At 59.5% G+C, this 56,579-nt stretch carries 56 protein-coding genes (1 of these 56 running past the window's edge); 17 read left to right on the plus strand and 39 right to left on the minus strand.

Annotated elements, in window-relative coordinates:
• Positions 1-177: 177 nt before the first annotated feature.
• The 4 genes from CGA21_RS25845 to CGA21_RS25860 form a co-directional block, all read right to left on the minus strand.
• A complete protein-coding gene (locus CGA21_RS25845; protein WP_188265339.1) occupies positions 178-906 on the minus strand; it encodes a dienelactone hydrolase family protein in 729 nt (242 codons plus the stop codon).
• 68 nt (positions 907-974) lie between these two features.
• The gene (gene htpG / locus CGA21_RS25850) at positions 975-2,879 is read right to left on the minus strand and encodes a molecular chaperone HtpG (RefSeq protein WP_110746630.1); all 1,905 of its coding nucleotides are present in this window, start codon (positions 2,877-2,879) and stop codon (positions 975-977) included.
• An 81-nt stretch (positions 2,880-2,960) separates the two neighbouring features.
• Positions 2,961-3,413, minus strand: coding sequence for a PaaI family thioesterase (locus CGA21_RS25855; protein ID WP_020799796.1), 453 nt, complete (start codon positions 3,411-3,413; stop codon positions 2,961-2,963).
• Positions 3,410-3,886 (minus strand): PaaI family thioesterase, encoded by a 477-nt coding sequence (locus CGA21_RS25860; RefSeq protein WP_188265340.1) that lies wholly within the window; start codon positions 3,884-3,886, stop codon positions 3,410-3,412. The genes CGA21_RS25855 and CGA21_RS25860 overlap by 4 nt, the downstream gene beginning before the upstream one ends.
• Before the next feature lie 159 nt (positions 3,887-4,045).
• Here CGA21_RS25860 and CGA21_RS25865 point away from each other — a divergent pair, with 159 nt between their 5' ends.
• Positions 4,046-4,282 carry a hypothetical protein gene (locus CGA21_RS25865; protein WP_033044611.1) on the plus strand — a complete coding sequence of 79 codons (237 nt, stop codon included), beginning with the start codon at positions 4,046-4,048 and terminating at the stop codon, positions 4,280-4,282.
• Between the two features lie 64 nt (positions 4,283-4,346).
• Here CGA21_RS25865 and CGA21_RS25870 read toward each other — a convergent pair whose 3' ends face one another.
• The 12 genes from CGA21_RS25870 to sdhC form a co-directional block, all read right to left on the minus strand.
• Positions 4,347-4,748: an MAPEG family protein gene (locus CGA21_RS25870; RefSeq protein ID WP_110746327.1), complete on the minus strand. Its 402-nt coding sequence runs from the start codon at positions 4,746-4,748 to the stop codon at positions 4,347-4,349.
• Complete coding sequence (locus CGA21_RS25875; RefSeq protein WP_110746325.1) at positions 4,748-5,485, minus strand: DUF599 domain-containing protein; 738 nt, start codon at positions 5,483-5,485, stop codon at positions 4,748-4,750. The genes CGA21_RS25870 and CGA21_RS25875 overlap by 1 nt, the downstream gene beginning before the upstream one ends.
• Positions 5,486-5,768: 283 nt before the next feature.
• Positions 5,769-7,082 carry a branched-chain amino acid transport system II carrier protein gene (gene brnQ / locus CGA21_RS25880; protein ID WP_188265341.1) on the minus strand — a complete coding sequence of 438 codons (1,314 nt, stop codon included), beginning with the start codon at positions 7,080-7,082 and terminating at the stop codon, positions 5,769-5,771.
• A 460-nt stretch (positions 7,083-7,542) separates the two neighbouring features.
• Positions 7,543-8,424, minus strand: a complete 882-nt coding sequence (gene sucD / locus CGA21_RS25885) for a succinate--CoA ligase subunit alpha (protein WP_007919877.1) — start codon at positions 8,422-8,424, stop codon at positions 7,543-7,545.
• Complete coding sequence (sucC, locus tag CGA21_RS25890; RefSeq protein WP_007919879.1) at positions 8,424-9,590, minus strand: ADP-forming succinate--CoA ligase subunit beta; 1,167 nt, start codon at positions 9,588-9,590, stop codon at positions 8,424-8,426. Before sucC ends, sucD begins: the two co-directional genes overlap by 1 nt.
• Before the next feature lie 337 nt (positions 9,591-9,927).
• A complete protein-coding gene (gene lpdA / locus CGA21_RS25895; protein ID WP_020799802.1) occupies positions 9,928-11,364 on the minus strand; it encodes a dihydrolipoyl dehydrogenase in 1,437 nt (478 codons plus the stop codon).
• 98 nt (positions 11,365-11,462) lie between these two features.
• On the minus strand, positions 11,463-12,683 hold the full coding sequence (odhB, locus tag CGA21_RS25900) for a 2-oxoglutarate dehydrogenase complex dihydrolipoyllysine-residue succinyltransferase (RefSeq protein ID WP_188265342.1): 1,221 nt from the start codon (positions 12,681-12,683) through the stop codon (positions 11,463-11,465).
• Between the two features lie 42 nt (positions 12,684-12,725).
• On the minus strand, positions 12,726-15,557 hold the full coding sequence (locus CGA21_RS25905) for a 2-oxoglutarate dehydrogenase E1 component (protein ID WP_020799804.1): 2,832 nt from the start codon (positions 15,555-15,557) through the stop codon (positions 12,726-12,728).
• A gap of 253 nt (positions 15,558-15,810) precedes the next feature.
• A complete protein-coding gene (locus CGA21_RS25910) occupies positions 15,811-16,515 on the minus strand; it encodes a succinate dehydrogenase iron-sulfur subunit (RefSeq protein ID WP_008063297.1) in 705 nt (234 codons plus the stop codon).
• 11 nt (positions 16,516-16,526) lie between these two features.
• Positions 16,527-18,299, minus strand: coding sequence for a succinate dehydrogenase flavoprotein subunit (sdhA, locus tag CGA21_RS25915; protein ID WP_083348459.1), 1,773 nt, complete (start codon positions 18,297-18,299; stop codon positions 16,527-16,529).
• Positions 18,300-18,302: 3 nt separating this feature from the next.
• Positions 18,303-18,671, minus strand: a complete 369-nt coding sequence (gene sdhD, locus CGA21_RS25920; protein WP_020799806.1) for a succinate dehydrogenase, hydrophobic membrane anchor protein — start codon at positions 18,669-18,671, stop codon at positions 18,303-18,305.
• A complete protein-coding gene (gene sdhC / locus CGA21_RS25925; protein WP_042955706.1) occupies positions 18,665-19,039 on the minus strand; it encodes a succinate dehydrogenase, cytochrome b556 subunit in 375 nt (124 codons plus the stop codon). The genes sdhD and sdhC overlap by 7 nt, the downstream gene beginning before the upstream one ends.
• 363 nt (positions 19,040-19,402) lie before the next feature.
• On the opposite strand from sdhC, the gene gltA reads away from it, so the two are divergent.
• Entirely contained in the window at positions 19,403-20,692 is a 1,290-nt protein-coding gene (gene gltA, locus CGA21_RS25930; protein WP_007959044.1) for a citrate synthase, read from the plus strand.
• Between the two features lie 659 nt (positions 20,693-21,351).
• Here the strand turns inward: gltA and CGA21_RS25935 are convergent.
• The 3 genes from CGA21_RS25935 to CGA21_RS25945 form a co-directional block, all read right to left on the minus strand.
• On the minus strand, positions 21,352-23,010 hold the full coding sequence (locus CGA21_RS25935; RefSeq protein WP_110746319.1) for a cation acetate symporter: 1,659 nt from the start codon (positions 23,008-23,010) through the stop codon (positions 21,352-21,354).
• Positions 23,007-23,318: a DUF485 domain-containing protein gene (locus CGA21_RS25940; protein ID WP_110746318.1), complete on the minus strand. Its 312-nt coding sequence runs from the start codon at positions 23,316-23,318 to the stop codon at positions 23,007-23,009. The genes CGA21_RS25935 and CGA21_RS25940 overlap by 4 nt, the downstream gene beginning before the upstream one ends.
• 238 nt (positions 23,319-23,556) lie before the next feature.
• A complete protein-coding gene (locus tag CGA21_RS25945) occupies positions 23,557-24,408 on the minus strand; it encodes a glycine betaine ABC transporter substrate-binding protein (protein WP_008061176.1) in 852 nt (283 codons plus the stop codon).
• 288 nt (positions 24,409-24,696) lie between these two features.
• On the opposite strand from CGA21_RS25945, the gene CGA21_RS25950 reads away from it, so the two are divergent.
• Entirely contained in the window at positions 24,697-26,292 is a 1,596-nt protein-coding gene (locus tag CGA21_RS25950; protein ID WP_188265343.1) for a beta (1-6) glucans synthase, read from the plus strand.
• Positions 26,293-26,416: 124 nt separating this feature from the next.
• Here CGA21_RS25950 and CGA21_RS25955 read toward each other — a convergent pair whose 3' ends face one another.
• Entirely contained in the window at positions 26,417-26,785 is a 369-nt protein-coding gene (locus CGA21_RS25955) for a hypothetical protein (protein WP_188265344.1), read from the minus strand.
• A gap of 223 nt (positions 26,786-27,008) precedes the next feature.
• Here CGA21_RS25955 and CGA21_RS25960 point away from each other — a divergent pair, with 223 nt between their 5' ends.
• Positions 27,009-28,307 (plus strand): hypothetical protein, encoded by a 1,299-nt coding sequence (locus CGA21_RS25960; RefSeq protein ID WP_020797017.1) that lies wholly within the window; start codon positions 27,009-27,011, stop codon positions 28,305-28,307.
• A complete protein-coding gene (locus CGA21_RS25965) occupies positions 28,300-29,088 on the plus strand; it encodes a VacJ family lipoprotein (RefSeq protein ID WP_033043605.1) in 789 nt (262 codons plus the stop codon). The genes CGA21_RS25960 and CGA21_RS25965 overlap by 8 nt, the downstream gene beginning before the upstream one ends.
• Before the next feature lie 107 nt (positions 29,089-29,195).
• Here the strand turns inward: CGA21_RS25965 and CGA21_RS25970 are convergent, their stop codons facing one another.
• The gene (locus CGA21_RS25970; RefSeq protein WP_188265345.1) at positions 29,196-30,110 is read right to left on the minus strand and encodes a DUF808 domain-containing protein; all 915 of its coding nucleotides are present in this window, start codon (positions 30,108-30,110) and stop codon (positions 29,196-29,198) included.
• Between the two features lie 134 nt (positions 30,111-30,244).
• Here CGA21_RS25970 and CGA21_RS25975 point away from each other — a divergent pair, with 134 nt between their 5' ends.
• Entirely contained in the window at positions 30,245-30,850 is a 606-nt protein-coding gene (locus CGA21_RS25975) for a TetR/AcrR family transcriptional regulator (protein ID WP_033043606.1), read from the plus strand.
• A 123-nt stretch (positions 30,851-30,973) separates the two neighbouring features.
• On the opposite strand, the gene CGA21_RS25980 is transcribed toward CGA21_RS25975, so the two are convergent.
• Together CGA21_RS25980 and CGA21_RS25985 are read right to left on the minus strand one after the other, a co-directional pair.
• Positions 30,974-31,432: an REP-associated tyrosine transposase gene (locus CGA21_RS25980; RefSeq protein ID WP_188265346.1), complete on the minus strand. Its 459-nt coding sequence runs from the start codon at positions 31,430-31,432 to the stop codon at positions 30,974-30,976.
• A 187-nt stretch (positions 31,433-31,619) separates the two neighbouring features.
• Positions 31,620-32,060 (minus strand): GlcG/HbpS family heme-binding protein, encoded by a 441-nt coding sequence (locus tag CGA21_RS25985; protein WP_110746218.1) that lies wholly within the window; start codon positions 32,058-32,060, stop codon positions 31,620-31,622.
• A gap of 268 nt (positions 32,061-32,328) precedes the next feature.
• On the opposite strand from CGA21_RS25985, the gene gcl reads away from it, so the two are divergent.
• The 8 genes from gcl to CGA21_RS26025 all read left to right on the plus strand — a co-directional run bounded on the left by gcl (position 32,329) and on the right by CGA21_RS26025 (position 41,961).
• Positions 32,329-34,104: a glyoxylate carboligase gene (gene gcl, locus CGA21_RS25990; RefSeq protein WP_020797010.1), complete on the plus strand. Its 1,776-nt coding sequence runs from the start codon at positions 32,329-32,331 to the stop codon at positions 34,102-34,104.
• Positions 34,105-34,238: 134 nt separating this feature from the next.
• The gene (gene hyi / locus CGA21_RS25995; RefSeq protein ID WP_008026777.1) at positions 34,239-35,021 is read left to right on the plus strand and encodes a hydroxypyruvate isomerase; all 783 of its coding nucleotides are present in this window, start codon (positions 34,239-34,241) and stop codon (positions 35,019-35,021) included.
• Positions 35,022-35,151: 130 nt separating this feature from the next.
• On the plus strand, positions 35,152-36,045 hold the full coding sequence (locus CGA21_RS26000; protein ID WP_020797007.1) for a 2-hydroxy-3-oxopropionate reductase: 894 nt from the start codon (positions 35,152-35,154) through the stop codon (positions 36,043-36,045).
• Positions 36,046-36,193: 148 nt separating this feature from the next.
• Positions 36,194-37,474: a glycerate kinase gene (locus CGA21_RS26005; protein ID WP_188265347.1), complete on the plus strand. Its 1,281-nt coding sequence runs from the start codon at positions 36,194-36,196 to the stop codon at positions 37,472-37,474.
• A complete protein-coding gene (gene pyk, locus CGA21_RS26010; RefSeq protein WP_110746210.1) occupies positions 37,464-38,879 on the plus strand; it encodes a pyruvate kinase in 1,416 nt (471 codons plus the stop codon). Before CGA21_RS26005 ends, pyk begins: the two co-directional genes overlap by 11 nt.
• 137 nt (positions 38,880-39,016) lie before the next feature.
• Positions 39,017-39,931: an urea transporter gene (locus CGA21_RS26015; RefSeq protein WP_188265348.1), complete on the plus strand. Its 915-nt coding sequence runs from the start codon at positions 39,017-39,019 to the stop codon at positions 39,929-39,931.
• A 21-nt stretch (positions 39,932-39,952) separates the two neighbouring features.
• The gene (locus CGA21_RS26020) at positions 39,953-40,777 is read left to right on the plus strand and encodes an ion transporter (protein WP_110746207.1); all 825 of its coding nucleotides are present in this window, start codon (positions 39,953-39,955) and stop codon (positions 40,775-40,777) included.
• Positions 40,778-40,965: 188 nt separating this feature from the next.
• The gene (locus tag CGA21_RS26025; protein ID WP_188265349.1) at positions 40,966-41,961 is read left to right on the plus strand and encodes a sulfate ABC transporter substrate-binding protein; all 996 of its coding nucleotides are present in this window, start codon (positions 40,966-40,968) and stop codon (positions 41,959-41,961) included.
• A gap of 119 nt (positions 41,962-42,080) precedes the next feature.
• Here CGA21_RS26025 and CGA21_RS26030 read toward each other — a convergent pair whose 3' ends face one another.
• Entirely contained in the window at positions 42,081-42,524 is a 444-nt protein-coding gene (locus tag CGA21_RS26030) for a hypothetical protein (RefSeq protein WP_188265350.1), read from the minus strand.
• 224 nt (positions 42,525-42,748) lie between these two features.
• On the opposite strand from CGA21_RS26030, the gene CGA21_RS26035 reads away from it, so the two are divergent.
• Positions 42,749-43,954, plus strand: a complete 1,206-nt coding sequence (locus tag CGA21_RS26035) for an MFS transporter (RefSeq protein ID WP_188265351.1) — start codon at positions 42,749-42,751, stop codon at positions 43,952-43,954.
• 95 nt (positions 43,955-44,049) lie between these two features.
• On the opposite strand, the gene phnN is transcribed toward CGA21_RS26035, so the two are convergent.
• From phnN to ccmA, 11 genes are all read right to left on the minus strand, one after another.
• Positions 44,050-44,616: a phosphonate metabolism protein/1,5-bisphosphokinase (PRPP-forming) PhnN gene (gene phnN, locus CGA21_RS26040; protein WP_188265352.1), complete on the minus strand. Its 567-nt coding sequence runs from the start codon at positions 44,614-44,616 to the stop codon at positions 44,050-44,052.
• Between the two features lie 27 nt (positions 44,617-44,643).
• Positions 44,644-45,051 carry a hypothetical protein gene (locus CGA21_RS26045; RefSeq protein ID WP_110746201.1) on the minus strand — a complete coding sequence of 136 codons (408 nt, stop codon included), beginning with the start codon at positions 45,049-45,051 and terminating at the stop codon, positions 44,644-44,646.
• A gap of 28 nt (positions 45,052-45,079) precedes the next feature.
• Positions 45,080-46,282: a c-type cytochrome biogenesis protein CcmI gene (gene ccmI / locus CGA21_RS26050; RefSeq protein WP_188265353.1), complete on the minus strand. Its 1,203-nt coding sequence runs from the start codon at positions 46,280-46,282 to the stop codon at positions 45,080-45,082.
• Complete coding sequence (locus CGA21_RS26055) at positions 46,279-46,749, minus strand: cytochrome c-type biogenesis protein (protein ID WP_110746197.1); 471 nt, start codon at positions 46,747-46,749, stop codon at positions 46,279-46,281. The genes ccmI and CGA21_RS26055 overlap by 4 nt, the downstream gene beginning before the upstream one ends.
• Complete coding sequence (locus CGA21_RS26060) at positions 46,746-47,282, minus strand: DsbE family thiol:disulfide interchange protein (protein WP_188265354.1); 537 nt, start codon at positions 47,280-47,282, stop codon at positions 46,746-46,748. Before CGA21_RS26060 ends, CGA21_RS26055 begins: the two co-directional genes overlap by 4 nt.
• Positions 47,279-49,267, minus strand: coding sequence for a heme lyase CcmF/NrfE family subunit (locus CGA21_RS26065; protein WP_110746193.1), 1,989 nt, complete (start codon positions 49,265-49,267; stop codon positions 47,279-47,281). Before CGA21_RS26065 ends, CGA21_RS26060 begins: the two co-directional genes overlap by 4 nt.
• 3 nt (positions 49,268-49,270) lie before the next feature.
• On the minus strand, positions 49,271-49,726 hold the full coding sequence (ccmE, locus tag CGA21_RS26070; RefSeq protein WP_110746191.1) for a cytochrome c maturation protein CcmE: 456 nt from the start codon (positions 49,724-49,726) through the stop codon (positions 49,271-49,273).
• A complete protein-coding gene (ccmD, locus tag CGA21_RS26075) occupies positions 49,723-49,899 on the minus strand; it encodes a heme exporter protein CcmD (RefSeq protein ID WP_008055370.1) in 177 nt (58 codons plus the stop codon). The genes ccmE and ccmD overlap by 4 nt, the downstream gene beginning before the upstream one ends.
• On the minus strand, positions 49,896-50,651 hold the full coding sequence (locus tag CGA21_RS26080) for a heme ABC transporter permease (protein ID WP_110746190.1): 756 nt from the start codon (positions 50,649-50,651) through the stop codon (positions 49,896-49,898). Before CGA21_RS26080 ends, ccmD begins: the two co-directional genes overlap by 4 nt.
• 80 nt (positions 50,652-50,731) lie before the next feature.
• Entirely contained in the window at positions 50,732-51,400 is a 669-nt protein-coding gene (ccmB, locus tag CGA21_RS26085) for a heme exporter protein CcmB (RefSeq protein WP_007980754.1), read from the minus strand.
• Positions 51,397-52,032, minus strand: coding sequence for a cytochrome c biogenesis heme-transporting ATPase CcmA (ccmA, locus tag CGA21_RS26090; protein WP_110746188.1), 636 nt, complete (start codon positions 52,030-52,032; stop codon positions 51,397-51,399). The genes ccmB and ccmA overlap by 4 nt, the downstream gene beginning before the upstream one ends.
• Before the next feature lie 198 nt (positions 52,033-52,230).
• On the opposite strand from ccmA, the gene CGA21_RS26095 reads away from it, so the two are divergent.
• Positions 52,231-53,799 (plus strand): flagellar hook-length control protein FliK, encoded by a 1,569-nt coding sequence (locus CGA21_RS26095; protein ID WP_188265355.1) that lies wholly within the window; start codon positions 52,231-52,233, stop codon positions 53,797-53,799.
• Entirely contained in the window at positions 53,796-54,125 is a 330-nt protein-coding gene (locus CGA21_RS26100; protein ID WP_110746185.1) for an EscU/YscU/HrcU family type III secretion system export apparatus switch protein, read from the plus strand. The genes CGA21_RS26095 and CGA21_RS26100 overlap by 4 nt, the downstream gene beginning before the upstream one ends.
• A 65-nt stretch (positions 54,126-54,190) precedes the next feature.
• Here the strand turns inward: CGA21_RS26100 and CGA21_RS26105 are convergent, their stop codons facing one another.
• From CGA21_RS26105 to CGA21_RS26120, 4 genes are all read right to left on the minus strand, one after another.
• Entirely contained in the window at positions 54,191-54,460 is a 270-nt protein-coding gene (locus CGA21_RS26105; protein ID WP_188265356.1) for a hypothetical protein, read from the minus strand.
• A gap of 314 nt (positions 54,461-54,774) precedes the next feature.
• A complete protein-coding gene (locus CGA21_RS26110; RefSeq protein WP_020796980.1) occupies positions 54,775-55,167 on the minus strand; it encodes a DUF2802 domain-containing protein in 393 nt (130 codons plus the stop codon).
• Positions 55,168-55,653: a chemotaxis protein CheW gene (locus CGA21_RS26115; protein WP_007980742.1), complete on the minus strand. Its 486-nt coding sequence runs from the start codon at positions 55,651-55,653 to the stop codon at positions 55,168-55,170. It lies immediately after the preceding gene.
• 42 nt (positions 55,654-55,695) lie between these two features.
• Positions 55,696-56,579 carry the 3' portion of a CheW domain-containing protein gene (locus CGA21_RS26120; RefSeq protein ID WP_188265357.1) on the minus strand. It continues 40 nt past the right edge of the window, so the window shows 884 of its 924 coding nt (coding positions 41-924); the start codon falls outside the window, past its right edge — the gene reads right to left on this strand; the stop codon is at positions 55,696-55,698.

Genomic DNA, 56,579 nt, shown 5'->3' on the forward strand with positions numbered 1-56,579 from the left:
AACTGGCGCGGGATCGCACTGAGCAGGTGGGCTAAACGGGTGCTGGTAAACATGAGCCAAAATCGAGTCTGAAAAATCCGATTATGACTGACGGCCGCCAACAGCAAGGGGGAGCAAGCTCCCCCTTTGGTTTTTACCGGACACTAGTGACGCAGAGCGTGGGAACGATCGTCACGGTCAGCCCTTGAACACTTCATCCAACAGGTTGTGCATCGAGGTGAACGCGCGTGCGGCGACCTTGGCGTCGTACATCATCATGCCCGGCACGTTGGCGTGCGGATCGGTGAACGAGTGGAACGCACCGCCGTAGCTCAGCAGTTGCCAATCCACGCCAGCCGCGTTCATTTCATCTTCAAACGCGGGTAGCTGTTCTTTAGGCACCAATGGATCGGAAGCGCCATGCAGTACCAGCACCTTGCCCTTGATGTTTTTCGCATCGGCCGGATTCGGTGTATCCAGCGTGCCGTGGAACGAGACAGCCGCTTTCACAGGCGCACCCGTACGGGCGAGTTCCAGCGCGCAGCAGCCACCGAAACAGAAACCGAACGTGGCCAGTTTCGACGTATCGACAGCGACCTCACCCTGGCTTTGCAATTGCTCGAACGCCACTTGCATGCGCTTGCGCAGCAGCGGCCGGTCATTCTTGAGCGGCATCATTGCCGCACCTGCCTCATCATTGTTCCGTGGGCGCACCGATTGGCCGTAGAGGTCCGCGATCAGCACCACATAGCCCTTGGCCGCGACCGATTTGGCGATCTCCTCGGCACCGGCACCCACGCCCATCCAGTTCGGCGCCATCAACAAACCCGGACGCGGCCCCTTGTGGTCAGCGTCGAAGGCCAGGCGGCTTTCGTACGGCTGGCCGTCAATCTGATAAGCAACAGAACGTACAGTGATTTGGCTCATATCTGACTCCTGATTATTTAAACACCAGAATGAAAAAACCCGCCGAAGCGGGTTTTTCTACAACGCCGTTAAGCCGACAGCTCAACCAGCAGCTTGTTCAGGCGGCGCACATAGGCCGCCGGGTCTTTCAAGCTGTCGCCGGCCGCCAGGGCCGCCTGATCGAAGAGGATGTGCGACAGATCGCCGAAGCGCTCGTCGCTCTGCTCGCTGTCGAGCTTCTCGATCAGTGGGTGAGCCGGGTTGAATTCGAAGATCGGCTTCGAATCCGGAACCTTCTGCCCGCTGGCTTCGAGGATCTGACGCATCTGCAGGCCCAGGTCCTGCTCGCCGATGGCCAGGATCGCCGGGGAATCGGTCAGGCGATGGGATACCCGTACTTCAGCAACGGATTCGCCCAGTGCAGTCTTCAGACGCTCAACCAGGCCTTCTTTGGACTTGGCGACTTCTTCAGCGGCTTTCTTGTCCTCTTCCGAGTCCAGGTTGCCGAGGTCCAGGTCACCGCGTGCCACGTCGACAAAGCCCTTTCCGTCGAATTCGCTCAGGTAGCTCATCAGCCACTCGTCGATACGATCGGTCAGCAACAGCACTTCGATGCCTTTCTTGCGGAAGACTTCCAGGTGCGGGCTGTTCTTGACTTGCGCGTAGGTTTCGCCGGTCAGGTAGTAGATCTTGTCCTGACCTTCCTTGGCGCGTGCCAGGTACTCAGTCAGGCCGACAACCTGTTCGCCGTCATCACCATTGGTCGAGGCAAAACGCAGCAAGCCAGCGATTTTTTCTTTGTTGGCGAAGTCTTCTGCCGGGCCTTCTTTCATGACCTGGCCGAAGTTTTTCCAGAAGCCCTTGTATTGCTCTGGATCGTTCTTCGCCAGCTTTTCCAGCATGTCCAGCACGCGCTTGGTCAGTGCCGACTTCATGGAGTCGATGATCGGGTCTTTCTGCAGGATTTCCCGCGACACGTTCAGCGACAGGTCATTGGAGTCCACCACGCCCTTGATGAAGCGCAGGTACAGCGGCAGGAAGGACTCGGCCTGATCCATGACGAACACGCGCTGCACGTACAGCTTCAGGCCTTTCGGCGCTTCACGCTGGTACAGGTCGAATGGAGCACGGGCCGGCACGTACAACAGCGAGCTGTATTCCAGCTTGCCTTCGACCTTGTTGTGGCTCCAGCTCAGCGGGTTTTCGAAGTCGTGGGCGATGTGCTTGTAGAATTCCTGGTATTCCTCGTCCTTGATCTCGGTACGCGGACGGGTCCACAGGGCGCTGGCGCGGTTGACGGTTTCCCATTCAACGGCAGGCTTCTCCTCACCCTCGACAGCTGCCACTTCTTTGGGCAACTCGATCGGCAAGGCGATGTGGTCGGAATACTTCTTGATGATGTTACGCAGGCGCCAGCCATCGGCGAACTCGTCTTCACCGGATTTCAGGTGCAGGACGATACGGGTACCGCGCTCGGCCTTGTCGATGGTCGCGACTTCGAAATCGCCCTCACCTTTGGACGACCAGTGCACGCCTTCGCTGGCATCGCTGCCGGCACGACGGCTGTACACATCGACTTTGTCGGCGACGATGAAGGCCGAGTAGAAGCCGACACCGAACTGACCGATCAGGTGCGAGTCTTTCTTCTGGTCGCCCGTCAGGTGCTTCATGAAGTCGGCGGTACCGGATTTGGCGATGGTGCCCAAGTGGGTGATCGCGTCTTCGCGGCTCATGCCGATGCCGTTGTCTTCGAGGGTGACGGTCTTGGCGTCCTTGTCGAAGCTCACACGGATTTTCAGTTCAGCGCCGCCTTCGAGCAATTGCGGCTTGGCCAGCGCTTCGAAACGTAATTTGTCTACAGCGTCAGAGGCGTTCGAGATCAGTTCGCGAAGGAAAATTTCCTTGTTGGAATACAGCGAATGGATCATGAGGTGCAGCAGTTGCTTCACCTCGGTCTGGAAGCCCAGGGTTTCCTTTTGAGTTTCCACACTCATGGTCATCAAACTCCAATCAGATGGCATAAGCCGCGACCATGAGGGTCGGCGGCGGGTTGTCATCAGAGTTGGGGGCTCCATTCAGGATTTCAAGGGCTCATCGAGTTTGAAATGCGCCCGTGCCGTGGCAATGGGTTCGGATTCGGTGCTTTGCCACGCGGTCACCGCCACGTTGGCGACCCGGCGTCCCTGACGACAGACCTGGCAGCGGGCCCAGGTATCGCGAAACTGCCCGGCGCGCAGGTAATCGAGGGAGAAGTCGATGATTTTCGGCACGCCCGGCGAACCGGTGGCCACCAACAGGTGCAGCGCGGCGGACAGCTCCATGAAACCGGCGATCACGCCGCCATGGATGGCCGGCAATAACGGGTTACCTATGTTGTCCTTGTTGGCCGGCAGGCGAAACAACAACTCATCCCCCACCCGCGAGCATTCGACACCGATCAAACTGGCGTAGGGAATCAGGCTCAACAACGGGGCGTACTCTCCCCGCTCATGGGCCAGTTGCACTTGCTCCTTGAAAGACTCACTCATGCCGCACCTCCGGCGATGACGCCACCAAAACCCTTGGTGCCTTTGATGCCCTTGCCCATGCGCATGAAAGTGCCCACGACATGGGCAATGGGCTGTTCGGGATCATCCTGATAGGCAAAGCCTCGGGCAAAGATCACATCAGTGGTCACCCGATAGCATTGCGCGAAACCGTAGACATCCTTGTGCGGCTCGGCGGCGTGCATGTAGTCGATGCGCAAGTCGAGGGTGGGGCAAACTTCAAACTCCGGGAGCACGCAGAGGGTAGACATGCCGCAAGCGGTGTCCATCAACGTGGTCAGGACGCCGCCGTGAATCACGCCCGTCAGGGGATTGCCGACGATCTGCGGGCTATAAGGCAGCACCACTGTGAGCCCGTCGGCAGTGGCGCTGTGAACTCGTAATCCGAGCACCTGGCAATGTCGTAGCGCCGACAAAAATCGTGTTGCACGCTCAAAAACGGGATTTTCAGCCATTTGATAAAGACTCTTGTTTACAGCGCTTCAGTGAAGTCGGGGCCCAGGTAAAAGTTCCGCGTTAGAACAAACTTATATATCTCTGGGATTTGAGGAACTTAACCCTGATGGCTGTGCTCTTAAGGCCAGATAGATAATTTCCACAAGGAGAAACACCCCATGCGTAAGACTTTAGCTATTGCCTTGATGTTGACCGCTTCCCTCGGTCTCGCTGCCTGCGATAAAAAATCCGAGGACAAAGCTCAAGATGCCACCAAACATGCTGAGCAAGCGCAGCAAGACATGAACAAAGCTCAGGATAAAGTGAACGACGCGGCGAAAGAAAACGCCGAAGCTGCCAAAGCTCAGGCTGAATCGAACGCAGCAGCACAAGAAGAAGCTGCCAAGAAGCAATAAGCCGCTTCTCGCGATAAAAGAAAACCCGCCAAGTGCGGGTTTTCTTTTATCGGCGATTGACCCGTTAGAGCAAAATCGTTCGAAAAGTCGGACTGATCATCAACAACAACGAGCAGATCAAACCCACCAGCCAAACCAGACTTCGCTGCCAGGCCAGGTCCTTCCAATAGCACACCAGATAGATCACCCGCGCTACCACAAAGATAATCGCCAGCCAATCGATGAGCCATCCCGCTGTTTGCGTGGTGTGGGCCATCAACACGCCCACCGCAAACAATATGAAGGCTTCGAAGCTGTTCTGATGGGCCGCCACCGCGCGCGCGCCCAGGCCTGTAAGTTGCGCCTGTTGTTGGCGCGGCAGGTGGTTGTTGTAACCCCCCTGCTCTTTCATCGCCGTGGTCACGGGCATGCGCGCCACGTAAATCAGCACGGCACTGATAAATACGCACCAGAATGGAATACTCATCAAGCGGCCTCTTTGTTCACCTCGGGCAACGGTGCCTCTGTAGGGGTATAGACCATGACATCGAGAACGTCGGAGTGAAACTCACGGCGGTACAGTACAAACACGACGCCGGCACTCATCAACATGAACAGCCAGGGGCTGACGAACCAGGCCAGCATGGTCATGCCGAAATAGTAGGAACGCAGGCCGAAGTTGAACTGGTTGGCGGCCATGGAGATAACCCGGGCAGCACGGTTGGCAAAGGCTTTGCGCTCCAGCTCCGACACATGTCGCTCACCCACCATGGGCGCAGAGCCCACCAGGATGGCCGCGAAGTTGTACTGGCGCATGCACCAGCTGAAGGTAAAGAACGCGTAGACGAACACCAGTGCCAGGCACAACAACTTGATCTCGGACATCCCCTGGGACGCCTGTTGCACCATCGGGATATCCGCCAGCAACGACACCGCCCTTTCCGACGCCCCAAGCACCGTGAGAATACCGGCCAGGATAATCAGGGTACTGGAGGCAAAGAACGACGCATTGCGCTCCAGGTTGCCGATCACGCTGGCATCGGCGATGCGGTTGTCACGCAGCAGCATGCGGCGCATCCAGTCTTCGCGATACAGATGCAGCACGCTGGCCAGGCAGGCCGTATCTCGGCCTTTCCAGGTCGCATAGCGGGTGTAGCCGCCCCAGCAGATGACGAACCAGATGGCAGCGAGGATGTGAATCAGGTTGGCTTGGATGAACGACATGCAGGTCCTTGTGATGTAGTAGCAGGAACACCGTACCCTTTGTAGGAGCGAGCATGCTCGCGAAGGTCGCGAAGGTCGCGAACTATGGCGCGTGTTTACTGAATACACGCGTTGCTCTCAGGTTTTTCGCGAGCATGCTCGCTCCTACAGGGGATTGCGCAGTCTTTCGACGTTAGCGCAGAAGAAAAGACACCGCATCACCCCATAAAAAAATGCCCCGTATCGATTGATACGGGGCATTTCTGCGTTGTTTACAGGCCCGCTTGTGACGGGCCGGTAAAGCTTAAGCCAGCGCTTCTTCGCGCTTGCCCAGCAGACGGTCGCAAACCACCGCGACCACCAGGGTCATCACCGAGGGCACCAGCCATGCCAGGCCCTGCTCGCTCAACGGCAAGTGAGCCAACTGAGACGGCATCCAATCCGCCAGACCCGCACCCTTGAGCGCGTCGATCAGGCCAAAGATGAACGACACCAGCATCACCGGGCCGACAATGCGCCCTTGTTCATGCCAGAAGTCCTTGCAGAAGCTCAGGGCCACCAAGGCGATGCACGGCGGGTAGATCGCGGTCAGGACCGGGATCGAGAACGCGATCAGCTTGGTCAGGCCCAGATTGGACACCAGCAGCGAGAACGCCGCGAGGATGATCACCAGCGTCTTGTAGGACAGTGGCAGCACACGGCTGAAGTATTCGGCACAGGCGCAGGTCAGGCCGACAGCCGTTACCAGGCACGCCAGGGAAATCAGCACCGCAAGGAATCCGCTGCCCAGGGAACCGAAGGTGTGTTGTACGTAGGCGTGCAAGACCGCCGCGCCGTTGGTAGCGCCAGCCGCCACTTCATGGCTGCCCGAGCCCAGGCGGAACAGGCTGATGTACACCAAAGCCAGGCCCACGCCAGCGATCAAGCCGGCAATGATCGCGTAGCGGGTGATCAGCGCTGGCGACTCGACGCCGCGCGAGCGAATGGCATTGACGATCACGATACCGAACACCAGTGCACCGAGGGTGTCCATGGTCAGGTAACCATTGATGAACCCCTGGGAAAACGGCGCCGCCACGTACTCAGGCGTTGCATGGCCGATATCACCGGCAGGCAACGCGAACGCAGCAATGCCGAGCGCGGCCAACGCGATGATCTTCAGCGGTGCGAGGAAACGTCCGACGGTGTCCAGCAGACGGCCCGGATAGAGCGAAATGAAGAACACCACCAGGAAGTACACCGAGCTGTAGAGCAACAACGCCAGTGGGCTTTCGCCGGTCAGGGGTGCCAGGCCGACTTCAAAGGATACGGTAGCGGTACGCGGCGTGGCGAACAGCGGGCCGACAGCGAGGTAGCAGGCTGCTGCCAGCAAGCCACCGGCGATCTTGCCAATCGGGCTGCTCAGCGCATCCATGGCGCCACCGACCTTGGCCAGGGCAACGACAGTGACTACGGGTAGACCGACTGCGGTGATGAGGAAGCCCAGTGCCGCCATCCAGACATGAGGCCCGGACTGCAAACCGACGATAGGCGGGAAGATGATGTTGCCAGCCCCGACGAACAGGGCAAACGTCATAAAACCAAGTGCCAGGATATCCTGGCCTTTCAACACTTTCATTAAGGAAATACCACACTACTGAATCGGAATTTAGAGAGGGATTTCCCTATGGGTGAGGGAAATGCTGTCGGTCCGTATGGGGCCAACCCTTTAAGCGCGTTGCAGCCTTGTGGGCGCGGACGCAAAAATGGCGCGTAGCCTAACGAATTTGGGCGACAAACGCACTGTTTGAGGGCGAACTATCCGATACACGACGTTTCCATGTCGCGTTTACATACTTAATTTTCCTGCCCCGACCCTGTGGCGAGGGGATTCATCCCCGTTGGACCGCAAAGCGGTCCCAGAACTGTCACATTCGGTGTATCAGAAATACCGCGTTGCTGATTTCACGACTGCTGCGCAGCCGAACGGGGATGAATCCCCTCGCCACAAAAACCCAGCACACATCTCAAACCCCGGAAACGACAAAGGCCACCCGAAGGTGGCCTTTGTTTGGTGAAGCGTCAGCTAAGCGCGAGGCTTACTTGACAGCCCAACCGGTCAGCTCGGCCAGGGCCTTGCCGATGTCTGCCAGCGAACGCACGGTTTTAACGCCTGCGTCTTGCAGAGCAGCGAATTTCTCGTCTGCAGTGCCTTTGCCGCCAGAGATGATTGCGCCAGCATGGCCCATGCGCTTGCCCGGAGGAGCAGTTACACCAGCGATGTAGGAAACAACCGGCTTGGTCACGTGTGCCTTGATGTAGGCAGCCGCTTCTTCTTCAGCCGAACCGCCGATCTCACCGATCATCACGATCGCTTCGGTCTTCGGGTCTTCCTGGAACAGCTTCAGGATGTCGATGAAGTTCGAACCCGGGATCGGGTCACCACCGATGCCGACGCAAGTCGACTGACCGAAACCGGCGTCAGTAGTTTGCTTCACAGCTTCGTAGGTCAGGGTGCCGGAACGGGAAACGATACCGACCTTGCCTGGCAAGTGAATGTGACCTGGCATGATGCCGATCTTGCATTCGCCTGGGGTGATCACGCCTGGGCAGTTAGGGCCGATCAGGACTACGCCCAGTTCGTCGCACTTAACTTTAGCGTCCAGCATGTCCAGGGTAGGAATGCCTTCGGTGATGCACACGATCAGCTTGATGCCGCCGAAAGCAGCTTCCAGGATCGAGTCCTTGCAGAAAGGAGCCGGAACGTAGATCACGCTGGCGGTGGCGCCAGTGGCCGCTACGGCGTCTTTCACGGTGTTGAACACTGGCAGGCCCAGGTGCTCGGTGCCGCCTTTGCCTGGAGTTACACCACCAACCATCTTGGTGCCGTACTCGATGGCTTGCTGGGTGTGGAAACTACCTTGCGAACCGGTAATACCCTGGCAGATAACTTTGGTGTCTTTATTGATCAGGACGCTCATTATTTGCCCTCCGCAGCTTTGACAACTTGTTGAGCAGCGTCGGTCAGGCTGGTAGCAGCGATGATGTTCAAACCGCTTTCTGCCAGTACTTTAGCGCCCAGCTCAGCGTTGTTGCCTTCAAGGCGAACAACAACCGGGATTTTCACGCCGACTTCTTTCACTGCACCGATGATGCCTTCGGCAATCATGTCGCAACGAACGATGCCGCCGAAGATGTTAACCAGTACTGCAGCGACGTTGGTGTCGGACAGAATGATCTTGAACGCTTCGGTAACGCGTTCTTTGGTAGCACCGCCGCCCACGTCGAGGAAGTTGGCTGGCTTGCCGCCATGCAGGTTGACGATGTCCATGGTACCCATGGCCAGGCCAGCACCGTTGACCATGCAACCGATGTTGCCTTCCAGTGCTACGTAGTTCAGTTCGAACTTGGCAGCGTGCGCTTCGCGCGGATCGTCTTGCGACGGATCGTGGAAAGTCTTCAGCTTAGGCTGACGGTACATGGCGTTGGCGTCGATGTTGATCTTGGCGTCCAGGCAGTGCAGATCGCCGTCAGCCTTGATCACCAGCGGGTTCACTTCCAGCAGGGCCAGGTCGTGATCCTTGAACAGCTTGGCCAGGCCAACGAAGATCTTGGCGAACTGAGCAACCTGCTTGCCTTCCAGACCCAGCTGGAATGCCAGCTCGCGACCCTGGAATGGCTGAGCGCCAACCAGTGGATCGATAGTGGCTTTCAGAATTTTTTCTGGAGTGTCGTGAGCGATTTTCTCGATGTCCACGCCACCTTCGGTGGAAGCCATGAACACGATGCGACGGCTCGAACGGTCAACGACAGCGCCCAGGTACAGCTCTTTAGCGATATCAGTGCACGATTCAACCAGGATCTTGGTGACTGGCTGACCATTGGCGTCAGTCTGGTAAGTCACCAGACGCTTGCCCAGCCACTGCTGTGCGAATGCTTTAGCGTCTTCTTTGCTGCGAACCAGCTTAACGCCGCCCGCTTTACCGCGACCACCGGCGTGGACCTGGGCTTTGACAACCCACTCGCTGCCGCCGATCTTGTCGCAAGCTTCTGCTGCTGCTTCCGGGGTGTCTACCGCGTAACCGGTGGAAACTGGCAGGCCGTATTCAGCGAACAGCTGCTTACCCTGATACTCGTGAAGATTCATGCTTATTACCGTCTTCGTTAGGTACTGCGCATTCGGTGCTGCACTCATTCAAGTGCCGCACCACCTGTGACTGCTGCTTGCATGGCCTTTCCGGACAACCGGTGCAGCCATGCAAGGCTGCGTCCAGCGGATATTCCGCGGTGAGTCTTGCATGCAAGGCTCACGACGGGCCACTCCGCCGTGGTTTCTTATTGTCTTTTCAGACATGTGAAAACTGCTGCGCTCGGAAATACTGCGTTAAAAACAGGTTCAAAATGCTCATTGACTGACGTCAACTCCGCTTTCTCACCTGTTTTTGCCTTGTCTTTCCGTCGCTCGCGACGTTTTCACATAGCCTTCAACGCTTCTTGCGGTTGGCGATGTGGATGGCGCCGCCATTCACTGCCAAAGCAGCTTCGTGCAAGGCTTCAGACAGGGTCGGATGGGAGAAAACCATCATGCCCAGGTCTTCAGCGCTGGTGCCGAATTCCATACCGATCGCACCCTGCTGAACCAGTTCGGCAGCGCTTGGGCCAATCACGTGGACGCCCAATACGCGGTCTGTCTTGGCATCTGCGATGACCTTGACGAAACCACCGGTGTCGTTGGCAGCCATGGCACGGCCGGAGGCTGCGAACGGGAAGGTGCCGACGTTAACTTCAACGCCTTCAGCTTTCAAGGCCTGCTCGGTTTTACCAACCCACGCGATTTCCGGGTGAGTATAAATAACCGAAGGGATCAAATCATAGTTCATCTGGGCCTTGTGGCCCTTGATGCGCTCGACAACCATGATGCCTTCTTCCGACGCTTTGTGCGCCAGCATCATGCCGCGAACCACGTCACCAATGGCGTAGACGCCCGGTACGGTGGTGGCGCAGTGATCGTCGACGTGCACGAAACCGCGCTCGTCCAGGGTCACGCCGCAGTCGGCAGCCAGCAGATCAGTGGTCACCGGGCGGCGACCAACGGCTACGATCAGCTTGTCGAAAGTGATGTTCTGCTCGCCGTTGGCATCGGTGTAGTTCACCACGACTTCGTCGCCGTTCACTTTGGAGCCGGTCACGCGAGCGCCCAGCTTGATGTCCAGGCCCTGCTTGGTCAGGGTTTTCAGCGCTTCCTTGGAAACGGCTGCGTCAGCGGCCATCAGGAAGGTGTCCAGGGCTTCCAGGACAGTCACTTCTGCGCCCAGACGCGACCAGACCGAACCCAGCTCCAGACCGATCACGCCAGCGCCGATCACGCCCAGGCGTTTTGGTACGGATTGGAATTCCAGGGCGCCGGTGGAATCGACGATCACATTCTGGTCGACCGGAGCCGGTGGAATGTCGATCGGACGCGAGCCTGGTGCCAGGATCACGTTCTCGGCTTCGATGACTTCTACCGAACCGTCAGGCTTGGTGACTTCAACTTTCTTGCCGGCCAGCAGCTTGCCGTGACCCTGGATGGAGGTCACACCGTTGGCTTTGAACAGGGTAGCAACACCGGAGGTCAGGCCTTTGACGATGGTGGCTTTACGGCCGACCATTGCTGGCACGTCCATGGTCACGCCAGCGTGGTTGATACCGTGGATCGCGAAGCCTTCTTTGGCTTCCTTGTACTTCCAGGAGCTGTCCAGCAGCGCCTTGGACGGAATGCAGCCGACGTTCAGGCAAGTACCGCCCAGAGCCAGTTTGTCATCCTTGTCGGTGTACTTCTCGATGCAGGCAGTGCTGAGGCCCAACTGAGCGGCCTTGATGGCAGCTACGTAGCCGCCAGGGCCCGCGCCGATCACTACTACGTCAAATTTCTGCGACATTCAAAAAATCCTCTTTAGCGAAAAGCTTGAAGCCGCAAGCGACAAGCCAGGCTGCGGGTTTTCCGACAGCCTGGGCTTGCAGCTCGCGACTGCTTCTATCAGATATCCAGCAACAGACGAGCCGGATCTTCCAGCAGGTTCTTGATGGTCACCAGGAAAGTCACAGCTTCTTTGCCATCGATCAGACGGTGATCGTAGGACAGGGCCAGGTACATCATCGGACGGATAACGACCTGGCCGTTGATGGCCATAGGACGCTGGATGATGTTGTGCATGCCCAGGATGGCTGCTTGTGGCGGGTTGACGATCGGGGTCGACATCATCGAACCGAAGGTACCGCCGTTGGTGATGGTGAAGGTACCACCGGTCATTTCGTCCATCGACAGTTTGCCGTCGCGGGCTTTCTTGCCGAAGGTAGCGATGCCGCCTTCGATTTCAGCCAGGCTCATCAGCTCGGCGTTACGCAGAACCGGAACAACCAGGCCGCGATCGCTGGAAACTGCAACGCCGACGTCAGCGTAGCCGTGGTAAACGATGTCAGCGCCGTCGATCGAGGCGTTGACAGCCGGGAAGCGTTTCAGCGCTTCGGTGGCCGCTTTCACGAAGAACGACATGAAGCCCAGGCGCACGCCGTTGTGGGACTTCTCGAACAGATCCTTGTACTTCGAACGCAGCGCCATGACTTCGGTCATGTCGACTTCGTTGAAAGTGGTCAGCATCGCCATGTTCGACTGGGCTTCGACCAGACGCTTGGCAACGGTGGCCCGCACGCGGGTCATCGGTACGCGCTTCTCGATGCGATCGCCGGCAGCGAACACCGGAGCAGCAGCGGCAGGTGCGGCAGCCTTGGCAGGCGCGGCAGCCGGAGCGGCTTTCTTGGCAGCAACGGCTGCAACCACGTCTTCCTTGGTCACGCGACCGCCTTTGCCAGTGCCGGCAACGGAAGCGATGTTGATGCCGTTTTCTTCAGCCAGCTTACGCGCAGCCGGTGCAGCAACAGGATCGTCTTCGCCTTCGGCGGACGGGGCAGCAGCCTGGGCAGCGGCGGCAGGTGCCGCAGCAGCTGGAGCGGCAGCAGCGCCGCCCGCTTCGATGGAGCCCAGGACTTCGTCGGACAGAACGGTGTCGCCTTCGTTCTTGACGATAGCGCCCAGCACGCCGTCAGCGGTAGCCAACACTTCGAGTACGACTTTATCGGTTTCGATGTCGACGATCAGTTCGTCGCGCTTGACCGCGTCGCCCGGTTTTTTGTGCCAGGTGGCAACGGTGCCATCGGCAACCGATTCCGGGAAAGTGGGGGCTTTGATCTCGATAGCCATTATCTGTGGTTCCTTAAATTCGGTTTCAGGTGCGCGAAGGCGTTAAACAGTAAAGGCGTCTTGCAGCAGTTGTTCCTGCTGTTCGGCGTGCATCGATGCGTAACCGCATGCCGGTGCAGCAGAAGCCTCGCGGCCCGCGTACTCAAGTACGAGAGACTTGTTGAGGTTGCTGATGCTGCGACGCATGTGGTGTTGGCTGCAGTACCAGGCACCCTGGTTCATCGGCTCTTCCTGGCACCAAACGGCATGCTTGGCGTTGGTGTAGGGAGCCAGGACTTCTTTCAAGTCGTCCTCAGGGAATGGGTACAGCTGCTCGATACGCACGATGGCGATATCGTCACGGCCTTCGGCACGGCGTTTTTCCAGCAGGTCGTAGTAGACCTTGCCGCTACACAGGACAACGCGCTCGACCTTTTTCGGGTCTTGGGCGTCGATTTCCGGGATAACGGTCTGGAAGGAACCTTCGGCCAGATCTTCCAGGGTCGAGATGGCCAGCTTGTGGCGCAGCAGCGACTTCGGAGTCAGGACTACCAGAGGCTTGCGCAGCGGGCGAATCACCTGACGGCGCAGCAAGTGGTAGATCTGTGCCGGCGTCGTTGGCATGCACACCTGGATGTTGTGCTCGGCGCACAGCTGCAGGTAACGCTCCAGACGAGCCGAGGAGTGCTCCGGCCCCTGACCTTCATAACCGTGCGGCAGCAGCATGGTCAGACCGCACAGACGGCCCCACTTGTGCTCGCCACTGGTGATGAACTGGTCGATTACAACCTGGGCGCCGTTGGCGAAGTCGCCAAACTGGGCTTCCCAGATAACCAGCGCGTTCGGCGTGGTGGTCGAGTAACCGTACTCGAACGCCAGTACCGCTTCTTCGGACAGGAACGAGTCGTACAGGTCGAAGCGTGGCTGACCGTCGTACAGGTTCTGCAACGGGATGTAGGTGCCCGCGTCCTTCTGGTTGTGCAACACGGCATGACGGTGCGAGAACGTACCGCGGCCGATGTCCTGGCCGGTCATGCGGATCGGGTGACCTTCGAACGCCAGGGTCGCGTACGCCATGGTTTCGGCGTAACCCCAGTTGATCGGCAGGCCGCCGGCTTGCATCTTCTGACGGTCTTCGTAGATCTTGGCAACCTGGCGCTGAACCACGAAGCCTTCCGGAATTTCCAGCAGCTTGGCGGACAGTTCCTGCAAGGTCTTCAGGTCGAAGCGCGTGTCGTGACGCGCGGTCCAGGCGTGGCCCAGATACGGACGCCAGTCCACGAACAGCTCTTTGTTCGGTTCCTTGACCAGCGATTTCACGACGTGCAGGCCGTTGTCCAGCGCGTTGCGGTACTCGTCGACCTTAGCCTGGACACGTTCAGCGTCCAGTACACCGGCCTGGGTCAGACGATCGGCGTACAGCTCACGGGTGGTGCGCTGCTTGGTGATCTGCTGATACATGATCGGCTGGGTGCCGCTTGGCTCGTCGGCCTCGTTGTGGCCGCGACGACGGTAGCAGACCAGGTCGATCACCACGTCACGCTTGAACTGCATGCGGTAGTCGATGGCCAGCTGGGTCACGAACAACACGGCTTCCGGATCATCGCCATTCACATGGAGGATCGGCGCCTGGATCATCTTCGCGACGTCGGTGGCGTACTCGGTGGAACGCGAGTCCAGCGGGTTGCTGATGGTGAAACCGACCTGGTTGTTGATCACGATGTGCACGGTACCGCCGGTCTTGAAACCGCGGGTCTGCGACATCTGGAAGGTTTCCATCACCACGCCTTGACCGGCGAATGCCGCGTCACCGTGGATGGAGATCGGCAGGACTTTCTCACCGGTCAGGTCGTTACGACGATCCTGACGGGCGCGCACCGAACCCTCGACCACCGGGGAAACGATTTCCAGGTGGGACGGGTTGAACGCCATGGCCAGGTGAACTTCACCACCGGTGGTCATCACGTTGGACGAGAAACCCTGGTGGTATTTAACGTCACCGGAGCCCAGCTCGACCTTCTTCTTGCCTTCGAACTCGTCGAACAGCTCGCGCGGGTTCTTGCCGAAGGTGTTGACCAGGACGTTCAGACGGCCACGGTGGGCCATGCCGATGACGATTTCCTTGGTGCCGTAGGAACCGGAACGCTGGATCAGCTCGTCGAGCATCGGAATCAGGCTTTCGCCGCCTTCCAGGCCGAAACGCTTGGTACCCGGGTATTTGGTGCCCAGGTATTTTTCCAGGCCTTCACCGGCGGTCACGCGCTCGAGCAGGTGGCTCTTGATGTCGGCGGAGTACGTCGGACGACCACGCACGCTTTCCAGACGCTGCTGGAACCACTGGCGCTGCTCGGAATCGGTGATGTGCGTAAATTCAGCGCCGATGGTGCGGCAATATGTCTGCTGCAACGCTTCGTGAATTTCGCGTAGGCTCGCTTCCTCTTTGCCGATGAACAGGTCGCCGGCACGGAAGGTCGTATCAAGATCGGCATTGGTCAAGCCGTAATGATTGATCGACAGGTCTGCAGGTGCAGGACGCTGCCACAGCCCCAGCGGGTCAAGCTGGGCTGCCTGGTGGCCACGCATACGGTAGGCCTGGATCAATCGCAGCACTTCAACTTGCTTCTTCTCGTGCTCACTGCTCACGCTGCCGGCGGAAACCGGTTGGGCGCGGCGCTGGTTCTTTGCCAGCAAGACGAAATGATCGCGAATTGTGGAGTGCGAAACATCGGTGGCAGGGTTGCCGTCAGCAGGCAACTTCTGGAAGTAGGTGCGCCACTCTTCTGGCACAGCGTTAGGGTCGTGCAGGTAGAGCTCGTAGAGCTCTTCCACATAGGCAGCGTTACTACCGGATAGGTAGGCGCTGTTCCACATGCGCTGCATCACGCTTTCTTGCATGCTTGGTCACCCTCGGTTAGGGGAACACCACCGGTGTCGACACCGAGCAAACTTGCAGAAGTCCGAATGCAGCGACCAAAACAAGCCACTAGGATCACACTGATAGTCCGGGTACCAGCCCGGATGCCCCTGCTTGTCTCATTTCTTCAAAATAAGAGCCGCAGCCTTTTAAGCTGCTGCTCAGGTTAAAACTACGGCGCCGGTTGAAGCCTGCGCCGCAGCATCTACGGGTACAACGGGTACAGCAGCTGAATCACACGCCGCTGGAGAGCAGCATGTTACGGATGTGACCAATGGCCTTAGTCGGGTTCAGGCCTTTGGGACATACGTTGACGCAGTTCATGATCCCGCGGCAGCGGAATACGCTGAACGGGTCATCGAGCGAAGCCAGACGCTCGGACGTCTTGGTATCACGGCTGTCTGCCAGGAAGCGGTACGCTTGCAGCAGTGCAGCTGGACCCAGGAACTTGTCCGGGTTCCACCAGAAGGACGGGCACGAGGTCGAGCAGCAGGCGCACAGGATGCACTCGTACAGACCGTCGAGCTTTTCACGCTCTTCAGGGGACTGCAGACGCTCGATGGCCGGAGCCGGCGTGTCGTTCTGCAGGTAAGGCTTAACCTTTTCGTATTGCTTGTAGAAGATGCTCATATCGACGACCAGGTCACGGATAACCGGCAAACCTGGCAGAGGACGAACGATCAGCTTGTTACCTTTTACGACGGCGGACAGCGGCGTAACGCACGCCAGGCCGTTTTTGCCGTTGATGTTCATGCCGTCGGAACCGCAAACACCTTCACGGCAAGAGCGACGATAGGAGAAACCTTCGTCCTGCTCTTTGATCAGGGCCAGTACGTCCAGCACCATCAGGTCTTTACCACCGGTATCAACCTGGAATTCCTGCATGAACGGCGCAGCGTCCTGATCAGGGTTGTAACGATAAACACTGACTTGCAACATGGCGGCCACCCTTAATAAGTCCGAATCTTAGGTTCAAAAGTCGGAACCGTCTTCGGCGAGAAGTTCACGGCACGCTTGGCAACGCGCTTCTCACCCGGGAAGTACAAGGTGTGGCACAGCCAGTTTTCGTCGTCACGGTCTTCAAAGTCTTCACGGGCGTGAGCACCGCGGGACTCTTTACGTACTTCGGCGGCGATGGCGGTAGCTTCAGCCACTTCCAGCAGGTTCTGCAGTTCCAGAGCTTCGATACGCGCAGTGTTGAACGCCTGCGACTTGTCGTTGATCTTGACGTTGGCGATGCGCTTGCGCAGGTCAGCCAGCTGGGCAATACCCTTCTGCATGTATTCGCCGGTACGGAATACACCGAAGTAGTTCTGCATGCAGTTTTGCAGCTCGCGACGCAGGGTTGCCACGTCTTCGCCATCGGTACGCTCGTTCAGAGCGGCAAGGCGCGACAGGGCCGCAGTGATGTCGGCTTCGGTGGCGTCGTCGTACTCGATACCGTCGGTCAGCGCCTTTTCCAGGTGCAGGCCGGCAGCACGGCCGAAGACCACCAGGTCGAGCAGCGAGTTGCCGCCCAGGCGGTTGGCGCCGTGAACCGATACGCAAGCCACTTCGCCTACAGCGAACAGGCCCGGGATGATGGTGTCTACGCCGTCGGCGTCCTGGGTGATCGCCTGGCCATGAATGTTGGTGGCAACGCCGCCCATCATGTAGTGGCAGGTAGGAACAACCGGAACCGGAGCAACCACCGGGTCAACGTGCGCAAAAGTCTTCGACAGCTCGCAGATGCCTGGCAGACGGCTGTGCAGCACTTCCTCGCCCAGGTGGTCGAGCTTGAGCATCACGTGGTCGCCATTCGGACCGCAGCCGTTGCCGGCAATGATCTCTTTAACCATCGAACGAGCCACAACATCACGACCGGCAAGGTCCTTGGCGTTCGGAGCATAACGCTCCATGAAACGCTCGCCGTGCTTGTTGATCAGGTATCCACCTTCACCACGGCAACCTTCGGTCACCAGTACGCCGGCGCCGGCGATGCCAGTCGGGTGGAACTGCCACATTTCGATGTCTTGTACCGGTACGCCAGCACGCAGGGCCATGCCGACACCGTCGCCGGTGTTGATCAGGGCGTTGGTGGTGGACGCGTAGATACGACCTGCACCGCCAGTGGCCAGAACGGTAGCCTTGGCACGGATGTAGGTGGTTTCGCCGGTTTCGATGCAGATGGCGATAACGCCGACGAATTCGCCGGCCTGGTTTTTCACCAGGTCAACAGCGTAGTACTCGTTAAGGAACGTGGTACCGGCTTTCAGGTTGCCCTGATAAAGGGTGTGCAGCAGCGCGTGACCGGTACGGTCGGACGCAGCGCAGGTACGGGCAGCCTGGCCGCCTTTACCGTAGTCCTTGGACTGACCGCCGAACGGACGCTGGTAGATACGGCCGGTTTCGGTACGCGAGAACGGCAGACCCATGTGGTCCAGCTCGAAAACGGCGGCCGGGCCTTCCTGACACATGTATTCGATAGCGTCCTGGTCACCGATGTAGTCGGAACCCTTGACGGTATCGTACATGTGCCAGCGCCAGTCATCGTTCGGGTCAGCGGACGCGATGGCGCAGGTGATGCCGCCCTGGGCGGATACAGTGTGCGAACGGGTCGGGAAAACCTTGGTGATTACCGCAGTCTTGTGACCGCCTTGCGCCAGTTGCAGCGCTGCGCGCATGCCGGCACCGCCACCACCAATAATGATGGCGTCGAAAGAAATCGTTGGAATGTTAGCCATGAATCAGATACCCCAGAGAATCTGCACGCCCCAGACGAAGTAAGCGAACATCGCAACGCCGCATACTGCCTGGAAGAGGAAACGTATAGCCGTCGCGGACTTGCCGAACGCCATCGGCGTCAGGTAGTCGGTCGCGATGGTCCACATGCCGACCCAGGCGTGAGCGCCCAGAGCAACAAGGGCCAGCAGGCTGAAGATACGCATCCAGTTGTTGGCGAAGAGCGCGTGCCATTGGTCATAGCCAAGGCCCGGGTTCGCCGCGAGGTATCCGATCAGGAAAATGAAGTAAGCCGCGAGAACGACCGCAGACACACGTTGCGCCATCCAGTCATAGAGGCCCGAACGCGAGAGGTTCGTGACGTTAGTTACCATATCCAAACTCCTGCCAGAACGATTACCACCACGGAAACGGCGATAACGATTTTCGAGCCCAGCTTGCCGCCTTCCAGCGTCTCACCGATGCCCATGTCCATGATCAAGTGGCGCACACCGGCAACCAAGTGATACAGCAAGGCGGACAGGATGCCCCAAATCACTAGCTTGGCTAGCGGACTGGTCAGACACGCTTTCACCTCGCCGAAGCCTTCCTCGGAACTCAGCGACTTGTCCAATGCATAAAGCATGATGGCAAGGCACACGAAGAGGATGACACCGGAGATACGGTGAAGAATGGACGTGTAAGCAGTGACTGGGAGTTTGATGGTCCTTAGGTCTAGGTTTACAGGTCGTTGGCTTTTCACGGCTTTTTTTTCACACTGAAGAGCCCCTAACAATCAGGGCAAAGTTGTTGGGGAGTGCACTGGTCAGGTAACCACCACCCAGGGAGGCGACCCCCAATAACGCAAGCCCAAAAGCCCTTGGCGGTCGGTGGCCGAGTATAGACAGTTAGGCTACTAATGACAACGGACATACCTTCCCAAAACGGCGCATTGCGCAACACGTATAAAAGGCGTAAATGGCGGTCAATTTCGATAAAAAAGTAGGGTTAAAGCCTTCTGGAGCAAGACTTTAGGCAAATTGACATTCAAATTTATCTCACTATAGTGGTGCGGGCCCTGCGTGGGGGGTCTGTCTGATGATTTCAAGCATAAATAGGAGGCCACATGGCTGACAAAAAAGCGCAGTTGATCATCGAGGGCGCAGCCCCCGTCGAGCTGCCCATTTTAACCGGCACCGTTGGTCCCGATGTTATCGATGTTCGGGGCCTGACGGCCACGGGCCGCTTCACTTTCGACCCTGGTTTCATGTCGACCGCTTCCTGCGAGTCGAAGATCACCTATATCGACGGCGACAACGGCATCCTGCTGCACCGCGGCTACCCGATCGAACAGCTGGCTGAAAAGTCGGACTACCTGGAAACCTGCTACCTACTGCTCAACGGCGAACTGCCGACCGCAGAACAAAAGGCCCAGTTCGTCGGCACCGTGAAGAACCACACCATGGTTCACGAGCAGCTGAAGACCTTCTTCAACGGCTTCCGCCGTGACGCCCACCCGATGGCCGTCATGTGTGGTGTAGTCGGCGCCCTCTCGGCCTTCTACCACGACTCCCTGGACATCAATAACCCGCAGCATCGCGAAATCTCCGCGATCCGCCTGGTTGCCAAGATGCCAACCCTGGCCGCGATGGTTTACAAGTACTCCATGGGCCAACCCATGATGTACCCGCGCAACGACCTGTCGTACGCGGAAAACTTCCTGCACATGATGTTCAACACCCCGTGCGAGATCAAACCGATCAGCCCGGTACTCGCCAAGGCCATGGACCGGATCTTCATCCTCCATGCCGACCACGAGCAGAACGCGTCGACTTCCACCGTGCGCCTGGCGGGCTCCTCGGGTGCCAACCCGTTCGCCTGTATCGCTGCCGGCATCGCTGCACTGTGGGGCCCTGCCCACGGCGGTGCGAACGAAGCCGTACTGACCATGCTCGACGAAATTGGCGATGTCTCGAACATCGACAAGTTCATCGCCAAGGCCAAGGACAAGAACGATCCGTTCAAGCTGATGGGCTTCGGTCACCGCGTTTACAAAAACCGCGACCCTCGCGCCACAGTAATGAAGCAGACCTGCGACGAAGTACTGAAGGAACTGGGCATCCAGAACGATCCGCAACTCGAACTGGCCATGCGCCTGGAAGAGATCGCCCTGACCGACCCGTACTTCATCGAACGCTCGCTGTACCCGAACGTCGACTTCTACTCGGGGATCATCCTCAAGGCGATCGGCATTCCAACCAGCATGTTCACCGTGATCTTCGCCTTGGCGCGGACCGTGGGCTGGATCTCCCACTGGAAAGAAATGCTCTCCAGCCCGTACAAGATCGGCCGTCCGCGCCAGCTGTACACCGGCTACGAGTCGCGTGACATCACCAAGCTGGAAGACCGCAAGTAAGATCTGTCTTGCTGTAGCGTGTTGAGTTGTACCGGGAACGGCCTCTATATAGAGGCCGTTTTTGTCTGTGCCGATTTACTCTTTGATCGTGGACATATCCGTTTCTGCGGTAACGGCTGCTGGCGGTTTCGCCCTTACGGCGAGTCACTTGGAAAAGCCTGTAGGAGCGAGCATGCTCCGGGCGGCGTTCCGACGATGGTCGTCAACGATGACGAGGGCTATCTGAATGCCCGTGTTGTTCTGGCGTTTTTCGCGAGCATGCTCGCTCCTACAGGGCCCGCCGCGATGGGCCATCCATGGCCCAGCGCGGCTAAACCGGCATCCATGCCGGTTTACCCACTGCGCAGAACCGGAACGAAGCCTCTCGATGTGGCAAGAAAATCAAAAGCCAGATCAAGATCAAACGCAAAAGCGAGGCGGCCTGACAGCCGACCTGATTGCAGGTCTGACCACATTCCCCTGTGGAGTCGTCGTAAGGGCGAAACCATAAGTCACCGTTACCGCAGGAATGGATATGTACCCGGTTAACAAAAGATAGGTCGGCTGTAAGGCCGCCTTCGCAGACAAATCTCACGTCAAAAATGTCCGATAACCGCCCAAAAAAAATGCCCCAATCTCTCAATCGGGGCATTTCTATTTAAGCCAACAAACTTGAAGCCTTAGTGCGAAACCGCCCCGCTCGCCCCCAAACCAGTCTGCGAACGAACGAACTGCGGGAAGAACAGCGCCCGCTCGTTGTCAGCCGCGGTCGACTTGTCGGTGATCGAGAAGAACCAGATCCCGATAAAGGCAATGATCATCGAGAACAGTGCAGGGTACTCATACGGGAAGATCGCCTTCTCGTGATGCAGGATCTGCACCCAGATGGTTGGGCCAAGCACCATCAAGCCTACAGCGCTCACCAGGCCCATCCAGCCACCAATCATCGCGCCGCGAGTGGTCAGCTTTTTCCAGTACATGGAAAGCAGCAGCACCGGGAAGTTGCAGCTCGCCGCGATGGAGAACGCCAGGCCGACCATGAACGCGATGTTCTGGCTTTCGAAAAGGATACCCAGGCCGATCGCCAGCACCGCCAGGGCGATGGTGGTGATTTTCGACACGCGGATCTCGTCCTTCTCGTTGGCCTTGCCCTTCTTGATCACGCTGGCGTACAGGTCATGGGACACGGCCGAGGCACCGGCGAGGGTCAGGCCGGCCACCACTGCCAGGATGGTTGCGAACGCTACCGCCGAGATGAAGCCCAGGAAGATACTGCCACCGACCGCATTGGCCAGGTGCACCGCCGCCATGTTGTTACCGCCCAACAGCGCGCCAGCCGCATCCTTGAAGGCCGGGTTGGTGCTGACCAGCAGGATCGCGCCGAAGCCGATGATGAAGGTCAGGATGTAGAAATAGCCGATGAAGCCGGTTGCGTACAACACGCTCTTGCGCGCTTCTTTTGCGTCACTCACGGTGAAGAAGCGCATCAGGATGTGCGGCAGGCCAGCGGTACCGAACATCAGTGCCAGACCAAGGGAGAATGCCGAGACCGGATCTTTCACCAGGCCGCCCGGGCTCATGATCGCTTCACCTTTAGGGTGAACCTTGATCGCCTCGGAGAACAACATGTTGAAGTCGAAGTTGACGTGCTTCATCACCATCAGCGCCATGAAGGAAGCGCCGGACAGCAGCAACACAGCCTTGATGATCTGCACCCAGGTGGTCGCCAGCATGCCGCCGAACAGCACGTACATGCACATCAGGATACCGACCAGGATCACCGCAACGTGATAGTCGAGACCGAACAGCAGCTGGATCAGCTTGCCGGCACCGACCATTTGCGCGATCAGGTAGAACGCCACCACGACCAGCGAACCGCAAGCGGACAGCGAGCGGATCTGGGTTTGCCCAAGACGATAGGACGCCACGTCGGCAAAGGTGTATTTGCCCAGGTTGCGCAGGCGCTCGGCGATCAGGAACAGAATGATCGGCCAGCCCACCAGGAAGCCGATCGAGTAGATCAGGCCATCGTAGCCGGAGGTAAACACCAGCGCGGAAATACCCAGGAAGGACGCCGCCGACATGTAGTCACCGGCAATCGCCAGGCCGTTCTGGAAGCCGGTGATCTTGCCGCCCGCCGCGTAGTAGTCGGAGGCCGACTTGTTTTTCTTGGACGCCCAGTAGGTGATGCACAGGGTCGCGCCAACGAATGCGACGAACATCAGAATCGCAGACACGTTGAGCGGTTGTTTCTGCACGGCGCCAGTCAGGGCGTCAGCCGCCCAGGCGCCCGGTGCGAAGGCTGCGATGCTCAAGAGAGCCATTAGACGCCGGATCATTGCTGAGCCTCCTTGAGAATCGCATTGTTCAGGTCGTCGAATTCGCCATTGGCGCGTCGTACGTAGATCCCGGTCAGGACGAAGGCTGAAACAATCAGCCCGACACCGATCGGTATGCCCCAGGTAATCGATGACTCAGGGCTGATTTTCGCCCCCAGCACCTGCGGCCCGTAGGCAATCAAAAGGATGAATCCGGAGTAAAGCCCTAGCATGATCGCCGAAAGAATCCAGGCGAATCGTTCCCTCTTGCTAACCAGCTCCTTGAATCGCGGGCTGTTTTGAATCGAGAGGTAAATGCTGTCGTTCATTGTTTTTATCCTCGCAGCACAGATTTAGTTGGAACGGTATCCACTCTATGCGGCTGCGGGGCAGGTTCCAGACGACCTTAGTCTTAGAACCACGTGACGTATTCGCCAAAGTCCAGCAAGAATAAATAAATGTGGGAGCGAGCCTGCTCGCGAAAGCGTCAGATCAGTCGACATCTAGGTCAACTGACAGAACGCTTCGCGAGCAGGCTCGCTCCCACAGGGTACGGCGGTGCAGCTATTACTTGATCCAGTCAGCCACGCGCTCCGGGTGCTTGGCTACCCAATCCTTCGCCGCTGCCTCAGGCTTGGCACCTTCCTGAATCGCCAGCATGACTTCGCCGATTTCGTCTTTCGAAGCCCACTGGAAGTTCTTCAGGAACTTGGCCACTTCCGGTGCCTTGGTCGCCAGCTCTTTGCTGCCGATGCTGTTCACGGTTTCAGCCGCGCCGTACACGCCTTTCGGGTCTTCCAGGAAGCGCAGTTTCCACTTGGCGAACATCCAGTGCGGCACCCAGCCGGTCACAGCAATGGATTCGTTTTTCTTCTCGGCACGGGTCAGCTCGGCAATCATGCCGGCGCCGGAACTGGCCTTGAGTTGATAACCGGTCAGGTCGTAGTCCTTGATCGCCTGCTCGGTCTTGAGCATCACGCCTGAACCGGCGTCGATGCCAACGATGCGTTTTTTGAAGCTGTCATCGGTCTTCAGGTCTTCAAGCGACTTGGCCTTGACGTACTCCGGCACGATCAAGCCGATCTTGGCGTCCTTGAAGTTCGGACCGTAGTCGACGACCTGGTCCTTGTTCTTCGCCCAGTAATCGCCGTGGGTCACTGGCAGCCAGGCCGACAGCATGGCGTCGAGTTTCCCGGTGGCCACGCCCTGCCACATGATCCCGGTGGCGACGGCTTGCAGCTTCACGTCGTAATTCAGCTTCTGCTTGATCACCTCAGCGGCCACGTGAGTGGTAGCAACGCTGTCGGACCAGCCGTCAACGTAGCCGATGCTCAGGGTCTTGTTCTCGGCATTGGCGAATGTGGAGCCCATCGCAAGCACCAGAGCGGCACCTGCGCCTAAAAGTCGTCGCATCTTCATCGTTACTTCCCCGAAAGTGCTGCGCTCGACGGATGCCGAGTCGCGTCAACGTATAGTTATAGTGCACAGCGCCCCCATCACGCCCCACCGCAAACTCGTTCGATCATCAGTGGAGTACTGACAGTTGCGATCATCAACCTGACGCTATCGGCGACCTGCTCTGCCAGCGACCTCAAGGCAGCGAGAAACGACATCAGAACGCCATTAATCCCGCGCCAGACAACCGCGCCGGGCAATCCGCCCGAACTTTGCATGTCAAAATCATGCAGGCCACCAAGCGGGAGATAAATGCAGGTAACATGCGCCGCTTTGCTCCCACACGGCCTGACCATGTCCGCGACATCCCGTTTTCCTTTTTTTGCTTATCTATTTGCTTGCCTGCTGGGGCTGTTTGCCCTCGGCGGCTTCTGGTATGGCCTGGGCAAACCGGTGATCCTGCCGGACGTCGCCAGTGCCACGCACAAGCTGCAATGTGCTTCCTACACCCCGTTCGACAAGGACCAGTCGCCATTCGACGTGCCATTCAACCTGCGTCCCGAGCGCATGGATGCGGACCTCGCGCTGCTGGCAACGCGCTTCGAATGCATCCGCACGTACTCGATGACGGGGCTCGAGGCGCTACCCGATCTGGCGCGCAAGCATGGGTTGAAAATGATGATCGGCGCCTGGATCAACAGCAACCCGGCGGACACCGAAAAAGAAGTCGACCTGCTGATCGCCTCGGCCAACGCCAACGCAGACGTGGTCAGTGCTGTGATCGTCGGCAACGAAACCCTGCTGCGCAAGGAAGTCACCGGCGCTCAGTTGGTCAGGCTTATCAACAAGGTCAAAAGCCAGGTCAAGCAACCCGTTACCTATGCCGATGTCTGGGAGTTCTGGCTCAAGCACCCGGAGATCGCACCGGCCGTGGACTTCCTGACTATCCATTTGCTGCCTTACTGGGAAGATGATCCGTCGAACATCGATGCCGCACTGCAACATGTAGCGCAAGTGCGCCAGGTGTTCGGCAACAAGTTCGCACCCAAGGACGTGATGATTGGCGAAACCGGCTGGCCAAGCGAAGGCCGCCAGCGTGAAACCGCCCTGCCGAGCCGGGTCAACGAAGCCAGGTTCATTCGTGGTTTTGTCGCCATGGCCGAACAAAATGGTTGGCACTACAACCTCATCGAAGCCTTCGACCAGCCGTGGAAACGTGCCAGCGAGGGCGCGGTCGGCGGTTACTGGGGACTGTTCGATGCCGATCGCCAGGACAAGGGCGTGCTCGCAGGGCCGGTGACCAATGTGCCGTACTGGTCGCAGTGGCTGGTGGTGGGTGGGTTCATCTTCCTTGGCACACTGTTTCTTGGCGGACGCGTGAACAACACGCGCTCTGCCCTGGTCCTGCCACTGCTCGGTGCACTGGCCGCTTGCGCGGTAGGCGCCTGGGGCGACCTGGCACGGGTCACCACGCGTTTTACCAGCGAATGGTTGTGGGTCGCGTTGCTGACCGCGTTGAATGTGCTGGTGCTGGCCCACGCCGCGCTAACCTTGAGTCCTCGCTCCGGTTGGCGTGGCTGGGCGTTCAATGCGCTGGAGCGCCGCGCTGGCTGGATACTGGCAGTGGCAGGATTTGCCGCGGCGGTAACGATGCTTGAACTGGTATTTGATCCGCGCTATCGCAGCTTCCCCAGCGTTGCGTTCATCGTGCCGGCGCTGGTTTATCTATGCCGCCCGGTCAGTGTGCCGCGTCGGGAGATTGCCTTGCTGACCTTCATCATTGGCGCCGGTATTGCACCTCAGCTTTATCAGGAAGGTTTGCACAACCAGCAGGCCTGGGGTTGGGCGGCGGTGAGTGGATTGATGGTAGCGGCGTTGTGGCGCAGCTTGCGGGTTCGCAAGGGCTGATTTGGCGCTGCATCCGGCCTCTTCGCGAGCAGGCTCGCTCCCACATTGTGATCTTCGCAGTACACAAAATCTGTGTTCATTGAAAATCTACTGTGGGAGCGAGCCTGCTCGCGAAAGCTCACTATCACGTGGTACGGGAGGCCCTGACCAACCGCAACCCCGCAATCACCACCGCAAACACCGCCATCGTCGTGTTGTACAACGCCAATGCCGGAAACCCGAACACCAGCGCCAGCATCGCCAACCACCACCCTGCCCGCCCGGGCAGCACAAAGCCGATCACCGCGGCAGCCAACGCGCCCCAGCCCAATACCTGGAAGTGAATCATCAGCCCCAGGTTCGAACGCACCTGGCATTCCCAACGGCTTGCCTCATCCACGCAAATACCGACCCACTGCGCATCTTCCATGAAGCCATAACGCGCGCCATAGCTGGCGGCCAGCCAGAGTGGCAACAGGACAAGCAACAGAATCACGGGCAGACGGCGGGACATGGGGCGCTCCAATACGCAAAAACGGCGGCCAGCTTAATCCCCCGGCAGCCCGACGCAAGCAATAACAACTGATAACTGGTCATTCAATCACTGCAAAGTGTATCGTCGCGCTACTATTACTCGGAATTAAGGCCTGTTTGGTGCCGATGCGTGGCACTTTGGCCCGGATCCAGTGGTCATAGCCTGCGAACTTCATTCGGCACCTTCTCTAAGGGATCTAGTCATGCTCCGTTCCTTGCGCTTCGCCGCCCTGTTTGGCGGCCTTATCTTGAGTGCGTCCGCACTGGCGGTCGATATCGACGCTGCCAGTTATGGCTACCCCTTGACCAACCCGTTCGAGGCAACGATTGCCACGACGCCGCCGGATTTGCGCCCCGAGCTGCCGCTGGACGACGACATCGATCAGGCCGATCGCAGTGTCACCTTGCGCCCGGAACGCGCATTCGAACTGCCTGACAACTTCTGGCCAGTGAAGAAGCTCACCTATCGCATTGCCACCCAGGATAAAGCCGCGCCGTTGATTTTCCTGATCGCCGGCACGGGCGCGCGCTATGACAGCAGCCTTAACGAATACTTGAAAAAGCTTTATTACAAGGCCGGGTACCACGTGGTGCAATTGTCGTCGCCCACCAGCTTCGACTTCATGAGCGCCGCCTCACGCTTTGCCACGCCCGGTATCACCAAGGACGACGCCGAAGACATGTATCGGGTGATGCAAGCGGTGCGGGCGCAAAACCCTAAACTGCCGGTGACCGATTACTACCTGACCGGCTACAGCCTGGGCGCGCTGGATGCAGCATTCGTTGCGCACCTGGACGAAACCCGCCGCAGCTTCAACTTCAAGAAAGTGCTGCTGCTCAATCCTCCGGTCAATCTCTACACCTCGATCACCAACCTGGACCGACTGGTCCAGACCGAGGTCAAGGGCATCACCAACACCACCACGTTCTATGAGCTGGTGCTGAACAAACTGACCCGTTACTTCCAGCAGAAGGGCTACATCGATCTCAACGACGCGCTGCTCTACGACTTCCAGCAGTCCAAGCAGCACCTGAGCAACGAACAGATGGCCATGCTCATCGGCACCTCGTTCCGCTTCTCGGCCGCCGATATCGCCTTTACGTCGGACCTGATCAACCGTCGTGGCCTGATCACTCCACCCAAGACGCCCATCACCGAAGGCACCAGCCTCTCGCCGTACTTCAAGCGAGCACTGCAGTGCGACTTCGACTGCTACATCACCGAACAGGTCATCCCGATGTGGCGCGCCCGCACCGACGGCGGCAGCCTGCTGCAACTGATCGACCAGGTGAGCTTGTATGCACTGAAGGACTACCTGCATGACAGCCCGAAAATCGCCGTGATGCACAATGCCGACGACGTGATTCTCGGCCCTGGAGACCTGGGTTTCCTGCGCAAGACGTTTGGCGATCGCCTGACCGTTTACCCGCTGGGCGGCCATTGCGGCAACCTTAACTATCGCGTCAACAGCGACGCCATGCTGGAGTTCTTCCGTGGCTAAATACCTCCTGCTTATCGCCGCGTTACTCAGTGCAGGCATTGCCCATGCAGATAACAGCAAAGCCAACGCCCCTGTCGTCATCGACAGCGACGGCTTCAAGGAACCCCTGAGCAAACTCAAGTTCAACCCGGGCCTGGACCAGCGCGAATTCGAACGTTCGACGCTCGGCGCCCTGAATGTCTACGACCCGCTGGAGCAGTGGAACCGCCGTGTCTACCACTTCAACTACCGGTTCGATCAGTGGGTGTTCCTGCCAGTGGTCGATGGCTATCGCTATATCACGCCGAGCTTCTTGCGCACTGGCGTCAGCAATTTCTTCAACAACCTGGGCGACGTACCGAACCTGCTGAACAGCCTGTTGCAGTTCAAGGGCCAGCGTTCGATGGAGATCACCGGTCGATTGCTGCTCAACACCACCATCGGCATCGCCGGCTTGTGGGACCCGGCCACCGCCATGGGCCTGCCGCGCCAGAACGAAGACTTCGGCCAGACCCTGGGCTTCTATGGTGTACCGGGCGGCGCCTACTTCGTACTGCCGATCCTGGGACCGTCCAATCTGCGTGACACGGGCGGGCTGGCAGTCGACTTCAGCGCCGAGAATGCAATCAACTTCCTCAACGTGTCCGAAGTCAGCTCCAACCATCCAGAAGTCTGGATCCTGCGCGGCATCGACAAACGCAACCAGACCAGCTTCCGTTATGGCCAACTGAACTCGCCGTTCGAGTACGAGAAAGTGCGGTACGTGTACACCGAGTCGCGCAAATTGCAGATCGCCGAGTAATACCATCGGCCACAAACACCCTGTAGGAACTGGCTTGCCAGCGATAGCGCTCGAAAGGTCTACACAAGACTCAAGGGCCAATCGCCAGCAAGCTGGCTCCTACAGCTTTAACCTTTGACTGCTCGCCAGATCTTGCTGACGGCCATAACCCCCACCAACACCACCGCCCCCGCCACAATCCCCGCCACCCCATTGAGCAGCGTCGGTACGATAAACCCGGCACCGCCCGCCCCCGCACTGACACTTTCGATCCAGTGATGCACCACCGGAACACCGTGGGTGAGGATGCCCCCACCGACCAGGAACATGGCCGCCGTACCGATCACCGACAGGCTTTTCATCATGTACGGCGCCGCGCGCAGGATGCCGTTGCCGATGCTTTTGACCATCTGCCCCGGCTTCTGGGTCAGCCACAGGCCCAGGTCATCGAGCTTGACGATGCCGGCCACCAGCCCGTAGACGCCGATCGTCATGACGATGGCGATGCCCGAGAGCACGACCACTTGTTGGGTCAGCGCCGAATCGGCCACGACGCCGAGGGTGATGGCGATGATTTCCGCCGAGAGGATGAAGTCGGTGCGGATCGCGCCCTTGATCTTGTCCTTTTCGAACGCCACCAGATCGACCGCCGGGTCCGCCACTGCCTCGACCAGTTCGGCATGTTCGGCCTGGTCTTCAGCCTTGCTATGGAGGAATTTATGGGCGAGCTTTTCGAACCCCTCGAAACACAGGTAAGCGCCCCCCAACATCAGCAATGGCGTGACCAGCCACGGGATGAATGCGCTGATGGCCAGTGCCGACGGCACCAGGATCAGCTTGTTGATAAACGAGCCCTTGGCGACCGCCCAGACCACCGGGATTTCCCGATCGGCACGCACGCCGCTAACCTGCTGGGCATTGAGCGCCAGATCATCGCCCAGCACACCGGCGGTCTTCTTGGCGGCCATTTTGGTCATCAACGCCACATCGTCCAGTACGGCTGCGATGTCGTCGATCAGCACGAGCAAACTGCTTCCTGCCATGAATCGGCTTTCCTTCTTGAATGAATGCCGTGCAGCATAGCGCGGCCTGACGCCGCACGGAGCATTCTTGAGCCTCGCCGAAGGCCGGTGCTACCATGCGCCACCGCCAGTACAGGCAAGGAACCCCCTGGTTTATGAGCACCATCCGCGAGCGCAACAAACAACTGATCCTGCGTGCCGCCAGCGAAGAATTTGCCGACAAGGGCTTCGCTGCGACCAAAACCAGTGATATCGCAGCCAAGGCGGGATTGCCCAAGCCCAACGTCTACTACTACTTCAAATCCAAGGAAAACCTCTATCGCGAGGTCCTGGAAAGCATCATCGAACCGATTCTGCAGGCTTCGACACCGTTCAATCCCGACGGCGTGCCCAGTGAAGTGCTGAGCGGCTATATCCGCTCGAAAATCCGCATCTCTCGCGACCTGCCCTTCGCTTCCAAGGTCTTCGCCAGCGAAATCATGCATGGCGCGCCGCACCTGAGTTCCGACCTGGTCGAACAGCTCAACGGCCAGGCCAAGCACAACATCGATTGCATCCAGACCTGGATCGATCGTGGCCAGATTGCGCCAATCGACCCCAATCACCTGATGTTCAGCATCTGGGCCGCGACCCAGACCTACGCCGACTTCGACTGGCAGATCACCGCCATCACCGGCAAGGCCAAGCTGGATGAAGAGGATTATGAAGCGGCCGCGCAGACGATTATCCGGCTGGTGCTCAAGGGGTGTGAGCCGGACTGATACACCGCGGCGCGACCATTCGCGAGCAAGCCCGCTCCCACATTTGATCGAGTTTCGCTAGGAAGAAAGCGGTCAAATGTGGGAGCGGGCTTGCTCGCGAATGAAGACAACTCGTTACACCTGTCAAACCCAGATTGCATCCCACAATGGGTAGTTGCCGAGTTTCTCAACCAATCCAGCCCGCAACGGATTGGCCACCACATATCGAGCCAATTTCACCAGATCTGCTTCTTTGCGCAAAGCATGATCATGGAAACTCTGCTGCCAGAGACTGCCTGTTCTGCCACTTGCCGCATTGATTGCTCGAGTACTCAAGGATTTGGTTTGACACATCAGCTGTCCCAATGAGCCTTTGTTCAACTGAATCAACCAATGAAAATGATCGGGCATGACTACCCAGGCCAAGGAATCGGCGAAGCCATCATTCTGTGCTTGCTTAAATTGGTGGACCACCAAGCGTCCCAAGGTGTAATTCCTGAAAACAGGTTCTCGCCTCAGGGTATTGGTAGTCAGCAGGTAGATGCGGTTTTGCTCGGTATATCGGCCGATACGCAGGCGGTGTGAAGCCGACAGTTCAGGCATTCCATTGCCCTTCCTCATGTTGAAATCAAGGAAAGGTTAGATCAGCGACTGCAAAATCGCAGCGTAGACTTTTGGCTTAATGTTTCCGCTAGATCGCCTTCGCGAGCAAGCCCGCTCCCACATTTGGATTGCATTCCCCTGTGGGAGCGGGCTTGTTCGCGAAGGCGGAAGTTCAGTCAACCATCAATCAAGCAGCCACCCCAGCATCCGCCCTCAACCCCAGCGCCTCGATCGCATTGATCGCACACTGCTCATCAACATCCGACAGATCCCCGCTAATCCCCACCGCCCCCAACACATTCCCATCCTGATCGCGGATCAGCACACCGCCCGGTGCCGGCACCACACTGCCCTGCCCCAGGCTATTCAATGCCGCGATGAACGCCGGGCGCTGTTGGGCGTCCAGCGCCAGCAGGCGTGAGCCCTTACCCAGGGCGATGGCGCCCCAGGCCTTGCCGATGGCGACTTGCGGGCGCAGCAGGCTGGCGCCGTCCTCGCGTTGCAAAGTGACCAGATGCCCGCCGGCATCCAGTACCACGATGGCCAGCGGCGCTGCAGAGATTGCCCGTGCGGCGTTGATGGCCTCGTTGACCAGGTTGACTGCGACTTTCAAGGTTAAAGCGCTCATGGTGCCGTCCTCATTTTGTTTTTCGGAAAGCCGGTGGCCTGCTTCGTTGTGCCGCAGGCCGATGCAACAAATAGAACACAATGGATTATTTTTTTGTATACAATAATTCTCGAAAAGCGCCACATGCGACGAAAAGCCACAGTAGACCGGGCTTCCGACGAATGAAACGAGCGCTTGAGAAAATGGATTGACCTGCGCCGTCCGCCGTGAATACACTCTGCGCAAAGCCACTTGTATACAATTACAAAACGTAAAGAGGCACAAAACCATGAGCAAAATGAGAGCAATCGAAGCCGCCGTTCTGGTGATGCGCCGTGAAGGGGTCGATACCGCTTTTGGCATCCCCGGTGCCGCCATCAACCCGCTGTACTCCGCCCTGCAAAAGGTCGGCGGCATCGATCACGTACTCGCTCGCCACGTTGAAGGCGCCTCGCACATGGCCGAGGGCTACACCCGCACCAAGGCCGGCAACATCGGCGTGTGCATCGGCACTTCGGGACCGGCCGGTACCGACATGGTCACCGGGCTCTACAGCGCCTCGGCCGACTCGATTCCAATCCTCTGCATTACCGGCCAGGCACCCCGCGCCCGTATGCACAAGGAAGATTTCCAGGCTGTCGATATCACCAGCATCGTCAAGCCAGTGACCAAGTGGGCCACCACTGTTCTGGAGCCGGGCCAGGTGCCTTACGCGTTCCAGAAAGCGTTCTATGAAATGCGCTCTGGTCGTCCAGGCCCAGTGCTGATCGACCTGCCGTTCGATGTACAGATGGCCGAAATCGAATTCGACATCGATGCCTACCAGCCACTGCCACTGGCCAAGCCGAGCGCTACCCGCGTTCAGGTGGAAAAAGCCCTGGCGCTGCTGGACCAGGCCGAGCGCCCATTGCTCGTGGCCGGTGGTGGCATCATCAATGCCGACGCCAGCGACCTGCTGGTGGAATTTGCCGAACTGACCGGCATCCCGGTCATCCCGACCCTGATGGGCTGGGGCACCATCCCGGACGATCACCCCTTGATGGTGGGCATGGTCGGCCTGCAGACCTCGCACCGCTATGGCAACGCGACACTGCTGAAATCGGACGTGGTACTGGGCATCGGTAACCGTTGGGCAAACCGCCACACCGGTTCGGTCGACGTCTACACCGAAGGCCGCAAGTTCATTCACGTCGACATCGAAGGCACGCAGATCGGCCGCGTATTTACCCCGGACCTGGGCATCGTCTCCGACGCCGCTTCCGCGCTGACCGTGTTCATCGAAGTCGCTCGCGAGTGGCAAGCTGCCGGCAAGCTGAAAAACCGCAGCGCCTGGCTGCAAGACTGCCAGCAACGTAAAGCCAGCCTGCAGCGCAAGACCCACTTCGACAACGTGCCGGTCAAGCCGCAACGCGTGTACGAAGAGATGAACCAGGTGTTCGGCAAGGACACTTGCTACGTCAGCACCATCGGTCTGTCACAGATTGCCGGCGCGCAGTTCCTGCACGTCTACAAGCCGCGCCACTGGATCAACTGCGGTCAGGCAGGCCCGCTGGGCTGGACCATTCCTGCTGCGCTGGGCGTGGTCAAGGCTGACCCGAACCGCAAAGTCGTGGCCCTGTCGGGGGACTATGACTTCCAGTTCATGATCGAAGAACTGGCGGTGGGTGCGCAGTTCAAGCTGCCGTACATTCATGTGGTGGTGAACAACTCGTACCTGGGCCTGATCCGTCAGGCGCAGCGCGGGTTCGAGATGGACTACTGCGTGCAGCTGTCCTTCGACAACCTGAACGCTCCGGAACTCAACGGTTATGGCGTCGATCACGTCGCAGTAGCCGAAGGCCTGGGCTGCAAGGCGCTGCGTGTGTTCGAACCGGCTGACATCGCCCCTGCCCTGCGCAAGGCCGAACAGATGATCGAAGAGTTCAAGGTTCCGGTGATCGTCGAGATCATCCTGGAGCGCGTGACCAATATTTCCATGGGCACCGAGATCAACGCCGTCAACGAATTCGAAGACCTGGCGCTGGTTGGCAACGACGCCCCAACGGCGATTTCGTTGCTCGATTGATCGTTCTCCCTTGTGGGAGCGAGCCTGCTCGCGAAGGCGGCTTCAAATCCAACAACAATGTTGGCTGGCACACCGCTTTCGCGAGCAGGCTCGCTCCCACAGGGGCCGCCCTCACATATTTACGGGAGACCACCATGCCGCGTTTCGCAGCCAACCTGTCCATGCTGTTCACCGAACAGGACTTTCTTGCCCGTTTCGAAGCGGCCGCCAAGGCCGGTTTCAGTGGTGTCGAATACCTGTTCCCGTACGACTTCAGCTCTGCCGAAATCAAGGCCAAGCTCGATGCCAACGGTCTGACCCAAGTGCTGTTCAACCTGCCGGCCGGCGACTGGGCCAAGGGCGAGCGCGGTATCGCCTGCCTGCCGGATCGGGTTGAAGAGTTCCGCGCCGGTGTCGATTTGGCGATCGCCTACGCACAAGTGCTGGGCAACACCCAGGTCAACTGCCTGGCCGGCATCCGCCCACAAGGCGTTGACGATGCCACCGTGGAAAAAACCTTCGTCGCCAACCTCAAGTACGCGGCCGACAAGCTGCAGGCAGCCGGTATCAAGCTGGTGATGGAAGCGATCAACACCCGCGACATCCCGGGCTTCTATTTGAACAACACGGCGCAAGCCCTGTCGATTCGCGAACAGGTCGGTAGCGCCAACCTGTTCCTGCAATACGACATCTATCACATGCAAATCATGGAGGGCGACCTGGCCCGCACCCTGCAATCGCACCTGGGCGAAATCAACCATGTGCAGTTGGCGGACAACCCGGGGCGCAACGAACCGGGTACCGGTGAAATCAACTACCGCTTCCTGTTCGAACACCTGGACCGCATCGGGTATCAGGGTTGGGTCGGTTGCGAATACAAGCCGCTGACCACCACCGAAGCGGGTTTGGGCTGGCTCAAGACCCATAACGCGATCTAATTGAACATGACATCCCTGTAGGAGCTGCCGAAGGCTGCGATCTTTTGACTTTGCTTTTCAAGATCAAGATCAAAAGATCGCAGCCTTCGGCAGCTCCTACAGGGAGACACACAAAAAAGAGGATTTTCTCATGGCTAAAATCGGATTCATCGGCACCGGCATCATGGGCCACCCAATGGCGGCGAACCTGCAAAAAGCCGGTCACAGCCTGTTCCTGTCGGCGCACCACGACGCCGCTCCTGCTGACCTGGTTGCCGCCGGCGCCGTCGCCCTGGCGAACCCGAAAGAAGTCGCCCAGGAAGCCGAATTCATCATCGTCATGGTCCCGGATACCCCGCAGGTCGATGACGTGCTGTTCCGTGCCGACGGCGTTGCCGCCGGTCTTGGCAAAGGCAAGGTGGTGATCGACATGAGCTCGATCTCGCCCACCGCCACCAAGGCATTTGCGGCCAGGATCAACGAAAAAGGCGCCCAGTACCTCGACGCGCCAGTGTCCGGCGGTGAAGTCGGTGCCAAGGCGGCGACCCTGAGCATCATGGTCGGCGGCGATGCCGATGCCTTCGAACGCGCGCTGCCGCTGTTTCAGGCCATGGGCAAGAACATCACCCTGGTGGGTGGCAACGGTGACGGTCAAACCGCCAAGGTGGCGAACCAGATCATCGTCGCCCTGAACATCCAGGCCGTGGCCGAAGCCCTGCTGTTCGCTGCCAAGAACGGTGCCGATCCAGCCAAGGTGCGTGAAGCACTGATGGGCGGTTTCGCCTCGTCGAAGATCCTCGAAGTACACGGCGAGCGCATGATCAAGGGCACCTTCGATCCGGGCTTCCGCATCAGCCTGCACCAGAAGGACCTGAACCTGGCGCTGCAAGGCGCCAAGGAGCTGAACATCAACCTGCCGAACACCGCCAACGCCCAGCAAGTGTTCAGCACCTGCGCGGCCATCGGTGGCAGCAACTGGGACCACTCGGCACTGATCAAGGGCCTGGAACACATGGCGAATTTCTCGATTCGCGACAAGAACTAAGCCCTGCATAAACCTGTGGGAGCGAGCCTGCTCGCGAAGAATTCACCGCGGTGTCCCTGACAAACCGTGTCGTTTGATTCGCGAGCAGGCTCGCTCCCACAGAGATCCGAGTTGCCCTTTCGAATAACAAGAATTCCGGGAGCCCGCCATGTCGGTCGATCCGCAACAATTGCTGCGTGAGCTGTTCGCCACAGCCATCGACGCGGCCCACCCGCAGAAAGTCCTTGAAGCCCATTTGCCTGCCGACCGCAGCGGTCGAGTGATCGTCATTGGTGCCGGCAAAGCCGCGGCCGCCATGGCCCAGGTGGTCGAGCGCTGCTGGCAGGGCGAAGTGTCCGGCCTGGTGGTGACGCGCTACGGCCATGGCGCCCCCTGCGAAAAAATCGAAGTGGTCGAAGCCGCGCATCCGGTTCCGGACGCAGCCGGTCTGGCCGTTGCCAAACGCGTTCTGGAACTGGTCAGCGACCTCGACGAAACAGACCGCGTGATTTTCCTGCTGTCCGGCGGTGGCTCGGCGCTGCTCGCCCTGCCGGCCGAAGGCATCACCTTGGCCGACAAGCAATCGATCAACAAAGCCCTGCTCAAATCCGGCGCGACCATTGGCGAGATGAATTGCGTACGCAAACACCTCTCGGCGATCAAGGGTGGCCGCCTCGGCAAGGCTTGCTGGCCTGCCACTGTCTATACCTATGCGATTTCCGATGTGCCGGGAGACCTCGCCACGGTCATCGCCTCCGGCCCCACGGTGGCCGACCCGAGCACCTCTGCCGAAGCGCTGGCAATCCTCAAGCGCTACGCCATCGACGTGCCCGCCTCCGTGCGTAACTGGCTGCAAAGCCCGGAATCAGAGACTGTGAAACCTGGCGACCCGAGCCTGGCCCGCAGTCACTTCCAGCTGATCGCGCGCCCGCAGCAATCACTGGAAGCTGCGGCGGTGAAGTGCCGTCAGTCCGGTTACAGTCCGTTGATCCTGGGCGACCTCGAAGGTGAGTCCCGTGAAGTGGCAAAAGTGCATGCCGGTATCGCTCGGCAGATCGTCCAGCACGGCCAGCCACTGGCGGCGCCCTGCGTGATTCTTTCTGGCGGCGAAACCACGGTGACCGTTCGCGGTAACGGCCGTGGTGGGCGCAACGCCGAGTTCCTGCTCAGCCTCACCGACAGCCTCAAGGGCTTGCCCGGCGTCTACGCCCTGGCCGGGGACACCGATGGCATCGACGGTTCCGAAGACAACGCCGGGGCAATCATGACCCCGGACAGTTATGCCCGTGCCGCGGCCCTCGGTTTGAGCGCCAGCGACGAGTTGGAAAACAACAATGGCTACGGCTATTTCGAGGCGCTGGACGCACTGATCGTCACCGAGCCGACCCGCACCAACGTCAACGACTTCCGCGCCATCCTGATTCTTGAGAGCCCTAAACATGACGCCTGACAAAAAGGTCAAGATCCTCGCCACCCTCGGCCCCGCTACCGACGGGATCGACGACATTCGTGAACTGGTGCAGGCCGGGGTCAATATCTTTCGCCTGAACTTCAGCCACGGCGATCACGCCGACCACGCCAAGCGCTACCAGTGGATCCGCGAAGTCGAGCGCCAGCTGAATTATCCGCTGGGCATTCTGATGGACCTGCAAGGGCCGAAGCTGCGGGTCGGAAAATTTGCCGCAGGCAAAGTCCAGCTCCATCGCGGTCAGGCCCTGCGCCTGGATCTCGATGCCACACCGGGTGATGAACGCCGGGTCAACCTGCCGCACCCGGAAATCATCGCTGCGCTGGAGCCCGGCATGGACCTGTTGCTGGACGACGGCAAGCTGCGCCTGCGAGTGGTCACCAAGTATGCCGACGCCATCGACACCACCGTGCTCAACGGTGGCGAACTGTCGGACCGCAAGGGCGTGAACGTGCCGCAAGCGCTGCTCGAACTGAGCCCGCTGACCGCCAAGGACCGTCGCGACTTGAGCTTTGGCCTCGAACTGGGGGTGGACTGGGTGGCGCTGTCGTTCGTGCAGCGTCCTGAAGACATTCGCGAAGCCCGTGCCCTGATCGGCGACAAGGCGTTCCTGATGGCCAAGATCGAAAAGCCGTCAGCGGTGACGCAGTTGCGCGAAATCGCCGAATTGAGCGACGCGATCATGGTCGCTCGCGGTGACCTGGGCGTGGAAGTACCGGCCGAAAGCGTGCCGCAGATCCAGAAAAACATCATCAGCACCTGTCGTCAGTTGGGCAAGCCGGTGGTGGTGGCGACGCAGATGCTCGAATCGATGCGTTTCTCCCCGGCGCCCACCCGCGCCGAAGTCACCGATGTCGCCAATGCGGTGGCCGAAGGTGCCGACGCGGTGATGCTGTCGGCGGAAACCGCCTCTGGCGAATACCCCCTCGAAGCCGTACAGATGATGAGCAAGATCATCCGCCAGGTGGAAAACGGCCCGGACTACCAGACCCAGCTGGACGTGAGCCGGCCAAAAGCCGAAGCGACTGTTAACGATGCGATCAGCTGCGCGATTCGCCGTATCAGCAACGTGTTGCCGGTGGCGGTCCTGGTCAACTACAGCGAATCAGGCACCTCGAGTTTGCGTGCGGCCCGGGAACGGCCGACAGTGCCGATCCTCAACCTGACGCCGAACCGGCAAACCGCTCGGCGCCTGACCGTGGCATGGGGGGTGCACTCGGTGGTCAACGATCGCCTGCGCCAGGTGGACGAGGTGTGCTCTACGGCGCTGGAAATTGCCCAGGCCCAAGGCATGGCGCAGCGGGGCGATACGTTATTGATCACTGCAGGTGTGCCGTTTGGGCAGCCGGGGTCGACTAACTCTTTACGTATCGAAACATTGATTTAACCCCTACATGATCGTTCCCACGCTCTGCGTGGGAATGCAGCCCGGGACGCTCCGCGTCCCCAGAGCAGACGCAGAGCGTCCATTGAGGCATTCCCACGCAGAGCGTGGGAACGATCTGTACTGAAACGACCCTTGCCATGCCTGCCAACCACTTCAACACCCACTGCCCCGACTGGGCCGAAGCCTTGCTCAACGGCTTCAGCCAGATATTCCTCCAACGCCATCCGCTGTTTGGTCTGGCGTGCCTGCTCGCCATTCTGTTGACCGCACCCGCCTTGCTCGGCGGTGCGTTGCTTGGCGGCGTCGCCGGGCTGCTCACCGCGCAACGTCGCGGCTACGCCAAGGCCGATCGCCAGGCCGGGCTCTTCAGTTACAACGGCGTCTTGCTTGGCTTGCTGCTGAGTCTGTATTTCCCATGGTCAGCAATGTTGCCACTGCTGATCCTCGCTGCTGGCGGCCTGAGTGCCATGCTCACGCAACAGTGGCTCAAGCGCGCTCGCTTCAGCCAGTACCTGCCCGCCTACACGGCGCCCTTTGTGGGGTTGAGCTGGGTGTTGCTGTGCTTCGCCACGCCCTCGACCGAGGCGCACCTGATCGAAGTCAGCACGCTGAACATGCTCGCCGCCCCCCTCAAGGGCCTCGGCCAGGTGATGTTCCTCGGTCATCCGCTGGCCGGTGCGATGATTGCCGCCGGTTTGCTGGTGGCTGATCGTCGCGCCTTCTGCTGGGCGTTGCTGGCGTCTGTTACCGGCATGGGTTGGAGCCTGCTCAACCACGACTTCTACACCGCACTGCTGGGCCTGGGTGGCTACAACGCCGTGCTCGCCGCCCTCGCCTTCAGCGCCCAGCGCCAGCAGCCGTGGCTGCCACTGGTGGGCATTGCCTGCGCGCTGCTGTTGACGCCGATGTTTGCCGCTGTTGGCCTGCCCACGCTGACCGCGCCGTTCATCCTCGCCTGCTGGCTGATTCGTACGGTGGCTCAAGTGCTCGGCAAGGCGACTGGGGCCACTACGCCTTGCGCTTCTGGGGAGAATCAACCTAGGCTGCGCTGATTCCCGATTCAGGCGTTTTCCATGGACAGCAGCAAAAACTGGCGTGAAGACCTTTACGTCATGATTTTCCAGAGCGACACCAAGGCGGGTCGACGCTTCGACGGCATTTTGCTGTTGATCATCCTCGCCAGCCTGGTGATCGTGATGCTCGACAGCATCGATACCGTGCACCGCAACTATGCCGACGTGCTGGCGTATATCGAGTGGGGTTTCACCGTCATCTTCGTGATTGAATATGGCCTGCGCCTGTACTGTTCCCCCAAGCCGCTGCGCTACGCCTTCAGCTTCTATGGACTGGTGGACTTGCTGGCGATCGTACCCGGCATACTGGCGTTGTACTACGCCGATGCGCAGTACCTGTTGATTATCCGGATCATCCGGATGCTGCGGATTTTCCGCGTGCTCAAGCTCAGCCCCTACCTGAAACAAGCCAACTACCTGATGTCCGCGTTGCGCGGCAGCAAGCAGAAAATCGTGGTGTTCCTGGTCAGTGTCTGCACCCTGGTAACGGTGTTCGGCACGTTGATGTATGTGATCGAAGGCCCGGAACACGGTTTTACCAGCATTCCCAAAGGCATCTACTGGGCCATCGTGACGCTGACCACCGTGGGCTTCGGCGACATCGTGCCGAAGACCCCCTTGGGCCAGGTGATTTCCTCGCTGGTCATGATCACCGGTTATTCGATCATTGCCGTGCCCACCGGTATTTTCACTGCCGAGCTGGCCAACGCCATGCGTGGCGAACAGTTGCAACATGACTGCCCGGTGTGCAAGAAAAACCACCACGAACACGGCGCCGCGTTCTGCTCTCGCTGCGGCAATGCATTGTTCAAGAAACTGGAATAAGCAAAGAGCTTTTTAATCTTTAAACGACTATGCAGGGCCGGCTATAGTCGCTGGCAAATTAGTATCGCGTTCAATACACATAACCCGTAGGAGCTGCCGCAGGCTGCGATCTTTTGATCTTGCTTTTGAAGATCAAAATCAAAAGATCGCAGCCTGCGGCAGCTCCTACATAGAACAAGGAATTCGCAGTGAAAAAACTCTTTGGCGCCTCACTTCTGGCCGCAGGCCTGGCACTGACCAGCGTGGCCCAGGCCGCACCGACCCTGCTCAACGTTTCCTACGACGTGATGCGCGATTTCTATAAGGACTACAACACTGCGTTCCAGAAACACTGGCAAGCCGAGCACAACGAAAACATCACCTTGCAGATGTCCTTCGGTGGCTCCAGCAAGCAGGCGCGCTCGGTCATCGATGGCCTGCCCGCTGACGTGATCACCATGAACATGGCCACCGACATCAATGCCCTGGCCGATAACGGCAAACTGGTCCCGGACAATTGGGTCACCCGCCTGCCGGACAACAGCGCGCCATTCACCTCGGCCACCGTGTTCATCGTCCGCAAAGGCAACCCCAAAGCCCTGAAAGACTGGCCGGACCTGCTCAAGGACGGTGTGCAAGTCATCGTGCCAAACCCGAAGACTTCAGGTAACGGCCGCTACACCTATCTGTCCGCCTGGGGCTACGTGCTGAAAAATGGCGGCGACGAAAACAAGGCGAAGGACTTCGTCGGCAAGCTGTTCAAGCAGGCTCCAGTGCTGGATACCGGTGGCCGCGCCGCGACGACGACCTTCATGACCAACCAGATCGGCGACGTGCTGGTGACCTTCGAAAACGAAGCGGAAATGATCGCCCGCGAGTTTGGCCGCGATCAGTTCGAGGTCATCTACCCAAGCGTATCCGCCGAAGCCGAGCCACCGGTATCGGTGGTCGACAAGACCGTCGACAAGAAAGGCACCCGCGCCGCCGCCGAGGAATACCTGAAGTACCTCTGGTCGCCAGAAGGCCAGGAAATCGCCGCCACCAACTACCTGCGTCCACGTGACCCGGCCGTGCTGGCCAAGTACACCGACCGCTTCCCGAAAGTCGACTTCCTGTCGGTGGAGAAAACCTTCGGCGACTGGCGCACCGTGCAGAAGACCCACTTCAATGATGGCGGGATCTTCGACCAGATTTACGCCCAGTAACCACTGAGCAAACGCGATCCCCTGTAGGAGCTGCCGAAGGCTGCGATCTTTTGATCTTGTTTTTCAAAAGGCAAAATCAAAAGATCGCAGCCTTCGGCAGCTCCTACAGGGGTATGCCGCTAGCTCAGATTGCCGCAGAAAATCGCCTGGTGACCATCGGCCGGGCTTTCTCGCACCACTAACGCATAGCCCCCCGCTCGAAGTGTCTCGACCGGTACGGGCGCGCTTTTCCAGAAATATTGCATGGACGCTTGCGAATAGAACCGCGCATTCGGGCCGTCATTCATGTCATAGGCGGGTTTGGCACCCAGACTTCCACAGCTGCCCGGGTAGATGTAGGCCTGCAAACGGCCTGGTAACGCGCTACCCATGGATTCTCCACTGACAGCAAACCAGAACACTGTTGCTTGCCCGTCGGGCATCATGATTGGCCGGGCGATGTTGCCGGCATTGATGGCAGTGGCTTTCATGGGAACGTTGGTGACCTGAGCATCTGGCACTGTCGAGCACCCGAAGATCGACCCAACCGCTACCACCAACGCCAGCGAAGATACGATTTTCATCGTGATACTCCCGCTTTGTAAGGACACGTTGAAGTGATCCCCCTGTAGATTCTAGCTGTCACGGCAAAACGGGCAGTTCTTCGGATGGCCGGTGGTCCCTGCAGCACGCCCGCATTCGTCACTCATTGCGCAGAAGAATGATTACTATCACTCCAAATCCACTTCCGCCGTTTCAACCAGCCGTTTAGCCTGCGCGCATTCCCTTATATCCAGTGAGACACGTGATGAATCCAGCGACCCAGCTGCCCCATGGCACCGCGACAATGACCCGAGGCATGGTGCTGCTGTTCGCCTTCTGCTGTGGTGCGATTGTCGCCAACATCTACTATGCGCAACCGATCATCGGCCTGATCGCACCGGACATCGGCCTGACCAGCACCATGGCCAGCCTGATCGTTTCGCTGACGCAGATCGGTTATGCCCTGGGCCTGTTCTTCCTGGTGCCTTTGGGTGATCTGCTGGAAAACCGTCGGCTGATGATCATCACGACCGTGGTGGCCATTGCCAGTCTGCTGGGCGCGGCGCTCACCGATCAGCCGAACGTGTTCTTGCTGATTTCGCTATTGGTGGGCTTCAGTTCGGTGTCGGTGCAGATCCTGATACCGCTGGCCGCACACCTGGCGCCGGAAGAATCTCGCGGTCGCGTGGTCGGCGGGATCATGGGCGGTTTGTTGTTGGGGATCTTGCTGGCGCGACCGGTGTCCAGCGTGGTGGCGGATCATTTTGGCTGGCGGGCAATGTTTGTGATTGCCGCGCTATTGATGGCAGCGATCAGCATCGTATTGGCGCTGACCATCCCTAAGCGCCAGCCTGACCACAGCGCGTCCTATGGCCAATTGCTGGGTTCGCTCTGGACGCTGCTGCGTCAGCAACCGGTATTGCGTCAGCGGGCGTTTTATCAAGGCTGCATGTTCGCCACGTTCAGCTTGTTCTGGACCGCCGTGCCGCTGGAACTGGCGCGCAATCACGGCCTGTCGCAAAGCCAGATCGCGATTTTCGCCCTGGTCGGCGCAATCGGCGCCATTGCCGCGCCTATTGCCGGACGCCTGGCCGACGCCGGCCATACCCGCATCGCTTCATTGCTGGCCCTGCTATTCGCCAGCCTGAGCTTCCTGCCCGCTTTCATACACCCCGTCTACAGCGTGATCGGCTTGGCCGTGACCGGCGTGGTGCTGGATTTCTGCGTACAAATGAACATGGTCCTCGGTCAACGCGCGGTCTACGCCCTGGACGCCAAGAGCCGCAGCCGCCTGAATGCGTTGTACATGACCAGCATCTTCATCGGCGGTGCGTTCGGCTCATCCGTGGCCAGCGCGGTATATGAGCACGGCGGCTGGCTGTGGATCGTGGTGGTTGGCAGTGCGTTTCCACTGTTGGCGTTGTTGCGCTTCCTGAGTGTTTCGCAGAAGGCTTCGTTGGCGACGGCGTAAAGATCCAAGCGTCTGGCGGGCCAGTAGGATCGCCCGCCAAGGCAGCGGTGTGCTCGTCGCCCGGTTCTAAATCGCCAAAATAGCCGGCACCGCAATCAGGCGCATGCTGCCGGCTCGTCGAGAAAGGCCAAGAGTTTTTCAACGGTTTGCTCCAGTGGCCCGGAGTTGTCGAGCACATGCACTGTCGGATCCTCGGCCAGCAGGCGCTCACCGAAACGGGCATTGCGCGCCAGGCGCTGGTCGATCTCGGCCAAGGACTCACGACCACGCGCCAGCAAGCGCTGGCGCAGCACTGCCTGGTCCACGCTCAGCAATATCGCCAACACATTCGGATAACGCTCGCGAGTATCCTGCAAATGCCCCCGCGAGCCGTTCACCAGCACGTCCTGTCCAGCGGCGAGCCAATCGTCGATTTCCCGCGGGATGCCATAGGACAGACCATTGGCGTGCCAGCTCAGGGCAAACGCGCCCTGGGCCTGCATCTGGACGAACTGCTGCGGGCTCACGCCCAGTGCCGCCTCGCCCACGGCTTCGGCGGAACGCGTGATGACTCGGCGCACGATTCGGCAGCCACGCTCGGCCAACCGCGCACGCGCGGCATCGAGCAGGCTGTCCTTGCCCGAACCGGAAGGCCCGATGAGGTAGATCAACCTGCCTGCCATCCAATCCCCCGAGGGTCGCACTTTGCGTTATTGCCCGAACTGGCGCCCCAACCCACCCGGTACGCCATGGATATCGGTCTCTTCCCAGGGTCCTTTCGGGCTGATTGAACGGCTCCAGCCGTTATCCCAACGGTAGTAGGTGCGCTGGCGATAGAAGGTGTTCGGTTGATCGTCGAGCACATACACGCCCAGTTTCGGGTCCCAATGACTATTGCCACCAGGTGGCGGCGCGAAGCTGGCCGAGGTGCGCGGCAGCGGCTTGGCCGGTTTGGCGGGAGTCGTCGGCTTACTCGGCACCGTCGACGGCGTCGGTTTGGTACTGGGTTGCGACGGCGGAATCGGTGGGCGCGTCGGCTGTTCTGGTGGCCGCTGGACCGCACAAGCGCTCAGCCCCAAAACAACGCTGAGCAGGGTGATTCGAGCAATGGCGGTCATGGTGGCGTTTCCTGTTATTGATCCGGGTTTACTTATCCGGGCTATCGATGGTCAGTTGTTGCGGCGCGGTGGTGCTGCTGGCCAGGGGCTGGCTGCGACCGATCCACTCGCCTGCCGTTGGCTTGCCAGCACGGGAAATGCGCGCAACCAGTTGGACTTCAGGGAAGTTCGACAGTTTCAACTGCGGCATCATTGCATCGCCATCGCCCAATTCGACGGTGGCCGGCAGATCGGCCACGGTCAGGCGCTTGGCCGCCAACGGCGCGGGTGGGCCAGAGGTGGCGCGAGCGAAGATGAACACGCTGTCGCCCGGTTGGACCTTGGGCTTCAAGTCGGCCGCCAGGTCAACCCGGACCTTGAGCAGCGCTGCCGGCTTGGCCGCGGGCGCCTGGGCCACCTTGCCACCGCTGGCCACCAGTTTCTCGCTGGCGCGGGTAATACCGCCCTGCAGCGCAATACGGGACTGGTCATCCGGCGGCAGTTGCTCCAGCAGGCGATTCCAGTAGTCGATCGCTTCCTGATAACGCTGGCCTTCGAAGGCGGCGATGCCCAGCAGGCCCAGGCTGGTGACTTCTTTGGGGTCGGCCTTGAGCGCTTCATCAGTCAGGGCCTGGACCTTGTCCGACCACTTCTTGCCATCGGCGAAATACTGGGCCTGGGCCCATTGTCCCAACAGTTCAGGCTGGCGCCCGGCCAGGTTGACGGTGCGCTCGAAGATCTTCGCCGCATCAGCCGGACGATCCTGGGTCATGTAGGTGCGACCGAGGAAGTACAGCGCTTCGGCGGAATCGGGCTGCGCCGCCACCGCGCGCTCCAGGCGCCGGGTCATTTCTTCCATCGACTGTGGCGCCTGGGCGAATTCCCGGGTCAGCTCGACTTTGTCGCTGGCACCGAAATGCAGGTACAAACCCAGGCCCAGCACCGGGACCAGGATGGCTGCCAGCAACGGTGCCGCCTTGCCCAGGCGCGTCACCCGAGGCGCGGCAACGCCTTCGGTGTCCGCGAGCAATTCACGGGCGGCTTCAGCGCGGCCAGCGTCCATTTGCGCGGCATCGAGAACGCCTTCTTGCTGCTGAACCTGCAGCTCAGCCACGCGTTCTTGATACAGCGCCACGTTCAGGGCAGTACGATCCTCTTCGAGCTGGGCGCGACGGCTACGCAGGACGGGGATCAGCAGAAAACTCAGGGCCACCAGAAGCAGCAGACCTGCAGCGAGCCAGAAATCAATCATTCTTGGTTTTTATCCAACAGTTGGTCGAGGCGCTCGCGCTCCTCGGCAGAAAGCGAGCCTGGCGTTTCGGCGCGTTGCACGCGACGACGACGCACGATCACCGCGATGATCACCACACCGCCCAGCAGCAGGCCGGCGGGGCCGAACCAGAGCAGTGCGGTCTTGGCGTTCAGGGCTGGTTTGTAGCGGACGAAATCACCGTAGCGATCGACCATGAAGTCGATGATCTGTTGGTTGTCCTTGCCCTCGCCGAGCATGCGGAAGATCTCTTTGCGCAGGTCGGCGGCGATCGGTGCATTGGAGTCAGCGATGTCCTGGTTCTGGCACTTGGGGCAACGCAGCTCTTTGGTCAACTCCCGAAAGCGCTCGCGATCACTTTCCTTGGCAAACTCGTAAGTGTCGATGGCAGCGTGGGCCACGCCGGCCAGGCTCAAACCCAGGACTACCGCGGCGATCCAGCGCTTCATGGCTTGGCCTCGTCGACCAGCGCCTGGTATTTGGCCGCCAGTTTTTCGCGCCAGACCTGTTCGTCGATCACGCCGACGAATTTATCGCGGATGATGCCCTTGGCGTCGATGAAGAAGGTTTCCGGGGCGCCATACACACCGAGGTTCAGGCCCAGGGTGCCGGCGTCGTCGCGAATATCCAGCTGATACGGATTATGGAAATCCGCCAGCCACTTCAAGGCGTCGGCATTGATGTCCTTGTAGTTGATGCCGTGGATCACCACGCCCTTGTCGGCCAGTTTGTTCAACACCGGGTGCTCGATCCGGCAGGAAATGCACCAGGTGCCCCAGACGTTGACCAATGCCGGTTTGCCGAGGAGGTCGGCGCGGGTCAGGGTCTTGTCGCCCTGCACCGCTGGCAGGGAAAACTCCGGGAAGGGTTTGCCGATCATTGCCGAGGGCAACTCGGCCGGGTCCAGGTACAGACCGCGATACAGGAAAACAGCCACCACCAGGAAAATTGCCAGTGGCAACAACATCAACCAACGCTTCATGCAGTCGCTCCCGTCATGCCCAGTGCTTCCCGCACACGGCTTTTCACCTTGACCCGATAACGCCGGTCCAGCGCTGCCAGCAACCCGCCCAGACCTGTGAGCAAACCACCGAACCAGATCCAGCGCACGAACGGCTTGACGTGCACACGTACTGCCCAGGCGCCATCCCCCAAGGGCTCGCCGAGTGCGACGTAGAGGTCACGGGTGAAACCGGCGTCGATCCCGGCTTCGGTCATCACCGAATTCTGTACGGTGTAGAGACGTTTTTCCGGGTGCAGGACACTGACTTCCTTGCCGTCCTTGATCACCCGCACAGTACCCTTGTCGGAGGTGAAGTTCGGGCCTTCGAAGTGTTTGGCACCTTCGAAGATGAACTGATAACCGCCCAGGGCCATGGATTCGCCAGGCGCCAGGCGCAGGTCGCGCTCGGCACTGTTCTGGCTCGACAACACCACGCCGAGGGCGCAGACGGCGATGCCCAGGTGTGCAACCTGCATGCCCCAGTAGCTGCGGGTCAGGGTCGGCAGGCCTTTGATCAGGCCTTTGTGGCGAGTCTTGTCGAAAATGTCACGCACACCGGCCAACAACACCCAGGCAGCGAGCATGAAGGTCGCCAGCACCGCCCAGTTGAAATCGCCGTAAGCCACGCCCGCCACCACCGCCAGCGCGGCGCTGCCGAGCAGCACCGGGGTGAGCATGCCCAGCAGCCATTTCACCGGGGTGTCTTTCCAGCGCACGATCACGCCGACCGCCATCACCAGCATCAACAAGGCCATCAATGGAATGAACAGCGCGTTGAAGTACGGCGGGCCGACCGACAGCTTGGCTCCGGTCATGGCATCGAGAATCAATGGATACAAGGTGCCCAGCAGGATCATCGAAGCCGCCACCACCAACACTAGGTTGTTGCCCAGCAACAGGGTTTCCCGGGACCAGAGATTGAAGCCGACCTGGCTCTTGACCACCGGTGCGCGCAAGGCGAACAGCGTCAGCGAACCACCAACCACGAACAGCAGGAAGATCAGGATGAATACGCCGCGCTCGGGGTCCGAGGCAAAGGCGTGCACCGAGGTCAGCACGCCGGAACGCACGAGGAAAGTGCCCAGCAGGCTCAACGAAAAGGCAGCGATGGCCAGCAACACGGTCCAGCTCTTGAACACGCCACGCTTTTCCGTGACGGCCAGCGAGTGAATCAGCGCGGTGCCCACCAGCCAGGGCATGAACGAGGCGTTTTCCACCGGATCCCAGAACCACCAGCCGCCCCAGCCGAGTTCATAGTAGGCCCACCAGGAACCGAGGGTGATGCCGATACCGAGGAAGGCCCAGGCGACGATGGTCCACGGCCGCGACCAACGCGCCCAAGCGGCGTCCAGGCGACCGCCCATCAGCGCGGCGATGGCGAAGGCGAAGGCCACCGAGAAGCCGACATAGCCCATGTACAGCATCGGCGGGTGCACGATCAGGCCGATATCTTGCAGCAACGGGTTAAGGTCGGCACCGTCGCCGGGCACTTGCGGCAGGATGCGCTTGAACGGGTTCGAGGTGAGGATCAGGAACAGCAGGAAACCGGTGCTGATCATGCCCATCACCGCCAGCACCCGTGCCAGCATGACTTGCGGCAACTGTCGGGAGAACACCGACACCGCGAACGTCCAGCCGCCGAGGATCAACGCCCACAACAGCAACGAACCTTCGTGCGCGCCCCATACGGCGCTGAACTTGTAGTACCAGGGCAAGGCACTGTTGGAGTTGTTGGCGATATAAGCGACGGAAAAATCGTCGGCCATGAACGCATAGGTCAAGCAGCCAAAAGCGAACAGCAGGAAGGTGAATTGTCCCCATGCCGCCGGCTGGGCCAGGCTCATCCAGAATCGGTCACCGCGCCAGGCGCCAACCAATGGCACGACGGCCTGAACCAGCGCAAAACACAGGGCCAGGATCATCGCCAAATGACCCAGTTCGGGAATAAAGATGCCGGAAGTCATGGATCAACCCTCCTTAGCGGGTGTTGGGGCGGATTGACCACTGTCTTTCAAGGCCTTGGTCACTTCCGGCGGCATGTACTTTTCATCGTGCTTGGCCAGCACTTCATCGGCCACCACCACGCCATCGGCATTGAGCTTGCCCAGGGCGACGATGCCCTGCCCTTCGCGGAACAGGTCCGGGAGGATACCGCGATAGCTGATGGTCACGGACTTGTTGAAGTCGGTGACGACGAACTTCACGTCCAGCGAATCGCCGGAGCGCTGCAAGGAACCGGCCTCGACCATGCCGCCGGCACGAATGCGCGTGTCCTGCGGGGCTTCGCCATTGGCGATCTGGGTCGGTGTGTAAAACAGGTTGATGTTCTGCTGCAGGGCGCTCAGGGCCAGGCCCACGGCGGCGCCGACCCCAACCAGGATCGCCAGAATGATGATAAGACGCTTTTTACGCAGCGGATTCACTTGCCGTTCTCCCGGCGCAGACGGCGCGCCTCTTGTTGCAGATACCGCTTGCGGGCCAGGATCGGCGCCGCCACGTTGAGGGCCAGCACTGCCAGGCAAATGCCATAGGCCGACCAGACATACAGGCCATGATGGCCCATGGCGAGGAAGTCGCCGAATGAAGCAAAACTCATCGAGCAACCTCCAGGCTGTTTTCAACTTCGGCCTTGACCCAACTGGCCCGGGCTTCGCGCTTGAGCACCTCAAGGCGCATGCGCAGCAGCAAGACCGCGCCGAAGAAACAATAGAAACCCAGCGCCGTCAGCAGCAACGGCAGCCACATCTCGGCGGGCATCGCCGGTTTTTCCGTGAGCGTGAAGGTTGCGCCCTGATGCAGGGTGTTCCACCACTCCACCGAGTACTTGATGATCGGGATGTTGATCACGCCGACGATGGCCAGCACCGCACAAGCCTTGGCCGCACTGTCACGATTGCTGATGGCGTTGCCCAGCGCAATAAGACCGAAGTACAGGAACAAGAGAATCAGCATGGACGTCAGTCGTGCATCCCAGACCCACCACGAGCCCCAGGTCGGCTTGCCCCAGATCGCCCCGGTGACCAGCGCCACGGCGGTCATCCAGGCACCGATGGGCGCCGCGCACTGCAAGGCGACGTCGGCCAGCTTCATTTTCCACACCAGCCCGACGACGCCACACACCGCCAGCATCACGTAGATGGACTGTGCCAGCATGGCGGCCGGAACGTGGATGTAGATGATGCGAAAGCTGTTGCCCTGCTGGTAGTCCGGCGGCGCGAAGGCCAGGCCCCAGACCACGCCAACGCCGATCAGCAGCAACGCCGCCATGCTCAGCCATGGCAGCATTCTGCCGCTGATGCCGTAAAACCATTTGGGTGAGCCGAGCTTATGAAACCAGGTCCAGTTCATTGCTGTTTCCATCACGGTTGCTGCTCGCCATCACGAGACAGCCAAAGGGTCTTTACTGGTCAAATTTTGACCAGACCTCATTATTCGCCGACGCTGATCTTCAGGCCAGCGGCTATTGCAAAGGGTGTCAGGGTTATCGCCAGGGCGGTCAGGCTCCCAAGCCACAACAGATAACCGGTCGCCGGCATGCCCTGCAAGGCGGCCTGCAAGGCGCCACTGCCAAGAATCAACACCGGGATGTACAACGGCAGGATCAGCAACGCCAGCAACAGGCCGCCACGCTTCAAACCTACCGTCAACGCCGCGCCCACCGCACCGAGCAGGCTCAGTACCGGTGTACCCAGCAATAAAGAAAGCAGCAACACCGGCAGACAGGCGGCAGGCAAACCGAGCATCAACGCCAGCAAAGGCGCGAGCAAAACCAGTGCCAGGCCGGAAAACGCCCAGTGTGCCAGTACCTTGGCCAAAACCAGAAGAGCCAGGGGGTGCGGCGAAAGGACCCACTGTTCGAGCGATCCGTCCTCGAAATCACTGCGGAAGAGCCCGTCCAGCGAGAGCAGGACCGATAAAAGCGCCGCCACCCAGACCAGTCCCGGAGACAAGGTTTGCAACAATTGCGACTCGGGACCGACCGCGAGCGGGAACAGCGAAACGACGATGGCGAAGAACACCAGCGGGTTGGCCAGTTCAGCCGGACGGCGGAACAACAGACGGGCTTCGCGGGCAACCAACAGGCCAAAAACACTCATACGGCCCAGTTCCCCAGATCAATGTCACGGTACGCGGCCGGCACGCGGCTCAGCGTGTGGTGAGTGGTCAGGACCACCATGCCACCGCGCTCGCAGTGGCCTGCCAGGTGTTCTTCGAGCTGCGCCACGCCTTGCTTGTCGAGGGCGGTAAAGGGCTCATCGAGTATCCACAGCGGTGGGCTGTCCAGATAAAGCCGCGCCAGCGCCACTCGGCGCTGTTGACCCGCGGACAGCGTATGGCAGGGAACATCCTCGAAACCGCGCAGCCCGACTGCGGCCAGGGCCTGCCAGATTGCATCATGGGAAGCCGGTTGATGCAGGGCACACAGCCAGCTCAGGTTCTCTTGCGCCGTCAGCAAATCCTTGATGCCGGCGGCATGGCCGATCCACAAGAGATTGCGCGCAAGTTCTGTGCGTTGTTCGCTCAGCGGCTGACCGTTAAGCAGTACTTGACCGGCGGTTGGGTGCATCAGGCCGGACAACAGGCGCAACAGGCTGGTCTTGCCACTGCCGTTGGGGCCGCTGATTTGTACCATTTCGCCACTGGCCATTCTCAAATCGAGATTTTCGAAGAGCAGCCGAAGGTCTCGCTCACAAGCAAGGGCAACGGTTTGCAAGACTGGACTGGTCAAGGGTTCACGGGCCTTATACGGTTCAAGTCGGCGCTGGCGCGGCCGTTAAAGAGATGCAGAATAAAGGTATTGGCGGCCCGGACGAGAGAGCTGCGTCAACTAACTGGGAAATTTTCCGCATTCTGTATACAACGGGGCGGCATTATACATGCCATTTCCTACTCTCAAGCGTGCAATTTCCCAAGGTTGTGACCGCGTATGACAGGCGAAATGAACATCCTCCCCCTACCGCAGGCCACCGCGACGACCCCGCGTGCGCCAGCGGTCAGTGGCGAGTTGCTCAAGCTGCTGACGCCGATGGAGGGCCTGATCAGCGCCGGCCAGACCGCCAAAGCTGAAGTGCTGTCGCTCAAGCAGGTGGATCAGGCCTTTCAATTGCTGCTCAAGCTCACTCTCGAGAGCGGCCGGCAGACCACGCTCCAGGCCCTCAGTAATCAACCCCTGGCCCAAGGCAGCAGCATCGCGGTTACCCAGCCTTCGGCGGGCAACCTGGCGGTCACCGTGCAGCAAGCCATCGCCGCCAGCGTCGCCACCCTCACCCGTATCGACACTGCGAAAATGCCGGTGGGCACCCTGCTGCAAGGTAAGGTGCTGACCTCCCAGGTGTTGCCGACTGTACCGGGGCAAGCCACGGTATTTCGCTCGATGGTCAGCCTGCTCAATACAGCGCTGAGCGGCAGCACCCTCAGCATCGACAGCTCGCAACCGTTGCGCATCGGCACGTTGCTCAGCGCACAGGTAGAGGATGGTCAGACCCTCAAGTTCGTGCCCTTGAGCAGCCGCCAGGAGCAACTGGCCGTGACCCAGCAATTGCTCAGCCAACAAAGCCGCCAGGGTTCGCTGGATAGTTTGCTCAAACAGCTGCAAAACCTGCCAGCCTCGACGCAGACTTCCAGCGAGCTGCGCACGGCCGTGGACAGATTGCTCGCCGGGCTGCCGGACATCCAGCAATTGAGCAGTGCCAAAGGCCTGGCCCAGGCGTTGGCCAGCAGCGGAGCCTTCCTGGAGTCGAAATTGCTGGGCGGCCAGAACCAGGCGCCCGACATGAAAGGCGACCTGCTCAAACTGATCGGCCAGTTATCCTCCGGACTACCGGCCAGCCCCCAACTCAGTGCGATCATCGCCGCCAACACCCTGGCCCAGGCCATGCCGAGTTTCGTGCGCAATGCCCTGGGCATGCTTGGCCAGGTCAGCGCCAAGCCATCGCCGACCGGCTTTCCGTTGCCTGAGCGGCTGTTGCAAAGCGCCGACGGCGAAGACGACCTGGAGCATCTGTTGCGCCTGGCCGCTGCAGCAGTCTCACGCCTGCAAAGCCACCAGTTGTCGAGCCTTGAGCAGACCGGCGTCACGCCGGATGGGCGATTGATGAGTACCTGGCAGCTGGAGATCCCGATGCGCAACCTGCAGGACATCGTGCCGTTGCAGATCAAGTTCCAGCGCGAAGAGGCTCCCGAAAGAGAACAGCCCAAGGAACGCCAGGAAGAACGAGCACCCAAGCAACAACTGTGGCGCATCGAACTGGCGTTCGATATGGAACCGCTCGGGCCGTTGCAGGTTCAGGCGCAGCTGATCCAGGGCAGCCTCAGCAGCCAGCTGTGGGCCGAACGCGCCTACACCGCCAGCCTGATTGAAAGCAACCTGGCGGCATTGCGCCAGCGAATGCTGGCAGCCGGGCTGAACGTCGGCGATCTCGACTGCCACCTCGGCAAACCACCCCAAGGTCCGCAAACCCGTCTCGAACAACGCTGGGTCGACGAAAACGCATGAAAAACCCCAACGCTCCCCGCCAGGCCATCGCCCTCAAGTACGACGGCACCCACGCCCCTACCCTCTCGGCCAAGGGCGACGAAGAACTGGCGGAAGAAATCCTGCGCATCGCTCGCGACTGCGAAGTGCCGATCTATGAGAACGCCGAACTGGTGAGCCTGCTGGCGCGGATGGAGTTGGGGGACAGTATTCCGCAGGAGCTTTATCTGACGGTTGCCGAGATCATTGCGTTTGCGTGGAATTTGAAGGGCAAGTTTCCGGCGGGGCAGGATCTTTATACAGTGGCAGTGGAACGAGATATTACGGAACAGGGAGATGATTATTGACGGTTAACATGTTGACCGCCCTCATTTAGAGAGACAGTCAACACCATAACGTGGCTAAACCCTGATCAGGCTGCGCGATCACTGGTTTCCAGCCGAATGTCACCCGCGGTCACTTTGCCGCCGTTCCATCTGACAAGAATAAAAGAGATGCGCAATCCTACAAGGGGTAACAAATGCCCCATCCCCACGAAGTCACGCCAGAGCAGGTCATAGAGATGACCATCAAGTGCGGACCGAACCGTACCCTTCGCCCTGGGCGTTATGACTGGCCAACCCGGATCTTCCAATTCAAAAGACTCGATGATTCCAGTATGACGATTTGATTGTTGCTCCATGAAATGCACTCCTTGATTCGAAACTTATACATGAATTATCAAACTTGCAATGCAAGTTAGAATTCAAAGTAAAGAACTCGCAAAAAGAGCACAACTATCAGAAGTAACGGGACGTAGATAACTTCGATCCGAATTAACTTGCATCGAATAAAAACTTGCGCCGTTAAATAACGATAAACAGCGATGATAATTCGATTGTCTTCACTGGCAAACCAGCGCCTGCAGATATTGCGTGCGCCCGCCAGCGGGCGGTTATGATCGTTCCCATGCTCTGCGTGGGAACGATCTGCTCAGAGCGTGGGAACGATCCGCCCTCAGTTCTTGTGCACCTTGCTCATCAACTCCGCCTCGGCCTGGGTCAGGCCACAAGACTGGGTCAGTTCGTCGACACTGGCGCCCATTCCGACCAGCTTCGCCGCCTGGTCAAACGACAGGCTCTTGGGATCGCGTTGTTCCAGCCGGGTGAGTTTGTCCGGCAATGGCGCGACGAGCGTGCGCAATTCATGCAGCTCTTCGCCCATGCGCACATTGCCGTCCTGGTAGTTGTCGACGCGCCGGCCCAGGTCCTTGATGCGCTGGTCACGCTGCGCATCGCCCTGGGCCTGTTGCGCGGCGATCAGCTTTTGCCCACGGATGTAGGACAAGAACATTGCCAGCGTGCCTGCCCAGAACAGGAACAGGACAATCACCGCCACCTCTAGAATCAATCAGATACTCTCCAGTTCCGACCATTCTTCTTCGCTCATCATCTTGTCGAGTTCGACCAGGATGAGCAGTTCGTTGTTCTTGTTGCACACGCCTTGAATGAACTTGGCGGACTCTTCGTTACCGACGTTCGGCGCTGTCTCGATTTCCGACTGACGCAGATAAACCACTTCGGCCACGCTGTCGACCATGATCCCGACCACTTGCTTGTCGGCTTCGATGATGACGATGCGGGTGTTGTCGCTGATTTCGGCATTCATCAAGCCGAAGCGCTGGCGGGTGTCGATCACGGTGACCACGTTGCCGCGCAGGTTGATGATGCCCAGCACATAGCTCGGAGCGCCCGGTACCGGGGCGATTTCGGTGTAGCGCAGGACTTCCTGGACGCGCATCACGTTGATGCCGTAGGTCTCGTTGTCCAGCTTGAAGGTGACCCATTGCAGGATCGGATCTTCGGAACCCTTTGCCGCCGTCGCCTTGTCATTCATACCCTGATCCCCTCAAGAAACCGCCCTGGCGGTATTGTTCTGTTATGTAGGTTTATGCGGCGGCTTGCTGCCGCCCATGTGCCGGGCTCCACCGCTGGCAATCAATTCGGCCAGTTCGGAAACATCGAGCAATGCACACATGTGTTCGATCACCGTGCCCGCCAGCCATGGCCGCTGGCCACGGTGGCTACGCCATTTGATTTCGTTCGGGTCCAGGCGCAACGAACGACTGACCTGGTGCACCGCCAGCCCCCACTCGTAGCCCTGGACGGAAATCACGTATTGCAAGCCCTGCTTGAAGTCCTCGCGGTAACGATCGGGCATGACCCAGCGTGCCGTGTCCAACACCTTGAGGTTGCCCGCCTGGCTCGGCAGGATGCCAAGGAACCACTCCGGCTGGCCGAACAACGACGTTAGCTCGTGTCCGGCCAGTGGATAGATCGAGCCCAGGCACACCAGCGGCACTGCCAGGGTCAACCCGGCGACATCGAACAACAGGCATTCGAAGGGCTCGGCCGCCCAGGCCGGACGACCGTCGGTTTCTGCCGGTGGCGGCGTGTTGGCGGGTGGCAGATGGACTTCGACCACGGGTGGTACCCGCACCTGTTGCACTTCGGCAGGGGCAGGAACCAAAATTTCTGGTTCGTCCATGGCCGGCGGCGCCAAGGCTTGCAGCAAGGGTGCGATAGTCGAGACCGGTGCCAGAACGGGTGCCGGGCTGTCGACCACGGCGACGGGTGCCTGCGCAATAGGCGCTGCCACCTGTGAGGTCGCCACTACGGCATCGCGAGCTTGCTCTTCAAGCACCGCAGCCTGGAATTCGTCCAGCGCAGCTTCAACCTCGACCACCTCGGGAAGGGCTTCGAAGGGCGGCGCAAGTTCCTCAGTGATGTCTTGCAGCAGGCTGTCCAGATAAGACTGAAGCG

The sequence above is a fragment of the Pseudomonas sp. PSB11 genome, from assembly GCF_014596605.1.
GTDB lineage: Bacteria > Pseudomonadota > Gammaproteobacteria > Pseudomonadales > Pseudomonadaceae > Aquipseudomonas > Aquipseudomonas umsongensis.

Excerpts from the sequence above, each read along its gene's own strand:
- CGA21_RS25845 (WP_188265339.1), bottom strand. The coding sequence starts at position 906 with ATGAGCCAAATCACTGTACGTTCTGTTGCTTATCAGATTGACGGCCAG.
- htpG (WP_110746630.1), bottom strand. The coding sequence starts at position 2,879 with ATGAGTGTGGAAACTCAAAAGGAAACCCTGGGCTTCCAGACCGAGGTG.
- CGA21_RS25855 (WP_020799796.1), bottom strand. The coding sequence starts at position 3,413 with ATGAGTGAGTCTTTCAAGGAGCAAGTGCAACTGGCCCATGAGCGGGGA.
- CGA21_RS25860 (WP_188265340.1), bottom strand. The coding sequence starts at position 3,886 with ATGGCTGAAAATCCCGTTTTTGAGCGTGCAACACGATTTTTGTCGGCG.
- CGA21_RS25865 (WP_033044611.1), top strand. The coding sequence starts at position 4,046 with ATGCGTAAGACTTTAGCTATTGCCTTGATGTTGACCGCTTCCCTCGGT.
- CGA21_RS25870 (WP_110746327.1), bottom strand. The coding sequence starts at position 4,748 with ATGAGTATTCCATTCTGGTGCGTATTTATCAGTGCCGTGCTGATTTAC.
- CGA21_RS25875 (WP_110746325.1), bottom strand. The coding sequence starts at position 5,485 with ATGTCGTTCATCCAAGCCAACCTGATTCACATCCTCGCTGCCATCTGG.
- brnQ (WP_188265341.1), bottom strand. The coding sequence starts at position 7,082 with ATGAAAGTGTTGAAAGGCCAGGATATCCTGGCACTTGGTTTTATGACG.
- sucD (WP_007919877.1), bottom strand. The coding sequence starts at position 8,424 with ATGAGCGTCCTGATCAATAAAGACACCAAAGTTATCTGCCAGGGTATT.
- sucC (WP_007919879.1), bottom strand. The coding sequence starts at position 9,590 with ATGAATCTTCACGAGTATCAGGGTAAGCAGCTGTTCGCTGAATACGGC.
- lpdA (WP_020799802.1), bottom strand. The coding sequence starts at position 11,364 with ATGTCGCAGAAATTTGACGTAGTAGTGATCGGCGCGGGCCCTGGCGGC.
- odhB (WP_188265342.1), bottom strand. The coding sequence starts at position 12,683 with ATGGCTATCGAGATCAAAGCCCCCACTTTCCCGGAATCGGTTGCCGAT.
- CGA21_RS25905 (WP_020799804.1), bottom strand. The coding sequence starts at position 15,557 with ATGCAAGAAAGCGTGATGCAGCGCATGTGGAACAGCGCCTACCTATCC.
- CGA21_RS25910 (WP_008063297.1), bottom strand. The coding sequence starts at position 16,515 with ATGTTGCAAGTCAGTGTTTATCGTTACAACCCTGATCAGGACGCTGCG.
- sdhA (WP_083348459.1), bottom strand. The coding sequence starts at position 18,299 with ATGGCTAACATTCCAACGATTTCTTTCGACGCCATCATTATTGGTGGT.
- sdhD (WP_020799806.1), bottom strand. The coding sequence starts at position 18,671 with ATGGTAACTAACGTCACGAACCTCTCGCGTTCGGGCCTCTATGACTGG.
- gltA (WP_007959044.1), top strand. The coding sequence starts at position 19,403 with ATGGCTGACAAAAAAGCGCAGTTGATCATCGAGGGCGCAGCCCCCGTC.
- CGA21_RS25935 (WP_110746319.1), bottom strand. The coding sequence starts at position 23,010 with ATGATCCGGCGTCTAATGGCTCTCTTGAGCATCGCAGCCTTCGCACCG.
- CGA21_RS25940 (WP_110746318.1), bottom strand. The coding sequence starts at position 23,318 with ATGAACGACAGCATTTACCTCTCGATTCAAAACAGCCCGCGATTCAAG.
- CGA21_RS25945 (WP_008061176.1), bottom strand. The coding sequence starts at position 24,408 with ATGAAGATGCGACGACTTTTAGGCGCAGGTGCCGCTCTGGTGCTTGCG.
- CGA21_RS25950 (WP_188265343.1), top strand. The coding sequence starts at position 24,697 with ATGCAGGTAACATGCGCCGCTTTGCTCCCACACGGCCTGACCATGTCC.
- CGA21_RS25955 (WP_188265344.1), bottom strand. The coding sequence starts at position 26,785 with ATGTCCCGCCGTCTGCCCGTGATTCTGTTGCTTGTCCTGTTGCCACTC.
- CGA21_RS25960 (WP_020797017.1), top strand. The coding sequence starts at position 27,009 with ATGCTCCGTTCCTTGCGCTTCGCCGCCCTGTTTGGCGGCCTTATCTTG.
- CGA21_RS25970 (WP_188265345.1), bottom strand. The coding sequence starts at position 30,110 with ATGGCAGGAAGCAGTTTGCTCGTGCTGATCGACGACATCGCAGCCGTA.
- CGA21_RS25975 (WP_033043606.1), top strand. The coding sequence starts at position 30,245 with ATGAGCACCATCCGCGAGCGCAACAAACAACTGATCCTGCGTGCCGCC.
- CGA21_RS25980 (WP_188265346.1), bottom strand. The coding sequence starts at position 31,432 with ATGCCTGAACTGTCGGCTTCACACCGCCTGCGTATCGGCCGATATACC.
- CGA21_RS25985 (WP_110746218.1), bottom strand. The coding sequence starts at position 32,060 with ATGAGCGCTTTAACCTTGAAAGTCGCAGTCAACCTGGTCAACGAGGCC.
- gcl (WP_020797010.1), top strand. The coding sequence starts at position 32,329 with ATGAGCAAAATGAGAGCAATCGAAGCCGCCGTTCTGGTGATGCGCCGT.
- hyi (WP_008026777.1), top strand. The coding sequence starts at position 34,239 with ATGCCGCGTTTCGCAGCCAACCTGTCCATGCTGTTCACCGAACAGGAC.
- CGA21_RS26000 (WP_020797007.1), top strand. The coding sequence starts at position 35,152 with ATGGCTAAAATCGGATTCATCGGCACCGGCATCATGGGCCACCCAATG.
- CGA21_RS26005 (WP_188265347.1), top strand. The coding sequence starts at position 36,194 with ATGTCGGTCGATCCGCAACAATTGCTGCGTGAGCTGTTCGCCACAGCC.
- pyk (WP_110746210.1), top strand. The coding sequence starts at position 37,464 with ATGACGCCTGACAAAAAGGTCAAGATCCTCGCCACCCTCGGCCCCGCT.
- CGA21_RS26015 (WP_188265348.1), top strand. The coding sequence starts at position 39,017 with ATGCCTGCCAACCACTTCAACACCCACTGCCCCGACTGGGCCGAAGCC.
- CGA21_RS26020 (WP_110746207.1), top strand. The coding sequence starts at position 39,953 with ATGGACAGCAGCAAAAACTGGCGTGAAGACCTTTACGTCATGATTTTC.
- CGA21_RS26030 (WP_188265350.1), bottom strand. The coding sequence starts at position 42,524 with ATGAAAATCGTATCTTCGCTGGCGTTGGTGGTAGCGGTTGGGTCGATC.
- CGA21_RS26035 (WP_188265351.1), top strand. The coding sequence starts at position 42,749 with ATGAATCCAGCGACCCAGCTGCCCCATGGCACCGCGACAATGACCCGA.
- phnN (WP_188265352.1), bottom strand. The coding sequence starts at position 44,616 with ATGGCAGGCAGGTTGATCTACCTCATCGGGCCTTCCGGTTCGGGCAAG.
- CGA21_RS26045 (WP_110746201.1), bottom strand. The coding sequence starts at position 45,051 with ATGACCGCCATTGCTCGAATCACCCTGCTCAGCGTTGTTTTGGGGCTG.
- ccmI (WP_188265353.1), bottom strand. The coding sequence starts at position 46,282 with ATGATTGATTTCTGGCTCGCTGCAGGTCTGCTGCTTCTGGTGGCCCTG.
- CGA21_RS26055 (WP_110746197.1), bottom strand. The coding sequence starts at position 46,749 with ATGAAGCGCTGGATCGCCGCGGTAGTCCTGGGTTTGAGCCTGGCCGGC.
- CGA21_RS26060 (WP_188265354.1), bottom strand. The coding sequence starts at position 47,282 with ATGAAGCGTTGGTTGATGTTGTTGCCACTGGCAATTTTCCTGGTGGTG.
- CGA21_RS26065 (WP_110746193.1), bottom strand. The coding sequence starts at position 49,267 with ATGACTTCCGGCATCTTTATTCCCGAACTGGGTCATTTGGCGATGATC.
- ccmD (WP_008055370.1), bottom strand. The coding sequence starts at position 49,899 with ATGAGTTTTGCTTCATTCGGCGACTTCCTCGCCATGGGCCATCATGGC.
- CGA21_RS26080 (WP_110746190.1), bottom strand. The coding sequence starts at position 50,651 with ATGAACTGGACCTGGTTTCATAAGCTCGGCTCACCCAAATGGTTTTAC.
- ccmB (WP_007980754.1), bottom strand. The coding sequence starts at position 51,400 with ATGAGTGTTTTTGGCCTGTTGGTTGCCCGCGAAGCCCGTCTGTTGTTC.
- CGA21_RS26095 (WP_188265355.1), top strand. The coding sequence starts at position 52,231 with ATGACAGGCGAAATGAACATCCTCCCCCTACCGCAGGCCACCGCGACG.
- CGA21_RS26100 (WP_110746185.1), top strand. The coding sequence starts at position 53,796 with ATGAAAAACCCCAACGCTCCCCGCCAGGCCATCGCCCTCAAGTACGAC.
- CGA21_RS26105 (WP_188265356.1), bottom strand. The coding sequence starts at position 54,460 with ATGGAGCAACAATCAAATCGTCATACTGGAATCATCGAGTCTTTTGAA.
- CGA21_RS26115 (WP_007980742.1), bottom strand. The coding sequence starts at position 55,653 with ATGAATGACAAGGCGACGGCGGCAAAGGGTTCCGAAGATCCGATCCTG.